This window comes from Amycolatopsis sp. WAC 01375 (genome assembly GCF_003947325.1).
Lineage (GTDB): Bacteria > Actinomycetota > Actinomycetes > Mycobacteriales > Pseudonocardiaceae > Amycolatopsis.
Window position 1 is genome coordinate 1 of record NZ_QHHW01000064.1, and the last position, 56659, is coordinate 56659.

Here is a 56659-nt window from a genome sequence, read left to right on the forward strand (position 1 = left end):
CAGATTGCCCACGTGTTACTCACCCGTTCGCCACTAATCCACCCGAAGGCTTCATCGTTCGACTTGCATGTGTTAAGCACGCCGCCAGCGTTCGTCCTGAGCCAGGATCAAACTCTCCAACAATGTCTTCGAATTCAATCGAGGCAAATTTTCTTGCTCTCAAAGGAACCTCAAACGAGGTTCAAATACATAAGCTCTACTGGCTTAGTTCACTAGCACACTGTTGAGTTCTCAAGCAACACACCCCAGATCGCACCAGGCAAAACCCGGCCTTATCCGAAGCAGTCATTCCTAGCAGTTGTTGGTGAGACACCCACTCAATCACCCTGAAGTGAGAGCTTGGTTCGTGTCCCGCGGCCACCCGGTTTCCCTGGCGACTTGGAGAACTTTACATGGCCCGCAGGGGCCCGAAACAGGGGGGTACCTTAACTGCGTTTCCGCAGGTCAAGGCCCCTGTTCCGGGCCGGGGCCGCGATCAGCCCTCGACGCGGACGCCGGCGACGTTGCGCTTGCCCTTGCGGACCACGAGCCAGCGGCCGTGCAGAGCGTCGGCCGCGGACGGCTTCCACTCCTCGTCGGCGATCTTCGTGTTGTTGACGTACGCGCCGCCTTCCTTGACTGTGCGACGCGCGGCGCCCTTGCTGTCGACGAGCCCGGCGGCGATCAGCAGGTCGACGATCGTCGACTCGCCATTCGGGTCGATCTTGCCGTTGGGCACCTCGGCCATGGCGGCGTCGAGGGTCGGCGAGTCGAGCTCGCGCAGCTCTCCCCTGCCGAACAGTGCCTGGCTCGCGGCGATGACCTGCCGGGTCGCCGCTTCGCCATGCACCAGGGTCGTGAAGTCCTCCGCCAGCTTCCGCTGCGCGGACCGCAGGTGGGGGCGCTGTTCGGTGTCCTCCGCCAGCACCGCGATCTCCTCCTGCCCCAGGAAGGAGAACATCTTCAGGTAGCGGATGACGTCGGCGTCGGCGACGTTCAGGAAGTACTGGAACCACGCGTACGGCGAGGTCATCTCCGGGTCGAGCCAGACGCTGCCACCGCCGGTGGACTTCCCGAACTTGCGTCCCTCGGAGTCGGTGACCAGCGGCGCGGTCAGCGCGTGGGTGTGCCCGCCGTCGGTCCGGCGGATCAGGTCGACACCGCCGACGAGGTTGCCCCACTGGTCGGAGCCGCCGATCTGCAGCTTGCAGCCGTACTCGCGGTACAGGTGCAGGTAGTCCTGCGATTGCAGCAGCAGGTAGCTGAACTCGGTGTAGGAGATGCCGTCGGCTTCGAGGCGGCGCTTCACCGTCTCCCGGTTCAGCATCATGTTGACCGGGAAGTGCTTGCCGACGTCGCGCAGGAACTCGACCACGCTCTGCTTCGCGGTCCAGTTCATGTTGTTCTCGATGACCGCGCCGGTCGGCGAGTCGTCGAAGTCGACGAACCGTTCCAGCTGGCCGCGGATCCGGTCGGCCCACTCGGACACGGTGTCCACCGTGTTCATGGCGCGCTCACCGGTGTCGCGTGGGTCGCCGATCATCCCGGTGGCGACGCCCGCCAGCACGATCGGCCGGTGCCCGGCACGCTGGAAGCGCGAGAGCATCAGCAGCGGGACCAGGTTGCCGGCGTGCAGGCTCGGCGCGGTCGGGTCGAATCCGCAATAGAGCGTGAGGGGTCCTTGGTCGAGGTCTCGCCGCAGTGCGTCGGTGTCGGTGGATTGCGCGATCAGGCCGCGCCAGGTCAGCTCGTCAAGGATGTGCTCGCTCACGCCTGTAGATCCTCCCGCACCAGGTCAACCGACTATCGGCCGGGGGCCGCCGCCCGTCGCTTGCCACCCCGGCGATAGGTGGAGACCGCAGGGGAGCCGTCGATCCAGAACCGCCATGGCGTGTCCATCGCCATCGCGACGCCGACGCGCGGCCCGGTGCGGATGTCCGCTTCGGGGACGCGGTCACCGGTGAACAGCCGGACGGGTGACGCGGGGTCGGTCAGATCGACGCCGTTCTCCGGCCGGGCGATGCCGAGCACCGAGGTGAGGATGGCCGGGCCTTTGGCGAGTTCGCCGTTGCCCCGAGCGGACGGCCTGCGCGCACGGGCGATGTCCGCACCGGACACCACTTCCCCGGCCCGCAGCAGCACGGCGCCCGGCTGCCCGTCTTCGGTGCCGACGACATTGGCACAGAAGTGCATCCCGTAGACGAAGTAGACGTACAGATGCCCCGCCGGCCCCCACATGACCTCGTTGCGCGGGGTCTTGCCGCGATAGCAGTGCGACGCGGGATCGTCGAGGCCGCGATAGGCCTCGACCTCGACCAGGCGGACGGCGACCGTGCCGTCGGGACCGGTCGACTCGATCACCGCCCCGAGCAGGAGCGTGGACAGCTCCACCGGATCCAGCGCCAGCTCCCGCCGGGTGAACTGTCTCCCGGTCGCCACGTTCCGCACGCCTCGACCTTAACCGCGGGCTCCGACAGGTTCGGTATTGAGCGATCGCTCAATACTGGTCTACAGTGTTGTTGAGCGATCGCTCAAAACTGGGGAGGAAGCTCGATGAGCCGAAGAGCGCTGTACGTCGAAACGGTGATCCGCACGGACCTCGAAACGCTGTGGCGGTATACGCAGGAGCCGGATCTGCACGAACGGTGGGATCTTCGCTTCGCGCGGATCGAGCCGGTCGCGGATTCACCGGGACGGTTCCACTACGCGACGAGATTCCTGGGGTTCGTCATCAACGGAACCGGGATTCACGCCGGGGAGAGCGAACGGCCCGACGGCGGGAGGACGTCGGCGTTGCGGTTCACCTCCGCGGATCCGCTGTCCCTCATCAGGTCCGGTTCGGGGTACTGGCGCTACACCCCGACCGACGACGGCGTCCGCTTCGTCACCGGCTTCGACTACACCACCCGGTGGGGTGTCTTCGGCAGGTTCGCCGATCTGCTGTTCCGACCGCTTTTCGGGTGGATGACGGCATGGTCGTTCGACAGGCTCAGGCTGTGGCTCGAAACCGGTGCACCACCGGAGGCACTCCCCTTGCTCTCGCCCGCGGCGAGCCGCTGCCGAAGGAGCCCGCGGCCGGGTAAGGACGGCGTCACACCTCGCGTTCTCGAAACCCTGGAGCAGGCATGATCTTCCGAGAGGCACTGGGCGAGCAGTTCGCTTCACTGCATCCGCGCATGCGTGAACGACTGTCGCTGAGCACGGAAAACGGCGTCGGGATGATCGGCGTCGGCGTGATGGACGAGATCTGGCGCGGAGCCGCGTTCACCACACCGTTCCTGCGGCTGGGCGCGTCGAGGCACATCCTGTTCCCCGAACGGGGCCGCAACGTCCCCTTCACCATCGAGAACTACCCGTACGTCGATTCCCTCGGCAGGGAGACGGTCTCGTTCGTCCGTACCTTCGAACTCCCCGGGAGACGGCGGCGGTTCGACGCGCAGATGATCTACAGCGCCGACCGCGGGACGATCGTCGACTACTTGGGAACACATCAGCACATCGCCGTCGATCTCGAGCTGACGGTGCGGCCGGACGGCGGCTTCCACCTCCGTTCGGAGGAGTTCCGGCTCTGCGAAGGCCCGCTTCGATGCGTGGTGCCGCGATCCGTCGTCGGAGCGGCCGAGGTCGACGAGTGGTTCGACGAGGAGAACGGCCTGTTCCGGATCGAGATCCAGGTGACGAACCGGCGGTTCGGCCCGCTGTTCGGTTACCGGGGCGCGTTCGAGGCGCGGTTCGTCGACCTGCGGGCGGGGGTGAGCGGGGCGGTGAAGCCGTTGCGTGAGAAAGTCCTGGACTGATGAACGGGCCCAGCACGAAACAGCGGTTGATCGACGGCGCGCTGGAGACGATCCGCACCAGCGGCATCACCGCGGTTTCGGCGAGGACCGTCGCCGCGACGGCCGGCACCAATCAAGCCCTGATCTTCTACCACTTCGGCAGTGTCGAGGAGTTGCTCGCGCAGGCCTGCGTGACGGCGACCGAAAGCCGCGTCTCCCATTACCGTGATCGGTTCGCCGAAGTACGCACGCTGGGCGAACTTCTGGAACTGGGCCGGACCATCCACGCGGAGGAACGGGCCGAGGGGAACATGGCGGTCCTCGCCCAGACGCTCGCCGGCGCCCAGGCAGGTGGACGGCTGGCCGAAGCGACCCGGCAGGCACTCGACAAATGGGTTCGCGAAGTCCAAGGCGCGCTCGACCGCGTGCTGACCGGTTCACCGGTGCTCGAACTGGCGGAGACCGAGGGGCTCGCCCACGCGGTCTCCGCCGGTTTCCTCGGCCTGACCTTGTTCGACATGGTCAATCCGGAAGGTGCCGAGCAGGCATTGGCGGCGCTGGGACAGCTGGCTGTCCTGGTCGACGTCCTCGAAGGACTCGGCCCGGTCGCGACCCGTGCGGTGCGCGCGAAGCTCCGGAAGACCGCGAAGAAGTAGCTACGCGATCTTCGGCGCCACTCGCATGCTGGTGTAGCAGCAGGCGGTGCCGTCGGGCAGTTTCGTGAACAGCACCGGCATCCAGTCGTCACCGAACATCGAGTTCATCCCGGCGAAGACGTTCTCCGCCACCGGCACCAGCTCCGCCTCGATCGGCGGGGCGATGCCTTCGAGGCCGTCAGCGAATTCGTAGACGAAGTGCAGCTTCCCGTCCTTTTCGGTGACGGTGATGATGACGCCTTCACGGCGATAGATACCTGCGAAAGGCGCGACGTCCACCGAAGGCGGCGACGGCGGCGGAACGAAATCGGCCGGCACCCGGACCCCGGCGAGTTCACCGAGCAGTTCCCGTGACAGTCCTGTGTACAGCCGATCGGTCGTGCCGTGATTCGTGAGCAAAGCGAAGGCGAACCCCGCCTCCGGGACCACCCGCAGGTACGAGCGCTGCCCGATCGACGACCCGTTGTGCCCGAAGCCCGCGACACCGTTCCAGTCGTAGGTCGACAGGCCGAGGCCCCAGCCGTCGGAGCCGAGCGTCCATTTGTCGGGTACCTCGACCTCGCGCCGCCGCATCGCGGTCACCGTCTCCTCCGCGAGCACGCGAGCGCCGTCGGCGGCGGTGCCGTCCAGCAGCATCCGCGCGAAGCGCACCACGTCGCCGGCCGTGGCCAGAACGCGGCCGTACGGTCCGGCGGAGCGCGGCAGGAGATCCCAGGCGGCGGTCGGCTCCGGGTCCTTCCCGAGGTGTCCCATCGCGACACGAAAGCGCAGGGCCTCTTCGGGCAGGGTCATGGTCTCGGTGAGCCCGAGCGGGGTGACGATCCGCGCCCGCAGGGCGTCGTCCCAGGTCAGACCGGTGAGTACCTCGACGATCCGGCCGAGCACGTTGTACCCGACGCTGCTGTAGGACGCGGCCGTCCCCGGCGGGCAGTCGAGCGCCACTCCCCTCGCCGCTTCGACGTACTTGGCGAGACAGTCGTCGCCGCGTCCGGTGTCTTCGAGGAAGTCGCAGGTGAGCCCGCCGGTGTGACTGAGCAGCTGCCGGGCGGTGATCGTCTTCGTCGCCTCCGGATCCACCGTCGCGAACTCCGGGAGCACCTCGATGACCGGCGCGTCGAGATCGAGCCGCCCGTCCTCGGCGAGCCCCATCACCAGCGAAGCCGTGTAGACCTTCGCGATCGAGCCGAGCTGGAAGACCGAGCCGGTGGTCGCCTCCACTCCGGTCCCCCGATGCAGGATCCCGCTCGCGAACTCGTGGATCTCGCCATCCTTCAGCACCGCGAGGGTCGCTCCCGGTACGCGGTGTTCGGCCCGCAGGTCGTCGAGGCGGGACTGCCAGTGGTCATGGTCGAGAGTTGTCCGTACACTGTTAGGCATACTGAACACTGTACGGAGAAATGAGGGGAATGCGATGTCGGTGTGGATGCGGCCCCCGAAACGCAAGCGCGAGCAGCCATCGCTGAGCCGGGAGCAGATCGTTTCCGCGGCGATCGAGCTTCTCGACGCCGAAGGCATCGACGCGCTGAGCATGCGGAAGCTCGGAACCCGGCTCGACGTGGCCGCCGCATCGATGTACACGCATGTGGCAGGCAAGGACGAGCTGTCCGAACTGGTCGTCGACGAGGTCTACGGCGAGGTCGCGCTCCCGGAGCCGGGCCCGTGGCGAACGGCCGCGACGACGTTCGCGCACGATCTGCGTTCGGTTTTCCTCCGCCATCCTTGGATCGGCTCGCTGCTCGGCGAGGCTGGGGTGGCGTATCTGGGGCCGAACGTCCTGAAGCTGTCGGAAGCGGCGCTCGCTCTGTTCGAAGACGCCGGATTCTCGTTGGACGACGCCGATCTGGCGTGGAACACGGTCATGGCGTTCGTCGTCGGGAGAGCCACCAGCGAAGCCGCATGGCTCACGACGCTCAAGCGCAGTGGGCAGAGCGAGCAGGAATGGAAAGATCGTCTGTGGCCCGCGGCCGAGCAAGCGGTGCGGGACCACCCGCGGCTGAAGAAGCTCTACGCCGCACAGCGAAACCAGAAACCGGGCGAGACCAACGACGACGACTTCGAGCGCGGCCTCGCCTGCGTCCTCGCCGGGCTGGCGACGAGGCTTCCCTGAAGCGCGTGAAGGCCCCCTTCCCTCGGCTCAGCCGAGGGAAGGGGGCCTTCACGCGAGAGCTCAGCTCAGCCAGGCGCGGTGTTCGGCGACCCGCGCGACCAGCCGGTCCCGCTGCTCGGCCACGCGCTCTGGAGCGGTACCGCCACGAGCATTGCGCGAACTCACCGAGCCCTCGACGGTCAGCACTTCGCGGACGGCGGACGTCAGGGCCGGGTTGATCTTCTCGAACTCTTCGTCGGTCAGTTCGTCCAGGCCGACACCGCGGGCTTCGGCGACACGGACGCTTTCCCCCGCCGCTTCGTGCGCGACACGGAACGGAACACCCTGGCGCACCAGCCATTCGGCGATGTCCGTGGCGAGGGTGAAGCCGGCGGGCGCCAGTTCGGCGAGCCGGTCGGTGTGGAAGGTCAGCGTCTCGAGCATGCCCGCGATCGCCGGGAACAGCAGTTCCAGCTGCTCGACGGAGTCGAAGACCGGCTCCTTGTCCTCCTGCAGGTCACGGTTGTACGCGAGCGGCTGCGCCTTGAGCGTCGCGAGCAGACCGGTCAGGTTGCCGATGAGCCGCCCGGCCTTGCCGCGGGTCAGCTCGGCGACGTCCGGGTTCTTCTTCTGCGGCATGATCGAACTGCCGGTCGCCCAGGCGTCGTCGAGGGTGACGTAGCCGAATTCGGCGGTGTTCCAGATGATCACCTCTTCGGCGATCCTGGACAGGTTGACCGCGAGCATCGCGACGTCGAAGGCGAACTCGGCGACGAAGTCCCGCGAGGCGGTGCCGTCGATGGAGTTCTCGACGCTGGTGCCGAAGCCCAGTTCCGCGGCGACGGCCTCGGGGTCGAGGCCCAGCGAGGAACCCGCGAGCGCGCCGGAGCCATAGGGCGACTCGGCGGTGCGAGCGTCCCAATCACGCAGCCGGGTGACGTCGCGCAGCAGCGACTGACCGTGCGCGAGCAGGTGGTGCGCCAGCAGGACAGGCTGGGCGTGCTGCAGGTGCGTGCGGCCGGGGAGGATCGCGTCCGGGTGCCGTTTCGCCTGCGAAACGAGCGCGTCCACCACCCCGAGGGTGCCCGCGACCACCCGGCGGGCGGCGTCGCGCAGCCACATCCGGAACAGCGTCGCGACCTGGTCGTTGCGCGAACGTCCCGCCCGCAGCTTGCCGCCGAGTTCGGTGCCCGCCCGCTCCAGCAGGCCGCGTTCGAGCGCGGTGTGGACGTCCTCGTCGGCGACGGTCGGGGTGAACGCACCCGACTCGACGTCCTGCGCCAGGGTGTCCAGCGCGGCGAGCATGCCGGTCAGCTCGTCATCGGTGAGCAGCCCCGCCTTTCGCAGCACTCGCGCGTGGGCCCGCGACCCGGCGATGTCGTACGGCGCCAGCCGCCAGTCGAAATGGGTCGACGCGCTCAGCGCCGCCATCGCCTCCGCCGGCCCGCTGGCGAACCGGCCGCCCCACAGCTGCACCGGCTGCTCATTCCCGCTCACGACACTCCTCGAATTCTTTGATTACTTCAGGCGACTGATCGGTCGAAGGTAGCGCCTGTGCCGAAGTCGTACAGCGCGCGCTCGTCGCGCGCCGAGTTCACGACCGCGTTCCCGCGGTGCAGGACCAGGCGGACCTCGCCGGACACCCGCTCGGAACTGACCTTTTGCAGTTCCTCGTGCGCGGTGACCAGCGCGAGCGCGCCGGGCCCCTCGTAGATTTCGCGTCCTCTGAGCCCGAAGGCGCCGACACGTCGGTTCAGCTGCTGGAAGGCCTCCAGCAGCGTCACGGTCTCCCCGTCGATGGCCACCGGCACACCTTCGTCGAAGGTGATGACCAGCTTCTCCGGATCATCCGGGAAGGCGAACCCGTCAGGCGTCACCTTCGGTCTCCTCACCGCCGTCCACTGTGGACGACCGTCGGGCCAGCGCCATGAAGCGCTCGGCCAGGTCTTTGCCGGACAACGGTTCCCTCGCGATCACCGCGACCGTGTCGTCGCCTGCGATGGAACCGACGACCTCCTCCAGCGCCGCCCTGTCGATGGCGCTGGCCAGGAACTGCGCCGCGCCCGGCGGAGTGCGCAGCACCGTCAGGTTCCCGGACGAGTCCGCCGAAACGAGCAGTTCGGCGAGCAACCGCGAGAGCCGGGACGTGCCGCCCTGCACCCCGCGTACCGGGCTGCCGTCCTCCGGAATGACATACACCGGCGCGCCGGAATCCGCACCCCGGAGCTTCACCGCCCCCAGTTCGTCGAGGTCCCGCGACAGCGTCGCCTGGGTGACGTCGATCCCTTCCGCCGCCAGGAGCTTCGCGAGCTCCGTCTGGCTGCGGATGGCCATCGTGGACACGAGTTCGGTGATCCGGGCCTGCCGGGTGACCCTGCTGCCGGTCATCGTCGCCGCTTCTCGTCCATGAGCCACACCAGCAAGGCCTTCTGCGCGTGCAGCCGGTTCTCGGCCTCGTCCCAGACCGCGCTCGCCGGTCCGTCGATGACCTCGTCGGTGATCTCCCAGCCGCGGTGCGCGGGCAGGCAGTGCAGCACGATTGCCTCGTCCGCGGCGCGGCGCATCAACGCGGCGTTGACCTGCAGCTCCCGGAACGGGCCGACGCGGTCGAGGCCGTCGTTCTCCTGACCCATCGAGGTCCAGGTGTCGGTGACGACGACGTCCGCGCCTTCGACGGCGGCGTACGGATCGGTGAAGACCGTGGTGCTGCCGCCGGTTTCACTCGATCGGTGCTTGGCGTCGAGCATGACCTGCTGATCGGGCTGAAAGCCCTCCGGCGAGACGACCCGGACGTGCATCCCGGCCGTGGTTCCGCCCAGCAGCAGCGAATGCGCCATGTTGTTCGCGCCGTCGCCGAGGTAGACCAGGGTGAGCCCGGCGAGCTTGCCCTTGCGCTCGCGGATGGTCATCAGATCGGTGAGCACCTGGCAAGGGTGGAACTCGTCGGTGAGCGCGTTGATCACCGGGATGCTCGCCGCCGACGCCATCGCGTCGATGCGCTTCTGGGCGAAGGTCCGCCAGACGATCGCGTCCAGGTACCGCGAAAGCACCCGCGAAGTGTCCTCGATGGTCTCTTCGCGGCCGAGCTGCATGGAGCGTCCGTCGACGATGACCGGGTTCCCGCCGAGCTGGGCGATACCCACCTCGAAGGAGAACCTTGTCCGGGTGGAGTTCTTCTCGAAGATCGCCGCGACGGACTTGCCCTCCAGCGCGCGCGAGCTCAGCGGCTCTGCTTTCAGCTGGTCGGCGAGGTCCAGGATCTCGGCCTGTTCGGCGGGGCTGAGATCGTCGTCACGGAGGAAGTTGCGGAGCATGCGTTTGGTCTCTGTCCTAGGTGGTGGTGGAATCGAGCGCCCCGGGAAGGGCTTCGAGGAATCCCGCGGCCTCGTCGGCGCTCAGGATCAGCGGCGGTGCCAGCCGGATGGTGTCCGGGGCGATCGGGTTGACCAGGTACCCCGCGTCCTGCGCGGCCTTGGCGACCGTGGCCGAGACCGGTTCGCGCAACGCGATGCCGAGCAGCAGCCCGGCACCGCGGACCCCGGCCACCAGCGGATGGCCGAGCTCCTCGACGCGGGAGGCGATGTCCTTGCCCAGAGCGGAAACGTGGTCGTTCAGGTTCTCCTTGGCGATGGTCTTGAGCACGGCGAGCCCGGCGGCGCAGCAGATCGGGTTGCCGCCGAAGGTGGTGCCGTGCTGGCCCGGCTTCATCAGCTCCCCCGCTTCGCCGACGCCGATGACCGCGCCGATCGGCAGACCGCCACCGAGCCCCTTCGCCAGTGTGATGACGTCCGGGACGATGCCGGTGTGCTGGAAGGCGAACCACGCGCCGGTGCGGCCGATACCGGTCTGCACCTCGTCGAGGACCAGCAGGGTCCCGGTCGCCTTGGTGATCTCCCGCGCGGCCTGGAGATAGCCGTCCGGCGCCGGGACGACACCCGCCTCCCCGAGGATCGGCTCGAGGAACACCGCCGCGGTTTCGGTGTCCACCGCGGCGCGAAGCGCGTCGACGTCACCATAGGGAACGTGGGTGACGCCCGGGACCAGCGGCGCGAACGCGTCCCGCTTCGACGGCTGACCGGTCAGCGACAAGGCGCCCATGGTGCGGCCGTGGAAGGCCCCCTCACAGGCGACGATCTTGGTCCGCCCGGTGAGCCTGCTGATCTTCAGCGCGGCTTCGTTGGCCTCCGCGCCGGAGTTGACGAACAGGACCTTCGCGTTGCCGGACAGGCCCGCGACGTCCAGGAGGGTCTCGGCCAATTCGACGGCGACCGGGTTCACGTAGAGGTTCGAGGTGTGCCCGAGTTTCGCGACCTGTTCGGTGACCGCGGCGACCACGGCGGGATGGGCGTGCCCCAGCGCGTTGACCGCGATCCCGCCAAGCAGGTCGACATACGGCTTGCCGTCGGCGTCCCAGACCTTCGCACCCTCGCCGCGGACCAGGGTCAGCGCCGGGGTGCCGTAGTTGTCCATGAGGGACGACGCCCAGTGCTCCTGGCCGTCTACATTGGACTGGAGGGTGGTCACGGAAGCTCCGTTTCGGGGAAGACCATGGTACCGATGCCGCGGGAGGTGAAGACCTCCAGCAGTACCGAATGGGCGATGCGGCCGTCGATCACGTGCGCGCGGCGGACGCCGCCGCGGATGGCGCGCACGCAGGCCTCCATCTTCGGGATCATGCCGCTGGCGAGGCCTGGAAGTAGGGTTTCGAGGCGGTCCACGCGGATCCGGTCGACCAGCGAACCGCGGTCCGGCCAGTTGGCGTAGAGGCCTTCGACGTCGGTGAGCACGACGAGCTTTTCCGCGCCGAGCGCGGCCGCCAGCGCGCCGGCGGCGGTGTCGGCGTTGATGTTGTGCACGACGCCGTCGACGTCCGGGGCCACGGTGGACACCACCGGGATCCGGCCCGCGTTGACGATGTCGAGCACCGCGTCCGGGTTGACCTCGGAAACCTCGCCGACGAGCCCGATGTCGACCGGCACACCGTCCACAGTGGCCTGTTTGCGCTCGGCGGTGAACAGCCGCGCGTCCTCGCCGGAGATCCCGACCGCGTACGGGCCGTGCGCGTTGATCAGGCCGACCAGTTCGCGGCTGACCTGGCCGGTCAGCACCATGCGGACGATGTCCATCGTCTCGGGTGTGGTGACCCGCAGACCGCCCTTGAACTCGCCTTCGACGCCGAGCCGGTTGAGCATCGCGGTGATCTGCGGGCCGCCGCCGTGCACCACCACGGGGCGCAGCCCGGCCATGCGCAGGAAGACCATGTCCTCGGCGAAGGCCTGTTTGAGGCTCTCGTCGATCATGGCGTTGCCGCCGTACTTGATCACGACGGTCGCGCCGTGGAAGCGCTGTAGCCATGGCAGGGCTTCGATCAGGATCGCGGCCTTCTCGGCGGCCGTCGCGAGCCGCTCGTCCGCGGGGACGGTGGATTCGGAAGGGCTCATGACGAGTACGCGCTGTTCTCTTCGACGTACGCGTGCGAGAGGTCGGTCGTGTAGATCGTCGCCCCGCCTTCGCTGAGGCCGAGGTCGACGACGATCTGGATGTCACGCCCCGAGAGATCCGCCTCGGAGCGGTCCGCTGCGGGAGTGCCGTCGGCGAACAGGGTGACACCGTTGATCGCGATGGCGACCTTCTCCGGGTCGATCTTCGCGGGTACCCGGCCGAGCGCCATGGCGATGCGGCCCCAGTTCGGGTCCGAACCGAACAGCGCGGTCTTGACCAGGTTGTCCTCGGCGATCGTCCGGCCGACGGCGATGGCGTCGGCCTCGCTCGCCGCGCCGGCGACCGTGACGTCGACGTACTTGGTGGCGCCTTCGGAGTCCGCGCGTAGTTGCAGCACGAGGTCGAGGCTGACCGTGGTGAGCAGTTCGGTCAGTTCGGCCTCGGTCGGTTCGACGCCGCTGGCGCCGGACGCGAGGACGAGCACCGTGTCGTTGGTGGACGTCCCGCCGTCGACGTCGAGCCGGTCGAAGGTCACGCCGGTGGCGGCGCGCAAAGCCTTGTCCAGGGCCTCGGGCGTGACGACCGCGTCGGTGGTGAGGACGGAGAGCATCGTCGCGAGATTCGGGGCGAGCATTCCCGCGCCCTTCGCGAACCCGCCGACGCTCCAACCGCTTTCGTGTCCCGCGGCCGCCTGCTTCGGCTTGCTGTCGGTGGTCATGACCGCGGTGGCGGCATCGAGGCCGGCTTCGGCGCCGGTGGAGAGTCGCCCGAAGGCGGTGTCCACGCCGGAAAGCAGCGCGTCCATCGGCAGCCGCTCACCGATCAGGCCGGTCGAGCAGACCGCGACCTCGATCGCCCCGGCTTCGAACAGCCCGGCGACCTTCTCGGCGGTCTGGTGGGTGTCCTGGAAACCGCCGGGCCCGGTGGCGGCGTTCGCGCCGCCAGAGTTGAGGACGACGGCCTTGAGCCGCTGCTGTTTGAGCACCTCTTGCGACCACAGGACGGGCGCGGCCTTGATCACGTTGCGCGTGAACACGCCGGCCGCGACCTGCAGCGGCCCGTCGTTGACGACGAGCGCGAGGTCGAGCTTGCCCTCGGCCTTGATCCCGGCGGCGACGCCCGCGGCACGGAATCCCTTCGGCTGGGTGACGGTCACGGAGCGACTCCTACGGTCGGTAGTCCGGTGGTTTCCGGGAGGCCCAGTGCGATGTTCATCGACTGGACGGCACCTCCCGCGGTGCCCTTGGTCAGGTTGTCGATGGCCGCGACCACGATCAGGCGCCGGGTGTCGGCGTCGACGGTGACCTGCAGCTGGACGTTGTTCGAGCCGACGACCGATGCCGAAGACGGCCACTGGCCCGTGGGCAGCAGCTGCACGAACGGCTCGGTGGCGTACGCCTTTTCGTAGACCTCGCGGGCGCCGTCGGCGTCCAGATCGGTCTTCAGTGGCGCGCTGGCGGTGGTGAGGATCCCGCGCGGCATCGGGGCCAGCACGGGGGTGAACGAGACCTTGACCCGCTCGCCCGAGACCGCCGAGAGGTTCTGCGCGAATTCGGGGGTGTGCCGGTGGGCGCCGCCGACGCCGTACGCGGTGGCCGAACCCATCACCTCCGAACCGAGCAGGTTCGGCTTCAGGCTCTTGCCCGCGCCGGAGGTCCCGGTGACGGCGACGACGTTGACCTCCGGCTCGACCAGACCCGCGGCGAGCGCCGGGGCGAGGGCGATCGAGCCACCGGTCGGGAAGCAGCCGGGGACCGCGATGCGCTTGGTCCCGGCCAAGCGCTCTCGGGCGCCGGGGAGCTCGGGCAGCCCGTACGGCCACTGCCCGGCGTGGTCCCCGCCGTACCAGCGCTGCCAGTCGGCCGCGTCGGACAGGCGGTGGTCCGCGCCGAGGTCGACCACGAGGACGTCCGGGCCAAGCTGCGCGGCGATGGCGCCGGAGTGGCCGTGCGGCAGGGCGAGAAAGACGACGTCGTGCCCGGCCAGGGTTTCGGGGGTCGTCTCCAGCAGGACACGGTCCGCCAGTGGCGCGAGGTGCGGCTGGTGCTGGATCAGCGGCGTGCCCGCGGAGCTGGCCGCGGTCAGCGCACCGATCTGGATTTCGGGATGGGTCAGCAGCAGGCGCAGGAGTTCGCCGCCCGCGTACCCGCTGGCTCCGGCCACCGCGATCTTCACCGTCATACGCATGATTATGCACTCCCATGCAAGTTCAATCAAACAAAGTCGTGTGGCTCACCCGATACGGGCCCGCATACGGGCATCCTTGACCGCATGACCGACACGCCCGCCCGGCTGCTCACCCTGCTGTCACTCCTGCAAACCCCGCGGGAGTGGCCTGGCAGCGAGCTCGCGGAACGACTGGAGGTCAGCCCGCGAACCATCCGGCGCGACATCGACCGGCTGCGTGAGCTCGGTTACCCCGTCGAGGCGACTCGAGGCTCCGAGGGCGGGTACCGGCTGGGCGCCGGCACGGCGATGCCGCCGCTGCTGCTCGACGACGAAGAGGCCGTCGCGATCGCGGTCGGGCTCCGCGGCGCCGCCGGGCAGGCGATCTCGGGTATCGAGGAGTCTTCGGTGCGGGCGCTCGCGAAACTCGAGCAGGTGCTGCCCTCGCGGCTCCGTTATCGCGTCGGTGCGCTGGGTGCCGCGACCGTGCCGCTGCCCGGCACCGGCCCAGCGGTGGACCCGGAGCACCTCACCGTCTTCGCCGGCGCGATCGCCAACACCGAGCGGACCCGGTTCACCTACCGCACCGGCGACGGGACCGCATCCCGGCGGCACGTCGAACCGCACCGGCTCGTCTCGGCCGGACGCCGCTGGTACCTGCTCGGCTACGACCTCGACCGGGACGACTGGCGGATCTTTCGCGCGGATCGCGTCTCGGAACCACGGGCGACCGGCGGCCGGGCGACCCCGAGACAACCACCCGCGGAAGACGTGGCGGCCTACGTCACCGACAGGATGTACAGCCTCCTTCCCACCTACAGCGCACGCGTGACGTTGCACGCGCCGATCAGCCAGGTCGCCTCCACGATCGGCGAGAGTTTCGGCGAGCTGGAACCGATCGACGACGAGACCTGCGTTTTTCACGCGGGCACGGACACCCTGGACTGGCTCGCTTTCCGGATCCTCGGGCTCGGCTGCGAATTCACCGTGCACGAACCACCGGAACTGGTCGGCCACCTCCGGGAAATGGCGGCGCGGGCGAATCGCGGCACGGCGTCCACAGTGGACTGACGGCGGCCGCGAGGGCCTGCTGACCCTTGCGGCCGCCGGGATTCAGACGAGTTCACCTACCTCTCGCCGGCTCGGCGGACTCGGGAGGTACGCGCCGCGGCGCTCCGGGTCGCAACCGACCCTCGGCAGCCGGGCCCGGATCCCGCCCGGTGTCCGTTCGAACCGTCGCGCGATCTCCTCGACGCTTTCCCCGGCCAGCCAACGGCTTTCCAGTTCCGCGTCGAGCTCGTCGGACCACGGCGAGCCTTGATGCGCGGGGCGATCCGCCGATCTTCGGCGGCCGTTCCGGCCGTTGCCCCGCCCGGCGAACGCCAGCAGCGTGTCGGAAAGGACGGTCGCCAAGGCCGGTATGGCTTCGGCGTCCATGTCGAGCCTGCCTTCGGCGACAGGCTCCTCCTGCGGTCCGGCTCCGCCGACCATTACGGTCACCCAGCGGTCTTCCCCGGCCGCGCCGCCACCCTCACGGGCGGCGACCTCGATGCGATAAACGGTGTCCTGCACGCGGATCTCGGTCCGGTGCTCTTCGACGATGGTCATGCCGGGGACGTTAACGGGCGGCCCCGACAATTCCGTGGCGCGGCGAGGGGACTTCGGCCGGGGGCGGTGGATGACCGGTACTTTCATCGCCTTTGGGGCCGAAAGGGTGCCGGTCATGGCGCGTTTCGGGCGCAAGTAGGTGGCGAATTGCGGGGCGGACCCTGGGCGGGGGCCTTCAGGTGGGGCGACTGTCGAGCGACCGTTACCCCTCAATACCGCGGGACCGGGCCAAAGGATGTTGCGAAAGCCACTTTCGCAACCTTCAACGTTGCGAATGTGGCTTTCGCAACGCCCGGCAGGACCACCCGGGCCAAAGGAAAGCCCCGGTCCGGAAAACCGGACCGGGGCAGAACTTTCCGAGAAACGATCAGAAAGGCAGCGCCTGAGCCAGCGCTTCCTTCTTCACTTCCGCCACCGAAGAAGGCACCTCGGACTTGGGTGCCGCGGAAGCACCGGCGGGCACCGGCTGCGGGACCGGCGCGCACTGCACGTCCGAACCGTTGCCCGGCTTGCGCACGGGCAGCTTCCCGGTCAGCAGGTAGTCCGCGATCTTGTCGTCCACACAGGACACACCGGACAGCGAACCCGAGTGCGTCGTGCCGCCCGGAGCGCTGATCAGGCTCGAGTTCGGGTAGCGCTTGCGGACCTCGATGCTGCCGGGGTACGGCGTCGCGGCGTCGTTCTCCTCGTTGACCAGGAGGATGCCCGGGACCTTGCTCCCGTCGATCTCCACCGGCTTGCCGGGCTTCGCGGGCCAGTCGAGGCACGGCGCGTTGAACCAGGCGTTGCCCCAAGTTTCGAACGGCGCCCGGAAATGCGTGACCCAGTTGTCGAACTTCCAGCGGGGCCAGCTCTGCGGCCACGCCACGTCGGTGCACTGCACGGCCGCGTACACCGCGTAGCCGTTGTCCTGGCCCGGCGGGTTGGAGTCGTCGTACAGGCCCTTCAAGGTCTGCCAGTCACCCTTGTGCACCCAGCCCGAGAAGGCGTTCGCGATGTCCTCCCAGCCGAAGACGTAGTAGCCGGCCTGCAGGAAGATGTCCGTCCATTCGGAACCACCGATGACACCGCCCGCGGGCTTGTCGTACAGCTTCTTCTGCTCGGCGTACCACAGCTTCTCGACCTCGGACGCGGTCTTGCCGAGGTGATAGACGTCGTCGTACTTCGCGAGCCAGCCGAAGTAGATCTTGATGTTCTTGTCGAAGGCGATGTCCTGGTTCAGGTTCGCCTTGTACCAGACGTCGCGGGGGTCGACGGTGCCGTCGAACACCATCCGCCGCACGTTCTGCGGGAACAGTGTGCTGTAGACCTGCCCGAGGTAGGTGCCGTAGGAGAAGCCGTAGTAGTTGATCTGCTTCTCGCCCAGCGCCTTGCGCAGGCTGTCGACGTCCTTCGCGACGTCGATGGTCTTGATGTGATCGAGGATCGCGCCGTTCTTGGCGCACGCCTTCGCGTAGCCCTTCGCCTTCTCGCGCCACGCCGTCTCGAGGGCGCGCGTGGTCGGCACGTACTGCGGGCGGTTGTAGGAGGCGTAGTTCCCGTCGCAGGTCAGCGACGGCTTGCTCTCCCCGACGCCGCGCGGGTCGAAGCCGATCCAGTCGTACTCCTCACCCGCCTTCTTGGGGACGGCCCGGCCGAGGGTCGACAGGCCGAGGCCCGACCCTCCCGGTCCGCCCGGGTTGACCACCATGACGCCCTGCGACTGGGCGGACTTGTGCTTCACGCGCGAGACGGCGATCGAGATCTTCTCCCCGCCGGGCTTCGCGTAATCCAGCGGGACCTCGAGGAAGCCGCATTCCGCGCCGGCCTTGACCAGGCTCGGGCGCGTACACGCTCCCCAGGAGATGGGCTTCGGATCGAAGTCCGACGCCGAGGCGGCCGTGGCGGAGGGAGCGAGCGCCATGGTGCCGACGCCGATCCCCGCGACCGCCAGGGCGGCAACGAATTTCTTCACTGTGTTCCTTTTCGTCCGCGTTCGACCCGGTCGGGCCGAAGCTACCGAGAACCGGCTTCAATCTCGCTGACCGACACGTTGACCGCCATCCCTCTTTAGTCGGTATCCCCGCCTCGATCCGGGCATATCCGTCTTGTCGGTCCCCTGTCGTACGCTCGCGGCGCGGACTGGGGAAAGGAGAACGCGTGGACGAGGTGAAAAGCCTGGTTTCGGCGGTTCGCAACGGTTTGGCCGAACTGGCCGATCCGGGGAAAGCTCCGTCGATGCGGGCGTACATGAAGTCTGAGATGCCGTTCCTCGGTGTGGCGTCCCCGCCTCGGACGGCCTTGCTGAAACGGGTTTACGCCGAACATCCACTACCCGATCGAGTGAGTTTCACGACGGCCGCGCTCACCCTGTGGCGCGAAGCGGAATTCCGTGAAGAGCGTTATGCGGCGATCGCCCTTTCCGGCCACCGTGCCTACACCCGCTGGCAGGACAGCGATCTGCTCGGCCTGTACGAAGAGATGATCGTGACGGGCGCTTGGTGGGACTACGTGGACGAGGTCGCCATCCGCCGCGTCGGGCCGATCCTGCGGGCGGAGCCGGAGACCGTGACCACCCTGATGCTGACCTGGGCCTACGACGAGGACAGGTGGCGCCGCCGCACCTCGGTCATCTGCCAGATCGGTGCCAAGGGCGGAACGGACACCGATCTGCTCACCCGTGCGGTGGAGGCCAACCTCGACGACAAGGACTTCTTCCTGCGCAAGGGAATCGGCTGGGCCCTGCGCGAGTACGCGAAGACCGAGCCGGACTGGGTGCGCGCCTTCGTCGCCGCGCATCCGGCACTGTCCACTCTGTCCAGGAAGGAGGCGCTCAAGCACCTGGGCGGTTGAGCACCGGCCTCGGGACGAGGGCGACGAGCTCCTCGATCACGCCGCCGAGTTCGGGCACCAGCTCTCGAAGGTCTTTCAAGTCACGGAGCAGGATGAGTCGCGTGTCCTGGGGCGGAACCTTGTCGAGCAGCGCCGTGAGCTCACGTGTCGCTTCGGCGTGACGTCCGAGGACGAGGAGATAGAAGAGCGGCTGCACCTCGTTCTCCCAATCGAAGTCGCCGTCCGCGTTTCGCGCGACCGCTTCGTCGAGGCCGGCGGCGATGGCCCGGTGCGCTTCGCCCGTCCGTCCGGTCTTCAGCCAGGCGAGGGACAGGAGGTCACGAGCCCAAACGGAGTCCGGCGCGAGCGGGCGCAGGATCTCCATCGCCTCGTCCGTCTCCCCCGCGAACAGCAGAGCTTCCCCGAGGTTCTCGCGGTGGTCGGCGTCCTCGGGATCCGCGGCGACCAATTCGCGCAGGTCCTGGATCGCTTCGCGGTACTCGCCCGCCTGACGGCGGATCTCCGCGCGCAAGGTGCGGGCGCTCTCGTCCTGCCCGGCGGTCAGCGCGCTGTCCACATCGGACAACGCACCTTCGAAATCCTCGAAGAGGAGGCGATGGCGGGCACGCCGATAGAACGCGTATCCCCCGTCCTGTCCCAGCCGGATCCCCTCGTCCAACGCGGCGCGGGCTTCCTCGTGCCGGTCGAGGTCTCTGAGGATGTCGCCCCGGGTGCTGTGGAAGAAGGCCATCGCCGGGTTCGCCGCGACCGCGGCGTCGATGTCGGCGAGGGCGGCCTGGTGATCGCCGGACCGCTGGTGGGCCATCGCGCGCCAGGTGTACGCCCACTCGTTGCCGGGATCGAGTTCGATCGCGCGGTCCAAGGATTTCACCGCTTCGCCGTACCCCTGCAGCCGGCTGAGCGTGATCCCCCGCTGCAGATGATTCTCGGCGTCTTCGGGGGCCAGCTCGACCGCCTTTTCGAAGTCGGCGAGCGCCGTCACGCGATCTTCCAGATCGTCGTGCGCCAGACCGCGCATGTAGTAGGCCCACTCGTAGTCCGGGTCGATCCGGAGCGCGGCGGTGAAACCGTCGATCGCGAGCCTGCTTCGCTCGTTGCGGCGGTGGAACGCCGCCCGGATCGCGTGGGCACTGGCGCTTTCCGGATCCGCCGCGACGATCGCGTCGAAGGTCGCCGACGCGGCGTCCACGTCTCCGGTCTGCTCAAGGAACGACGCGAGCTCCGTCAGGTAGTACACCTCTTTGGGGCGGAGGGCGACGGCCGCGCGGTGACCGGCGAGTGCCTCGTCCTTGTCCCCCAGCTCCGCGAACAGCGTCGCCCGGTAGTGGACGGCCCAGGCATAGTCGGGGTCGAGCCGGATCGCGATCTCGATCTCGTCGATCGCCTTCCGGACATCGCCTCGTTTGAAGTGCACCTCGCTCCGGATGCTGTAGGCCCACCGGTGCTCCGGCTGAAGGCGGACGGCCTCATCGAGGTCGGCCATCGCACCCTCGAGGTCGCCCAACCGGGCCCGGGCCGACCCGCGCCCGCGCCACGAGTAGGCGTAGGTGGGGTCCAGTTCGATCGCCCGGTTCAGATCCGACAACGCCTGCTCCCATTCGCCTTCGTCGCGGAACAGGTTGCCCCGGTCACTCCAGACGTAGGGGTCGGCGGGGTTCAAGTCGAGAGCCCGGTCGAAATCCCGTTTCGCCGCCTCGACGTCGTCCTGGCCTTCGTAGGCCCACGCGCGCCGCCGGAGCACCGTGGAAAGGCGGGCCGCGTCGAGCTCAGCCGCACCGGCGAGCAGGTCGAGCACCTGGATCTCCCGCGGGCCGTCGCCGTCGCCGACCGCGGCGGCCAGGCGCTGCCCCCAGCCCAGTACCGCGGGCGCGTCCGCGTCGACCCCCGCCTGCTCCATCATGCGCGCCCAAGCACGAGCGGCAGCCGTGCCGGTGGTGATCATCTCGGCGGCGCCGAGCAGTGCGTCCGGCAGCGCTTCGGCCGGGCTCCCGCACAACCGGTGGTAGGTGTGCTCGAGTTTTCTTCGCTGCCAGCGCTCGTCGTTCCAGGCGTCGCGGTGGCTACTGAGGCCGAGTTCGGCGCACCGGCCTTCGTAGTATTCGCTGAGCTTGCGGTGGAGTTCGGCGAACGCGGCGGGCGAACTGCCGCGCTCCAACCGCACCATCGGACCACGGACCACCGGGTGATAGCGCACCGGGAGTTCGCGCCGCCCGACGAACGGCAGCTCCCGCAACCAGCGGAAGGTCTCCCCCGCGGTCTCCTTCCCGGTCAGCACGCCGATGACGTCCTCGTCCAGGACACGGGGCAACGACGCCGTGGCGGCGATCTTCTGCCTGGCCTTGTCGGGAACCCAGTGCAGGAACCGCTTGACCGCGTCATCGCTGGGATCGCCGACCGCGTCCGCCTCGGTGGGGTTTCCCTGCGCCAGCATGGCGACCAGGACGGGCAGCCCGTCAGTCAGCCGCAGCACGGTCTCGACCACCTGCTCGTCGGTGATCCCGTGCTCGGCGAGCAGGTGACGCGCCTCCGGCTCGGTGAAGGGCCGGAGTTCGATCTCGCGCACCAGCGGCGCGTGCCGGTTCCATTTCGCCTCGTCCAGCGGGAACTGGCCCGCCACGGTGAGCACGAGGTTCTGCGGCAGATCGCCGTACAGCCCGCCGAACAGGTCGAGCAGCCAGGTCTCCAGTACCGGCGCGGTCCGTTCGAAGGTGTCGAAGAACAGCGCGATCTGCCGGGTCTCCGGAATACGCCAGAGGTCCTCGACGAACGGTTTGGTCAGCTCCTCCGCCGGTTCCAGGAGCAGCTGGACATCGGCCTTCCGCTTGAACTTCGCCGCGAGGTAGACCTGCAACTGCTCCAGCTGTTTCGCCGTCGCGTCCGCGTCGATCGCGTCGGCGGCGATGCTTCCGCCGGGCAGGGTCTTCGCCACCCCGAGGCTTGCCTTGACCACGGCCTTCGTCACGAGCTCGCGGCCTGCCGCCGGAGCCTGCGGATCGTTGTGGAGCCGTTCCCGCGCCTTGAGGTACGACTCGTAGCGCTTCTCGAACCGGCGCATCTCGTGCCCGCCGCGGGCGAGGTCCTTCGCAAGCTTGACCATTGTCGCGGGCAGATCCTGTTGCCGGTCGTCCGCGAACCCGACGGCGGCGCGGGTTTCCTCGGCGATACCGCGAAGCTGTTCGAGGAGGAACGACTTGCCGACCCCGGCGAGACCGTGCACCGAGTACAGGTACCGGCGGCGCCGGTCGCTCCCGGGCAACCCCAGATTCCCCCGGAAGTCCTCGCGTTCCCCGACCCTGCCGACGAAACCGTCGCTCAGCCGGGCACGGGCGATGTCTTGGATACTGGACCGACCGTCTGGACGTGACACAAGTCCTCACTTTGCCACACCTGAAGCGCGTGAAGGCCCCCTTCTCTCGGCTGAGCCGAGGGAAGGGGGCCTTCACGGGACTTTCGGATCAGGTCCGCAGGCTAGCGCCGAAGCGTTCACCGGCGACCGCGACGGCGGCGTCGCGAGCCTTGGTGGCTTCGTCGACGGTCAGCGTGCGGTCCGCGGCGCGGAACCGCAGCTTGTACGCCACCGAACGCTTGCCCTCGCCCAGTTGCTCGCCCTGGTACGAATCGAACAGCGTGATGTCCTCGAGCAGTTCGCCCGCGCCTTCGCGCAGCGCCTCGGCAAGGTCGGCCGACGGCACACCCGTCTCCGCGACGAGTGCGACGTCGAGCAGCACCGGCGGGTACGCCGAGATCCGCGGCGCAGGACGGCCGTCCGGGATCGGGATCGCGTCCAGGTCGAGTTCCATCGCGACGGTGCGCGGCGGCAACCCGAGCGCCTCGACGACCTTCGGGTGCAGCTCGCCGGCGTAGCCGACGGGCCACTGCCCCACCCGCAGCTGCGCGCAACGACCGGGGTGCCACGGCGGCTGGTCCGCCGCGGCCGTGGTCAGCTCGACACCGGCGGCCTGCGCCACCAGCCGCGCGGCCTGCACCGCGTCGGCCCAGTTCGCCTGCTCGCCCTCGCCCCACCAGCCCGCGCGGCCACGCTGGCCCGCGAGCACGACGGAGACATGCAGCGGCTGCGGCGGGACCGCCGCCTCCAGCACCGCGAGCTCCTCGTCGGTCGGCCGCCGGTCCACCCCGAGCGAAGGCATCGGGATCGGGTTCGGTCCGGGCAGCACGACCTGTCCGATGTGGAACAGCGAGACATCCTTGAAGCCACGGGAAATGTTGCGCTGGAGAATCTCCAGCAACCCCGGCAGCAGGCTGCTCGCCATCCGGTCCTTGTCCGCTTCCAGCGGGTTGCGGACCTTCACGGTGCTGCGGCGGACGTCGTCTTCGGGCAGCCCGAACGCGTCCCAGACCGAGTCCGAGATGAACGGGAAGGGCAGCACCTCGACGTAGCCGTTCTCCGCCAGCGCACGCGCGACCGAGCGGCGACGGCGCTGGGTGTCCGTCAGGCCCCGGCCGGCCGGGGCCTCGGGCAGCACCGACGGGATGCTGTCGTACCCCTCGAGCCGAAGGACTTCTTCGACCAGGTCTGCGGGCTGCACCAGGTCACCGCGCCAGCTCGGCGGGATCGCGGTCACCAGCGCGGTACCGTCCTCGGCGGTGCCCACGTTGACCTTGCACCCGATCTGCGAGAGCCGTTTGACCGTGACACCGCGTTGGTAGCGCACCCCGGCCACCTGGTCGGGCAGGCTGATCGGCATGGTCACCGGCGGGTTCGGCTCGACGCCGCCCTCGTCGGTGCGGCCGGGCAGGATCGAGCCTTCGCCGTACTGGCGCAGCAGGCGCGCCGCGAGTTCGACGGCCACCGCGCACAGCTGCGGGTCGGTGTAGCGCTCGAACCGCTTGGCCGCCTCGGAGAACAGCTTGTGACGGCGGGCCGTCCGGCTGATCGACGAAGGATCCCAGTGCGCCGCTTCGAGCAGCACATCGGTGCTCTCCGGCGTGATCTCGGTCGACCCGCCGCCCATCGTGCCCGCCAGCGAGATGACGCCGCTGTCGTCGGCGATCACCACGTCGTCCGGGTCGAGCGTGCGCTCGACATCGTCCAAAGTGGTCAGCTTCTCGCCCGGCTTCGCCTTGCGCACCACCAGATCGCCCTTGACCGAACCGGTCGCGAACGCGTGCAGCGGATGCCCGAGTTCGAGCATCACGTAGTTGGTCACGTCGACCGCGAGGGAGATCGAGCGGATACCCGACAGCATCAGGCGACGGCGCATCCACCACGGCGTCGGCGCGGTCGCGTCGAGATTCTTGACGCGGCGCAGCACGAACCGCTTGCAGCCCTCGGTGTCTTCGAGGTGCACCGGCCAGACGTCGCTCTCGGCCTCGGGGACCTCGATGGAGGCCGGGTCGCCGAACGGGACGTCGAGCGCGTTGGACAGCTCGCGGGCCAGGCCGCGGACCGACAGGGTGTACCCGCGGTCCGGGGTCGGCGTCACCTCGAGGACGGTGTCTTCGAGGCCGAGCAGCTTGTTCGCGTCCTCACCGGGGCTGGCCGTGCTCGGCGGCAGCACCAGGATGCCGGAGTGGTCGTCACCGATGCCGAGTTCGCTCGCCGAGCAGATCATGCCGTCGCTGAGCCTGCCGTAGGTCTTGCGCGAACCGATCTCGAAACCACCGGGCAGCACCGTGCCGGGCAGCGCGACGACGACCAGGTCACCCTCGGCGAAGTTCGTGGCACCGCAGATGATCCCGCGGGTCCTGATCCCCGTGGGCCCGTCGTCCTCGAAGGGGCCTTCGTCGTCATCGTCATCGTCGGCGTCGACGTTCTCGTCAGGCTTGGCGTCGTTCTCCGGCTCGCCGACGTCGACGCGGCAGAAGCGGACCGGCTTCTTGAACTCGGTGAGCTCCTCGATCTCGGCGACACGGCCGACCACGAGCGGACCGGTGACCGGTTCGAGTTTCCGGACGTCGTCGACCTCGATGCCGATGCGCACGAAGGCGTCGGCCAGATCCTGGGCGGTGACCTCCTCGTCGACGTCGAGGTGTTCGGTCAGCCAGCTGGCTGGGACCTTCACTCAGGCCTCCGTTCCGAAGGGCAGGGTGAACCTGATGTCGCCCTCCACCATGTCGCGCATGTCCGGGATTCCGTTGCGGAACTGCAGGGTGCGCTCGATACCCATGCCGAAGGCGAAGCCCGAGTAGACCTCGGGGTCGACGCCGCAGGCACGCAGGACGTTGGGATTGACCATGCCGCAGCCGCCCCATTCGACCCAGCCGGCGCCGCCCTTCTTCTCCTCGAACCAGACGTCGACCTCGGCCGACGGCTCGGTGAACGGGAAGAAGTGCGGGCGCAGGCGGGTCTTCGAGCTTTCGCCGAACATCGCGCGGGCGAAAGCGTCGAGGGTGCCCTTGAGATGCGCCATCGTCAGGCCCTTGTCCACCGCGAGGCCTTCGACCTGCGAGAACACCGGGGTGTGCGTGGCGTCGAGCTCGTCGGTCCGGTAGGTGCGGCCGGGGCAGACGACGTACACGGGCAGGTCACGGTGCAGCAGCGTGCGGGCCTGCACCGGCGAGGTGTGGGTCCGCAGCACCAGGCCGGAGTCCTCCTCGCCGAGGTAGAACGTGTCCTGCAGCTGGCGCGCGGGGTGGTCCTTGCCGAAGTTCAGCGCGTCGAAGTTGAACCACTCGGCCTCGAGTTCCGGACCGTCGGCGACCTCGTAGCCCATCGCGATGAACGCGTCGGCGATCCGATCCGACAGGGTCGCGATCGGGTGCCGGGCGCCACGGGGCACGCGGTCCCACGGGAGCGTGACGTCGACTGTCTCCTCGCGGAGCACCTTTTCGTCGCGCTCGACCTGGAGCACGGCGCGGCGGGCGTCGAAGGCGGCCTGGATGGCTTGGCGCGCTTCGTTGACCCGCTTTCCCGCCTCCGCCTTCTCCTGCTTCGGCAGGGCGCCGATCTCGCGGCGGGCGAGCAGCAGCGGAGACTGGTCCCCGAGGTGCGCGGGTTTGACCGCGGCCAGCGCGTCGAGATCCGCCGCGGCCGCGAAATCGGTCTCGGCCTGTTTGACGGCGGCCGTCAACGTTTCCGGCGCGAGCGTTCCCGCCTGGGGGTCCTGCTTGTCGTTGGCTTCGGACATAACTCCTCGGCGTCCGCTGGGACTGGTCCGGTGCACGCGAGCGCACACATGGGTTTAGCAGCTGCTGAATTCTATGGGACAGCGAACGGCGGCCCCCGATCACCCTCGGGCTGGGCACACCGTCACTCGGAAGTGCGAAAAACGCGCTCTACGCCGTAAACAAGGTGCTGGAACGAACAGTGCGTTCCATGAGAGCTCCCTTGGTGTCGTGATGCGACGGCGTGCGCCCGCGACTCTACGTGGTCGCGGTCCGTGAGGCCATCGCATTCGTGTACACGCAGATCGCGGCGGCCGTCGCGAGGTTCAGGCTCTCCGCCCGGCCGTACATCGGGATCTTGACCGCGAGATCGACCGTCTCCAGAACTCCCTGCGGCAGTCCGTGCGCCTCGTTGCCGAAGACCCACGCGGTGGGCTCGTCGAAGGTGACCTGATCGAGCTCGGTGTCGGCGTAGCCGTGCGCGCCGAAGGTGCGGAGTCCGGCGGCGGAGCAGGCCTTCAAGGCCGCGTCGACATCCCGGATCCGGGTGATGGCGGGGTGGAACAGGCTGCCGGCGGCCGCGCGGACGCATTTGCCGTTGTGCGGGTCGACGCTGTCCCCGGCGAGGACGACCGCGTCGGCGCCGGCGGCGTCCGCGACCCGGATCACGGTGCCCGCGTTACCGGGGTCCGCGACGTCGACGAGGACGACGACGAGCTTCGCGCCCGGCTTCAGGACGGTCTCTTGTGGACGGTCGACGAGCGCGCAGACCGCGACGATGCCTTGCGGCGTCACGGTCTCGGACAACCCGTCGGCCGCGCGATCGGTGATCGGCGAGACGGGGACGCCCGCCTCGCGCGCGGCGACGACCAGGCGCTCGTGCTGCGCGGCGGCGCGATCGGTGACGAACAGCTCGTACACCGTGCCGCCGTGGTCGAGCGCGGCTTCGACCGCGTTCGCGCCCTCGGCGAGGAACCGGCCGGTCTTGTCACGTTCGGCCCGGCGAGTGAGCTTGCGCGCAGCAACGACCCGGGGCGTCCGTTCGGTGAACGGAGCGGCCCCGGGTCGATGGAGAGCGCTGTCGCCGGTCAGGCCGACTTCTTCTCTTCGGTGTTCACGTTCGCCTTGGCCAGCTCGGCCAGCGCGGTGAACGCGGCGGCGTCGTTGACGGCGAGGTCCGCGAGGATCTTGCGGTCGACCTCGACACCCGCGGCCTTGAGGCCCTGGATGAACCGGTTGTAGGTCACGCCATTGGCGCGGGCCGCCGCGTTGATACGGGTGATCCACAGCTGGCGGAAGTCACCCTTGCGGGCACGACGGTCCCGGTAGGCGTAGTTCAGCGAGTGAAGCGTCTGCTCCTTCGCCTTGCGGTACAGCCGCGAACGCTGGCCGCGGTAGCCGCTGGCGAGCTCGAGAGTCGCGCGACGCTTCTTCTGGGCGTTGACAGCCCTCTTGACGCGTGCCACTGGGGTCCATCCTGTCGATCTGGGGGCGCGATGGCGCGCCCGGCGTTTACAAAATGCGGGGTGTCAGCGGCCGAGAAGGCGCTTGACGCGGCCGACGTCGTTCTTGGCGATCTCGGTCGTGCCTTCGAGGCGACGGGTGAGCCTGTTGGACTTCTTCTCCATCAGGTGGCGGCGGCCGGCCTTCTGGCGGCGCAGCTTGCCCGAACCCGTGACGCGGACACGCTTGGACGTCCCGCTGTGCGTCTTCATCTTCGGCATTACGTTGTCCTCTTCCGTGCGGCGGCACACCGGTTGCGCCCGGTGTGCCGCTGACATGTGCTGGTCGGCGCTACGCGTCGGCGGGCGGCTCGGACGACTCGTCCTTGGCTGCCTTCGCGGCCTTCTGCGGCTTCACGTTCTTGTGCGGGGCCAACACCATGATCATGTTGCGACCGTCCTGCTTCGGCGACGACTCGACGAAGCCGAGCTCGGTCACCTCGTCGGCGAGCTTCTGCAGCAGACGGAACCCGAGTTCCGGCCGGGACTGCTCGCGACCGCGGAACATGATCGTGACCTTGACCTTGTTGCCTGCCGCAAGGAACCGCGACACGTGACCCTTCTTGGTCTCGTAGTCGTGCTGGTCGATCTTCGGCCGCAGCTTCTGCTCTTTGATGACGGTGAGCTGCTGGTTGCGGCGGGACTCGCGGGCCTTCTGCGCGCTCTCGTACTTGAACTTGCCGAAGTCCATGAGCTTGCATACGGGCGGACGGGCCTGCGGGGCGACCTCGACGAGATCGAGATCGTTCTCCTGTGCCAGCCGCAGCGCATCTTCGATCCGGACGATGCCGACCTGTTCACCGGCCGGCCCGACGAGGCGGACCTCCGGTACCCGGATTCGGTCGTTGATGCGTGTCTCGGCGCTGATGGGGCCTCCCTGGTTCGAGGTAAATTCTTCTACCGTTTCGACCTGGTGCCCACATACCTAAGGCCCCGGTACCGTGCGGTACGCGGGGCCCACTCTTTCCGATCGTGTTCGATCTCCAGAACCGAACACACCGCCTCGACGCCCGAAATCGTCTTGGCGAGACCGGACCCGGACACCTGGTGTTGCGGCGGTGACACGGGTGGGAGCGGGGCTCCACTTGCCGCCCCCGATCACTCAGGGGCTGGTCGCTCGTGGAAGGGTACCAGACGTGTCAGATGAACCCGTTCAGCAGCCCCCGTATTCCCCGGACGTCCGCGACCTGGAGGACATCCCGAGCGTCGAGGTGATCAGCAGGGCGGCCGTCATGCTGCTCTCCGCGGGCGCCGAACGCCTCGGCCTCGCGGACGAGGACCCGGCCAGCTCACCCCACCGCGACCTCGACGAAGCCCGTCGCCTGATCACCGCCCTCGCCGGGCTGGTCACCGCTTCGGCAGAGTACCTCGGCCTGCACGCGGGCCCGTTGCGCGACGGCCTCCAGTCGCTGCAGAAGGCGTTCCGCGAGGCTTCGGCCGTGCCCGACGCGCCCGGCCAGGGACCGGGCGAGAAGTACACGGGACCGGTCTACTAGCCCTCCGAAGTACATGAAGGCCCCCTTCCTTGCGCCTGGGTACAGGAAGGGGGCCTTCATGTACTTCCACTCCGGCATCAACTAACATTTCAGATGTGAGTGGGTTAGCGAAGGTGCCGCGGTCTCTCCTCAGAGACGAGGCCTACGAGAACATCCGCCGGGCGATCATCGACGGGACGCTGCCGCCGGGCACGAACCTGCGCGACGGCGACCTCGCCGAGCAGCTGGGGCTTTCCCGGGCGCCGGTGCGCCAGGCGTTGCTTCGGCTGATCGAGGACGGCCTCGTCGAGTCGAAGCCGCAGAGCTACACGCGTGTGGCCGGTTTCGTTCCCGACGACGTCCGAGACGCCCTGCAGCTCGTGCGCACGCTGCACGAGTTCGCCGTCCGGGCGGGTGCCCCGCGGATGGGGCCGGCGGAGGTCGCCTCGATGCGCGCGGCCAACGCCCGGTTCGCCGACGCGATCGCCGCCGGGGACATCGCGGCCGCGATCGCCGCCGACGACGAACTCCACGACGTCCCGGTCGCCGCCGCGCGCAACCGGGCGATCGCCGCGACGCTGGCCCGCTACACGCCGCTGCTGCGCCGTCTCGAATACGCCCGCTTCGGCTCTCTGCCCGCGCACCGGTCGGTCCAGCGTCACGCGGAGCTGGCCGACGCCATCGAAGCGGGCGACGTCGACACGGCCTGCGCGATCACCGCCACGATCTGGACCGAACTCGAAGACCTCCTGGAGACGCCATGACCCTCGCCGATTTCCCGCGCTACCCGCTGCTGTTCGGCCCTTCCCCCGTGCACCCGCTCGAACGGCTCACCGCCCATCTCGGCGGCGCGAAGGTCTGGGCGAAACGCGAGGACGTCAACTCCGGGATCGCGTTCGGCGGCAACAAGACCCGGAAGCTCGAGTACCTGGTCGCCGACGCGCTCGCCTCGGGCGCGGACACGCTGATCTCGATCGGCGGCGTGCAGTCGAACCACACCCGCCAGGTCGCCGCGGCCGCCGCGCGGTCCGGGCTCAAGGCCGTGCTGGTGCAGGAGAGCTGGGTCGACTGGAACGACCCGATGTACGACAAGGTCGGCAACATCCAGCTTTCGCGCATCCTCGGCGCGGACATCCGGATGGTCGAGGCGGGATTCGGCGTCGGCTTCAAGGAAAGCTGGGAAAACGCGGTCAAGGAGATCGAGGCCGGCGGCGGAAAGCCGTATGCGATCCCGGCCGGCGGCTCGGACCACCGGCTCGGCGGGCTCGGTTTCGCGAACTGGATGGTCGAACTCGAAGCGCAGGAGGCGGAACTCGGCGTCTTCTTCGACACGGTGATCGTCTGCTCCGTCACCGGCAGCACTCAGGCCGGGATGGTCGCCGGGGCCGCGCTTTCCGGGAAGCCGCGACGGATCCTCGGCATCGACGGGTCGGCCGAACCGGCCGAGACGCGCGATCAGATCACCCGCATCGCCAGCGCGACCGCGGAGCTGATCAATGCCGGCGAGATCGGCGAGGTCGAATTGGACGAGCGCTACCACGCCGGGATCTACGGCATCCCGGACGAGTCGACCCTCGACGCGATCCGGACGCTGGCGCGGCTGGAGGGCGTGCTCACCGATCCGGTGTACGAAGGCAAGTCCATGGCGGGGCTGATCGACCTCGTTTCCCGCGGTGAGATCTCGCGGGACTCGAACGTGCTCTTCGCGCACCTGGGCGGTCAGCCCGCGCTGAACGGGTACACGAGCGTGCTCTAGCGCCTCGTGAGTGGCGATCCGCAAGTCCGTGAAGGCCCCCTTCACTACCATCAGGGTAGGTAAGTAGGCCTTCACGGACTGACCGGCACACCATCAGATCCGCCCACCGGGCGACCATGTCGTCTGGACAAGCGACCGTGTCTTCACGCAATGAAAGGCCCCTTCATCGCGAATTTTGCAATGAAGGGGCCTTTCATGGCACGCGGGATCAGTCCGTCACGGCCAGGACGTCGATCTCCACCAGCAGTCCGGCGGGCAGGCCGACGTACACGGTGGTGCGGGCGGGGTGCGGCGCCTCGCCGATCAGCTTGTTGTAGACCTCGTTGAACGCGCCGAAGTGGTCGACGTCGGTCAGGTACACGCGCACCATCATCGCGTCGGCCAGGCTCGAACCGGCGGCCTCGAGCACCGCCTCGATGTTCTTGAAGGTCTGCTCGGTCTGCTCACCGACGGTCTCGCCGACGATGGCGCCGGTGGCCGGGTCGAAGGCGACCTGGCCGGCCACCTGCAGGATGTTGCCCTTGCGGACCGCCTGCGAGAACGCGGCCACCGGCTTCGGCGCGTTCTCCGTGCTGATCGCGGTCTTGCTCATTCCAACTTCCCCTTTCGGTTCCCCGTCCATCCACTGTGGACGGAAGCTTCTTCGGCGGCGGCGATCAGTTCCGGGACGAGCGCCATCAGGCCGTCGTAGTCGAGCAGTACCTTCGGCACCGACACCGACGCGGCGGCGAGTACCACGCCGCCGGGGCCGCGGACGGGCGCGGCGACGCAGTGGATGAAGTCCTCGTGCTCGGCGTTGTCCACCGCGTAGCCGCGGTCGGCGACGAGCGCGAGTTCCTTCTCGTAGGCCTCGGGCGTGGTGATCGTGTTCGGGGTGCGGACGAAGAAGTCGATCCGCGAGACCACGTCCGCCTGCTTCTCCGGCGTCATCGCCGCGACCAGCACCTTGCCGACGGCGGTGCAGTGCAGCGGGGCGCGTTTCCCGATGCGCGAGTACATCCGCACCGAATGCCTGCCCTCGAACTTGTCGATGTAGACGACCTCTCCGTCCTCATAGGAGGCGAGGTGCACAGTGTGCCCGGTGCGGGCGTTGAGCCCGGCGAGCGCGGATTGCGCGGTGCGGCGGACGTCGCGATCCTCCAGCGCCTGCTGCGCGAGGTCGAAGAGCGCACTGCCGAGCCGGTAGTACCGCTGCCCTTCCCGGCGCACGAAGTGATGCGTCTCCAGGGTGCGCAGCAACCGCAGCACGGTCGACTTGTGCACACCGATCTCCTCGGCGAGCTGGTCCAGCGTCTTCGGCTCGCGGGCGAGCCCGCTCAGCAACGTGAGCGCCCTGTCCAGGCTCTGGCTCATCCGCCCACCAATCCCTTGTCCGTCAGCTTCGCCGCCGCCCATGCTGCCTCATCCGCCCCGAGGAGCGCTTCGACGACGGATCCGGGCAGCGGCGTTCCCACGTCGTCGTGGGTCAGCAAGGTGGCCGCGGCCTGCAGGTGGCCGCGCCGCAGCCGGGTCGCGGGGTCGTCGCCGCGCAGCGTGGCGGCGAGGAAACCGGCGGCGAAGGCGTCACCGGCACCGACTGGCTCCACGACGTCGACCTGGAGCGCGGGAGAGAACAGCGGTGCTTCGTCGCCGTCGATCAGCGTCACCCCGCGCGCCCCGTGCTTGACGACCATCGTCTTCGGCCCCGGCACCGCGGCGCGCAGGCGTTCCGGGTCGCCGGTCCCCCACACTCGCTCGGCCTCGTCCTCGCCTGCCAGCACGATGTCGGCGCGGGCGGCCAGTCCGGCCAGCACCGACGGGTCGCGCCCGGTCCACAGCGCGGGCCGGAAGTTCACGTCGAACGACACCAGCGTGTCGCCACGTGGCCGTTCCATCAGCGCTCGCACCAGGTCGAGGCAACCGTCCGACAGGGCGGGCGTGATCCCGGACAGGTGGATGACGCGCACCCCGTCGAGATCAAGTTTCCCCAGCAGCCCGGCGTCCATTCCGGACGCGGCTGAGCCCTTGCGGTAGTAGCGCACGGGGCTGCCGTCCGCTCCGCTTTCCTTGATGTAGAGACCGGTCGGGCGCGTCGGGTCGACCACGACCGCGCTGACGTCCACCCCCGCCGCGCCGATCTCGCGCACGAGCGCGCGGCCGAACGGATCGTCGCCGACCGCGCTCACCCAGGCGCTGGTGAAACCCAGCGCGGGGAGATGGCAGGCGACGTTCGATTCGGCCCCTCCGATGCTTCGCACCCACTTACGTACCTCGTCGGGCGGCCCGGATTCGGCCGGTACGAACAAGGCCATCGACTCCCCGATGCACAAAACGTGGGGCGCGCTTGTCACCTTCGCGTCTCCTAGTCGTCACGCCGTTGACCTCCAGCGGACCGGATGCTACACCTATCCCACGCAATATGCGCAACGTCCGTTGCAACATACGCAACCGAGGTGAACCTCATGTTCGAAGCCGGCACCATCGATTCCGCCGCGGTCGCGGCCGTCCGGGAGGAGCGCGTCGATTGGCGCTTCCGCTCGGTCGCGCCTTCGCTGTCCGGTCTCACGATCGGCGAGGCCGCCGCCCGCGGCGCGAAGCTGTTCGAAGACGGCTTTCTCGGCCCGTTCGTGGTGCTCGACGAAGAGGCCGTCGAACACAACCTCCGCACGATGGCGGACTGGTGCGCCGAACGCGGGGTCGCGCTGGCCCCGCACGGCAAGACGACGATGGCGCCGCAGCTGTTCGAGCGGCAGCTGAAGCACGGCTCGTGGGGTATCACCTGCGCGAACGCCGGCCACCTGCGGATCTACCGGGCGTTCGGCGTTTCGCGGATCCTGCTGGCGAACCAGCTGCTCGACCCCTCGGGCCTGAAGTGGCTCGCCGCCGAACTGGACGCCGACGACGACTTCGAGTTCGTCTGCTGGGTCGATTCGGTCCGCGGCGTCGAGCTGATGACCGAGGCCCTGCGCGGAGCCCGCCGCAAGGTGGACGTCCTGGTCGAACTCGGCGCCGAAGGTGGCCGCACCGGTGTTCGCGACGCCGAGACCGCGCTCGCCGTCGCTGAAGCCGCGCACGCGAGCCCGGCTCTGCGGTTACGTGGATCCGGCGGCTACGAAGGCGCGCTTTCCCACCACACGGACGAAAAGTCGCTCCAGCTGATCAGCTCCTATGTGGACGGTCTGCGGGAACTCGTCTTCGCCTTCCACGCCAAGGGCCTGCTCGACGACGCCGGCCAGATCATCGTCACCGGCGGAGGCAGCGCGTACTTCGATCGCGTCGCCGACGAGCTCACCAAGGATTGGGGCGACCTGGACGTCCTGCCGATCCTGCGCAGCGGCGCCTACGTGACCCACGACGACGGCTTCTACCGAGTGATCTCGCCGCTGGGCGAACACCCGCGCATCGGCGGCGTCGCCTCGTTCCGCTCCGCGCTGCGTGCCTGGGCGCAGGTCACGTCGAAGCCGACGGACGAACTCGCGCTGCTCACCATCGGCAAACGGGACGCCTCCTTCGACGAAGGCATGCCCGAGCCGCGCCTGATCCGCAAGGGCGACGGGCCACCGTCCGCGCTCGAAGGTCATTCCGTCCAGAAGATGAACGACCAGCACGCCTTTCTGACGCTGCCCGTGTCGTCGCCGGTCGAGGTCGGCGACTGGATCGCCCTCGGTCTGTCGCATCCGTGCACCGTCTTCGACAAATGGCCCCTGATCCCGGTCGTCGGCCCCGACGGCGAGACCGTGCTCGATTTCGTCCGTACCCATTTCTGATCCGTCCTCCACCGCCGCAGAGGAAGAATCGCCATGGACATCGTTGTCCGCTCCGCACTGGTCGCCGACGGCACCGGGGATCCGCTCACCAGGCACGACGTGGGCATCACCGACGGCCGGATCGCCAGTGTCGCCGAACCCGGCTCGCTCGCGGGCCGCCGCACCATCGACGCCGAAGGACTCGTGCTCGCGCCCGGGTTCATCGACATGCATTCGCATTCCGACCTCCAGCTGCTCGCCAACCCGGATCACCTCGCCAAGCTCTCCCAAGGCGTCACGACCGAGGTGCTCGGACAGGACGGGCTCTCCTACGCGCCCGTGAACGACGAGGTCCTCGCGGCGCTGCGCCAGCAGCTCGCCGGGTGGAACGACGATCCGGCCGGATTCGACTGGAACTGGCGCTCTGTCGGCGAATACCTCGACCGGCTCGACGCGGGGGTCGCGGTCAACGCGGCCTACCTGGTGCCGCAGGGCACCGTCCGCATGCTCACCGTCGGCTGGGACGACCGGCCCGCGACCGAAGCCGAGATGAACGCGATGAAGGAACTCGTCGCGACCGGGCTGGCCGAGGGCGCGATGGGCATGTCGTCCGGGCTCACCTACACGCCGGGCATGTACGCGACCACCGAGGAACTCGTCGAGCTGTGCCGGGTCGTCGGGGAGAACGGCGGCTTCTACAGTCCGCACCACCGCAGCTACGGCAAGGGCGCGCTCGAAGCGTTCGGCGAGATGGTCGACGTCTCCCGCCGTTCGGGCTGCCCATTGCACCTCGCCCACGCCACGATGAACTTCTCGGTGAACAAGGGCAGGGCGCCGGATCTGCTGGAGCTGCTCGACCGGGCACTCGACGACGGCTGCGACATCACGCTGGACACCTATCCCTATCTTCCCGGCGCCACCTACCTTTCCGCGCTGCTGCCGAGCTGGTCGACCGAAGGCGGGCTCGACGCCACGCTGACCCGGTTGTCCGATGTGGACACTCGTGAGCGGATCCGCGCCGAGATCGAGGAAACCGGCTCCGACGGTGCGCACGGGGTGCCGATCGACTGGGAGGCCATCGAGATCAACGGTGTCCGCCGGGACGAGAACGCCCATCTCGTCGGATATTCCGTCGCCGCTTCGGCGCAGCGTGCCGGCAAACCGGCCGCGGAGCTGTACTTCGACGTTCTGATCTCGGAAAAGCTCGGCACGTCGTGCCTGATGCACGTCGGGCACGAGGAGAACGTCCAGGCGATCATGCGCCACCGCACGCACACCGGCGGCAGCGACGGGCTGCTCGTCGGGGCGCGGCCGCATCCCCGCGCCTGGGGCACGTTCCCGCGTTACCTCGCGCGCTACGTCCGCGAACTCGGCGTCCTCGACCTCGCCGAATGCGTCGCCCACCTCACCGGCCGCGCGGCACAGCGCCTGCGGCTGACCGACCGGGGTCTCGTCCGCGCCGGATACGCGGCGGACCTCGTGCTGTTCGACCCGGAAACCGTCGCCGACACCGCCACGTTCGACGAACCGCGGCAACAGGCAGCCGGTATCCCCTATGTCTTCGTCAACGGTGTCGCCGCCATCGACGATGGTCAACCGACCGGCGCCCTCGCCGGCCATTCACTGCGGAACCCCGGGAGTGCCCGATGATCGACTGGCTCCAACATTCGACGGGAGGTCTCCTGACCCTCGCCGCCGTCTCGATCGCGGTCTTGCTGTTCCTCATCATCAAGGTCAAGCTGGAACCCTTCATCGCCTTGATCGTGGTCGGCCTGCTGACCGCGCTGGCCGCGGGCCTGCCGGTCGGCCAGATCGTCGGCTCCGCGCAGAAGGCGTCGGATTCCCTTCTGGAAAAGGGTTTCGGCGGGATCCTCGGCCATATCGCCGCGATCATCGGACTCGGCACCATCCTCGGGTCCATTTTGGAGCGTTCCGGCGGGGCAAGGGTCCTCACCGGCGCGCTACTGCGCGCCATCGGTGAGAAGCGGGCCCCGTTGGCGATGGGTCTCGCGGGTTTCGTCTTCGGTATCCCGGTCTTCTTCGACATCGGCATCTTCGTGCTGGCACCCCTGGTCTACGTCGCCGCCAAACAGGGCGGCCGCTCGCTGGTGCTGTACGCGTTGCCGCTGCTCGCCGGTCTTTCCATCACCCACGCGTTCCTTCCGCCGCACCCCGGCCCGGTCGCCGCGGCGGGCCTGCTGCACGTGGAACTCGGCTGGATCATCCTGATGGGCTTGGTCTGCGGTATCCCGGCGTTCCTCGTCGGCGGGGTCGCGTACTCGACGTGGATCGGCAAACGCGTCGATGTTCCGGTTCCCGCGGAGTTCCTGGTCGCGGAGGAAGAAGGCGAAAAGGAGGAGAACCCGCCGCCGCTCGGGCTGGTGCTGGCGATCATCGCGGTCCCGCTGGTGCTGATCCTCGCCGGGACCTTCGGCAGCATCTGGCTTCCCAAGAACTCCGCGCCCGCCGGCGTCGCGGCGTTCATCGGCACCCCGGCGGTCGCGCTGACGATCTCGGTGCTGCTCGCGTCCTGGCTGCTCGGCCTGCGCCGAGGCTTGACAGGCAAGGATTTGAGCGAGCTTTCGGCGAAGTCGCTCCGCCCGGTCGCGATGATCCTGCTGGTGGTCGGCGCGGGTGCGTTCTTCGGCGCCGTGCTGTCCGCCACGGGGATCGGCAAGGCCGTCGCGGGGTCGCTGGACAACGCCGGTCTCCCGGTCATCCTGGCCGCATACGTGATCAGTTGCGGGATGCGGATCGCGCAGGGTTCGGCGACCGTCGCGATCGTGACCACGAGCGGCATCGTCGCGCCGACGGTGGCGACGCTGGGCTACTCGCAGATGCAGCTCGCGCTGCTGGTCGTCGCGATCTCGGCGGGCTCGATCATCGCCTCGCACGTGAACGACGGCGGTTTCTGGATCATCTCGCGGTACTTCAACATGACCGTGCCGCAGACCCTGAAAACCTGGACCGTCTTGGAAACCGTCCTTTCCGTTTCCGGTTTCGGCGTGGCAGCATTGCTGATGGCAGTGGTTTAAACCACCTGACGACTGGGAGAGATCACGATGACCGGACTGGATCGACGCACCTTCCTCGGCGCCGTCGGAGCGGCTGGACTCACCACCGTTCTCGGTTCCCACCTCGCGAATGCTTCCGAACAATCCTGCGGACCGAAGGGAACCGGGGCCATCTACCTCAGCAGCTACACCAGTTCCGGGCACGGGCTCGATGTCGCTCACCGGGACGCGGCGACCAACGCGCTCGTCGTCGACCGGACGATTCCGGGAGTCAGCAACGCTTCCTGGTTCGACATCAGTGCCGACCGCAAGACGCTCTATGTGACCAACGAGGACGAGAACGGCCAGATCTCCGCGTTCAGCCTGGCCGATCCGGTGAAACCCAAGCTGCTCAACAAGAAATCGGCCAAAGGTCAGCACCCGACACATCTGAGCGTCCACTCGAGCCAGAAGTACGTGCTGGCCGCGAACTACAGCAGCGGCAGCGTCGTCGTCCTCCCGATCCTCGCGGGCGGGAAACTCGGAGACGTCGTCGATGTGGCCCAGCACAAGGGCGCCGAACGCCAGGCGCACGCGCACCAGGTGGTCAACGATCCGACCGGCAAGTGGGTGCTCGCGGTCGATCTCGGCGCGGATTCGGTCTATGTCTACAAACTCGACACCACGACCGGGAAACTCAAGCTGAACCAGCAGCTGAAGCTCCCGTCGGGCGCCGGGCCCCGGCATCTCGCTTTCCACCCGAACGGCAAGTACGCCTACATCCTTGGCGAGCTGCGTGCCGAGGTGACCGTCGCGGCGTGGAACCCGGCCACCGGGAAGCTCACCGCTGGACAGGTCGTCCCGGCCGTTCCGGCGGGCACCCCGGGCGAGCAGTACCCGGGCGAGATCGCCACGTCCAAGGACGGGAAGTTCGTCTACGCCTCGGTGCGTGGTTCCGACACGATCGCGTCGTTCGGCGTCAGCGAGGACGGGAAGTCCTTGAAGCTGCTGAACAACGCGCCCGTCGGCGGGGTGTACCCGCGTCACTTCACGCTCGACCCGACCGAGCGCTGGTTCTACGTCTCGAGCGACAAGTCCGGCACGCTCAGCTGGCTGCCGCGCGATCCCGGCACCGGTCTCCCCGGTGCCGTCGCCGGGAAGCTCGCGCTCCCCCAGGTCAATTCCGTCTTTTTCGCTTAAGGAGAAAATCCCATGAGAACTCGCGTACTCATCGCGGGCCTCGCGGCTGTCGGCCTCGTCGCGGGCTGTGCACCGGCGCAGAACACTCCGGCCGCGGGCGGCGGTGACGAGAAGACCGGCACCGTCCGGGTCTGGCTGTTCGACGAGGCCAACCGCGCGCCCAAGGAGGCTGCGGTCAAGGAGGCGATCGCCGAGTTCAAGGCGGCGCATTCGGGCGTCGAGGTCGACGTCCAGTGGATTCCGGTGGAAGGCCGCGCGGACAAGTTCTCCGGCGCCTTCAACGATCCGGCGAGCGCGCCGGACGTCGCCGAGTTCGGCAACACCGACGTGTCCAGCTACGCCGCCACCGGCGCGCTGGCCGACCTGACCGGCGATCTGTCGTCGTGGAAGGAAGGGGCGGACATCCTGCCCGCGGTGCTGGAGACGGCGAAGTCCGGCGGCAAGACCTACGGGCTTCCGTGGTTCACCGGCATCCGCGCGTTGTACTACCGCACGGACCTCTTCGCCGAACTCGGCCTCAAGCCGCCGACGACACTGGCGGAGCTGACCGAGACCGCGAAGACGATCCGCGCCAAGAAGCCGGAGCTGTACGGCATCTCCGTCGGCGGCAAGTACACCTACGCGATGCTGCCCTTCCTGTGGGCACACGGCGGCGAGATCGCCAAGCAGGACGGCGACAAGTGGAAGTCCACTATGGACTCCGAGCAGGCCAAGGCCGGCGTCACGGCGTACGCGAACCTGCTGAAGGCGGACATCTGCCCGCCCGAACAGTGCGCCAACCTGACCGGGACGCAGAGCATCACGGCGTTCGCCGGTGGCAAGGCGGGAATGTCGATCGGCGGCGACTTCAACCGCAAGGCCGTCGAAGCGGGCCAGGTGAAGGGCAAGTACGCGATCATCCCGCTCCCGGGCACCGAGGCAGGCAAGATCGCCCCGGCGTTCGCGGGCGGCAACCTGCTGGGCGTCTTCAACGCGACCAAGCGCAAGGGCCTCGCGGTCGAGTTCACCCAGCTGCTCGGTGGCGCCAAGTACCAGGAGAAGATGTACGTCGCCATGGGCAACCTGCCCACGCTCGGCAGCGTCCAGCAGAAGCTCGCCGCGAGCGACCCGTCGGTCAAGCCGTTCGTCGACACGCTCACCGCGGGCACGAAGTTCGTCCCCGCCACCGCGGCTTGGTCGAAGATCGACGCGCAGAACGTGCTGCCGACCGCGATCCAGCAGATCGCGACCGGCGGCAAGGATCCCGCTGCCGCGCTGGCCACCGCGTCCGCCGAGATGAACAAGGCGTTCGGTTAAGTGGTCACCAAGCACATCCCCCGCACCACGGCTCCGGCCGTCCCGGCACGGCGGTCGCCCCGCCGTCGCCGGGACGGCCGGGCGGCCCTGCTCTATCTGGCGCCCGGCGGCATCCTGCTGCTGGCGATGCTGGTGTACCCGATCTACCAGCTCGTCCTGATCTCGTTCTACGACTACGGCCAGCCGCAAGCGGTCGGCAACGCGCCGCTGGTCTTCCTCGGCTTCGGAAACTACGTCGACCTGCTGGAGAACGTCCAGTTCTGGGAGGTGCTGGCCAAAACCCTCGGCTTCACCGCGGTCTGCGTCGTCGGCAGCCTCGCGCTCGGGACGGGGCTCGCCGTGCTGGCGACCCGGGTCCGCGCCTGGGCGCGGGTCCCGCTGTTCCTGGCGGCGCTGGCCGCGTGGGCGACGCCGGCGATGGCGGGCTCGTACGTCTGGCTGTTCCTGTTCGACGCCGACTTCGGCCTGGTCAACGAGGTGCTCTCGGGCCTCGGGTTCACCGGGATGGCGAACCACTCCTGGACCTTCGACACGTTCAGCACGTTCGGGCTGGTGGCCGCCGAGGTCATCTGGTGTTCGTTCCCGTTCGTCATGGTGACGATGTACGCGGGGCTCAAGGGAGTACCGGAGGAGGTCATCGAGGCCGCGTACCTCGACGGTGCCTCGACCTGGCGCACCACGTGGTCGATCACGCTGCCGATGGTGCGACCGCTGCTGACCATCGCCACGATCCAGTCGATCATCTGGGACTTCAAGATCTTCACGCAGATCTACGTGATGACCAACGGCGGCGGCGTGGCCGGGCGCAACCTCGTGCTCAACGTCTTCGCCTATCAACAGGCCTTCGCCGGACAGGAATACGGTCTCGGCGCGGCGCTCGGAGTCGTGATGACCTTGCTGCTGCTGTCCATCACCGGGCTGTACGTCCGGTCGCAACGCCGGAGCGCGGGATGGGTGTGACCACAGCGCCGCCTCGCCGGATCAAGCGCCCGGGACGACTGATCGCCGAGATCGTCTGCGTGGTGATCGCGGGGATGGTCGCCTTCCCGGTGTACTGGATGGTGCTTTCGGCCTTCAAACCCACCGGGCAGATCCAGGCGGAGAACCCTCGCCCCTGGACGCTCACGCCGACCCTGGAGCATTTCGAACGGGTGCTGAGCGGTGAAGGGTTCGCGTTGTTCTTCCTGAACAGCGTGATCGTGGCCGTCGTGGTGGTGGCGTTGTCGCTGCTGCTTTCGTTCCTCTCAGCCGTCGCGCTGACGCGGTTCAACTTCAAGGGCAAGACCGTCCTGCTGGTGATGGTGCTGGTGGCGCAGATGGTGCCGGTCGAGGCGCTGACCATTCCGCTGTTCTTCCTGATGCGGTCGGTCGGCGACGTCGCGCCGGCGTTCGGCACCAACCACCTCGGCTCGCTGATCCTGGTGCACCTGGCATTCAGCCTGCCGTTCGCGATCTGGATGCTGCGCGGCTTCGTCGCCGCGGTACCGCAGGAGCTGGAAGAGGCCTCGAAGATCGACGGCGCGAGCCGGATGCGGTTCACCTGGCAGATCCTCTTCCCGCTGGTGGCGCCCGGGCTGGTGGCGATCAGTGTGCTGGCGTTCATCCACGCCTGGAACGACTTCCTGTTCGCCAAGACGTTCATCATCTCCAACACCGAGAACCAGACGCTCCCGCTCGCGATCCTGGTGTTCTTCAAACCGGAGGACACCGACTGGGGCGCGGTGATGGCGGGTTCGACCTTGATGACCATCCCGGTGCTGGTGTTCTTCATTCTCGTGCAACGACGACTCGTGTCCGTCATGGGCGGCGCGGTGAAGGGCTGACATGCCTGGCTTCGAAACCTTGCTCCCCCGTCCCGTCTCGGTGGAACCCTTGCCGGGACAGTGCCCAGTACCGTCCGAAGTGGACATCCGTACCGACACCACGCTGCCTGCCGAGGGCTACCGGCTGGAGATCGACCCGTCCGGTGTCACCCTGCACGCCGCCGACGCGGCAGGCGAGTTCTACGGCCGTCAGACGCTCCGGCAGCTCATCGGACCGGACGCGTTCCGGACGGTGTCGATCCACAGTGGACAGCGGTCGATCCCGTGCGGGGTGGTGACCGACCACCCTCGGTTCGCGTGGCGCGGCTGTCTACTCGACGTGGCGAGGCATTTCCGGACCAAGGCCGAGGTGCTGCGGTTCGTCGACCTGATCGCGGCGCACAAGCTCAACGTGCTCAACCTCCACCTGACCGACGACCAGGGCTGGCGGATCGAGGTCCCCGAGTTCCCCGAGCTGACCGAGGTCGGCGGCTGGCGGAAGTCGTCCATGGTCGGACGGCACGACGGGCCGGAACGGGACGGGCGGCCGCACGGCGGGTTCTACACGACCGACGACCTCCGCGAGATCGTCGCGTACGCCGCCGCGCGTTCGGTGACGGTGGTCCCGGAGGTCGACATCCCCGGGCACGCACGGGCCGCGATCGCCGCCTATCCCGAACTCGGGCCGGAGACCGCCGAACCGTGGGAGGTCTGGACGAGCTGGGGCATCAGCACGTCTCTGCTGAACACGAAGAAGTCCACAGTGGACTTCTTCAAGAGCATCTTCGACCATGTACTGGACATCTTCCCGTCCGAGGTCATCGCGCTCGGCGGCGACGAGGTGCCCGGCGCGACCGAGGAGCACGGCCGGTTCGTCCGCGAGATCGCGCGTCACCTGGTCGAACGAGGACGCCGTCCGCTCGGCTGGGACGAGGTCCTCGAAGCGGGAGACCTGCCGCCGATGGTCATCGGCTCGTGGCAGAGCGAGGCGGCCGGGGCCCGCGCGGCGGCCGCGGGGCACGACGTCGTCATGTGCCCCGAGGACCATGTGTATCTGGACCACCGGCAGTCCGACCACCCCGACGAACCGATCCCCGTCGGCTACCTGAGCACACTGGAGAGCTTCTACGGCTACGAGCCGGTGCCCGCGGACTTCCCCGAGGGGAAGACGATTCTCGGCGCGCAGGCGCAGGTGTGGTCGGAGCATCTCGACACCGTGCGGCGGGTGGACTACGTCGCTTTCCCGCGGCTTTGTGCTTTCGCCGAGGTGGCGTGGAGCAGCCAAGAAGGCCGGGACTACGCGGAGTTCCTGCCGCGTTTGCGGGACCACCACCTGCCAAGGCTGGACGCGATGGGTGTCGAGTACCGGCCGCTGGACGGGCCGCTCCCCTGGCAGACACGGCCTGGAGTTCCGGGGCGGCCGCGGCAGAGGTGAGTACATGAAGGACCCCTTCCTTGCAACAGGTGCAGGGACGCGGGCCATCATGGGGTGATGAGTGATCAGTCCGCGCGGTGGGTCGACGCCTCCCAGCTTCCTGAAGAACTCGTAGCGCTCATCGACGCCCTCCGCCCCGGTGAGGACGTGCTCATCACGCGGAACGGCGAGACGATCGGGACGATTTCCGCCGCTGTCCGCGAAGAACCGTTCCCTTCGCCGGACTCCGACGAGATCACAGTCGTGGCCACCGCCATGAAGCTGTCCGCGTCGGCGCGGGACTCGTTGTCCGAGCGCCTCGGCCCCGGCTACCTCGTGCTGGACCTGCGCTCGGCTCCCCCGAGCGTCGACGTCCTGCTGGTCCCGCCGAGCAGCCCGCAGTTGATCGGCAACTTCCGCGCGCTGTATCCGAAGGCCCGGATCGTGATCACGGAGATCGAGGACGCCGAACTCGGGGTCAAGTACGACGGCCCGGTGCGCCGTCTCCTCGACGCCGGCGCCGAGGCATATCTCCCGTCGAGCACGATCCCGCTGCTGGCGGAGCAGCTGGACCGGACCATGACCCGGCTGAACCAGCTCACCGGTGACACGTCGGTTCCCTTGAGCATCGAAGCGCCGGTGGTCGTGCCGGGCCCGGTCCGTGAACCACCCTTCCCCAGTACATGAAGGACCCCTTCCTGTACCTAGGCGTAAGGAAGGGGGCCTTCATGTACTCGGACGGGCAAGGACGCCGATACCGAGGCGGTCAAGCCGGTCGTGAGTGGTAAGGACGGTCAGAACGACCCAAAAGACTCACTACCGGCGGCCAGGCGACCTCCACGAATCGCGGCCGGTAGATCCGCGCGTCCGCGATGTTGTCGGCGTGGTCAAGGCTGTTCACGTTGTACGACACCACGAGCTTCCCTGGACGGCTCAGCTGCGGATGCGCTGTCGCGTCGTAGACGATGCGCCGGTCACTCGCTTCGGACGCCCGGTGGAGAACGACAGGATCCCGGAACGGGCCGGTCGGCGAACTCGCGGTATAGGCGAGCATCACCGGGCTGAAGCCGGGGCTGGTGTCCATGGTGATCAGCACGTATTCGCCGCCGACGCGGGTCACCGAGAACGCCGTCCCGACCCCGGCGAGCATCCGGGCGGAGTCCTCCTCGTGTGATGACCAACCGACGCCGGTCCAGAACTGCCAAGGTCCGCGAAGGCTCCCGACGGGCACCCGGGCGAGCCGGAGGTGTCCCTGTTCGGCACCGTAGATGTAGGTGTACCCGCCGTCTTCGAGCAGCTCCGATCCCCACGCGACCTTGTCGCCCACCGGGATCGCCAGCAGCTCGGACGGTGTCAGCCCGGGCAACCGGAAGGTGGCCAGCGAAGTCCCGGTGCTCCGGAAGTCGAGGCCGCCGGACCCCGTCGTCCGGTACCGGTTGTAGAGCACCCGCAGGACGTCGCCTTGGACGACTCCGTCGCCGACCCAGTAATGCTCGTCCGAGCCCGCGAGCCCGATCAAGGCCTCCGGGTCGTCGGCGGTGCCGCCGTGCAGCGTCTCCCCCAGCGTGCCGTCCGGCTGCTGGACGACCAGGGTGTTGCGGGCGATCGGACTGTCCGGCGGGCGGCTGTGATCCGGGTTCACCGTGCCGAGGAACGTGTCCGAGAACAGCCACGCGGTGCGGCCGTCCGGCAGCGGCACCGACACCGTGCGATCCCCGCCGGTCCAGTGACCGCCCTGATCGCCGTAGCCGTTCCAGAGCTCGTTCAGCCCCGCGAGGGGAACCACGGGCCGCGGCGCCGGCATGATCCCGCTGCTCGCCACCACGGCGCTGAACAGCAGCGCGGCCGCTACAAGAATCCGCGACGCCCGACGCATCGGATCATGCTAAAGCCACCGTGGACTTTGTACGAGCCTTGTGCGGCGGATGGTTACGGTCCGCGGCATGTCCTGGAAACTGCTTTCCGTGAGCGTGCTCGCCGCTCTCGCATGCACCGGATTCACGACGGCCGAAGCCGCCCCGAAGACCTACTACGTCGACCAGGTCTCCGGCAGCGACACCGCGAGCGGCACTTCGCAACAGACCCCGTGGAAGTCCCTGGCGAAGGTCTCCGCCACCACTTTCGCCGCGGGCGACACCGTCCTGTTGCGTCGCGGCGGCGCCTGGTCCGGCGGCCTCACCGTCAAAAGCTCGGGCGTCACGATCGGCGCGTACGGCACCGGCGCGCGGCCGATCGTCAAGGGCAACACCGAAGCATGTGTCGACCTCGCCGGCAACGACATCGTGGTGAAGGACCTCCAGGTCGGCGTCGCGGCCGACGCGGGACGCTGTTCGTGGGCCGGGGTGAAGGTGTCCGGCGACCGCGACAAGGTGCTGTCGAACCTGATCACCGGCGCCGGCGCGGGCGTGTACATCGCGCCGTCCGCGGAGGGCACCGAGGTCACGCAGAACGACCTGGTCGACAACAACCACATGACCGTCGTGACCCCTGGCGGCAACGACGACTCCGGCGCGTTCGCCATCCTGGTCCAGGGCAACGACTCCGACATCGGCTGGAACCGGATCAGCGGCTCGATCGCGAAAGCCGACGACTTCGGCGGCCTCGACGGCGCCGCGGTCGAGATCTTCTACGGCTCCCGCAACGTCATCCACCACAACATCTCCGAGGACAACGAGACCTTCACCGAACTCGGCACGGACGCGAAGGACCCCGACGGTGTCTCGACCGGCAACGTCTTCGAGTACAACGCGGTCTTCGGCGCCAAGACGCGCGGCGGGATCATCACGCGCGGCGCCGAGGACGGCAACGGGCCGGTGCTCGGCACGGTGTTCCGCAACAACTCGCTCCGGCTCCCGAACGCCGAGGCGGAAGGTTTCGTCTGCTACGGCGGCTGCACGAACCAGATGCTGACGATGACGCAGAACGTCGTCCAGGCGGCGTACAAGGTCGGCTACGCGGACGCGACCTTCACCGCGACCGACCACAACGTGTACTTCGGCGGGCTCCGGCAGTTCACCACCGGCGCGACGGACAAGGTCGCGGATCCGAAGGTCACCTCGGCCACGAACCTGATCCTTCAGGCGGGAAGCCCGGCGATCGACCTCGGCACGACGAAGTACGACGACCGCGACGTCGACGGCAACCCGGTCTTCGCCGGTGCGCGGGTCGACGCAGGCGCCTACGAGTTTCAGGGCTAGAACGCCGTGAAGGCCTCCTTCCCTACCTCGAATCCAGGCTGTGCGCGCAGCGCGTCCGTTGAGGGCGGCGGCGGGGCATGGATGGAGCAGGGAAGGAGGCCTTCACGGAATCCCGAGCGTCAGTTGTAGATGCGCTGCATGGCGCCCGCCGCGACGAGCCCGTTGGCCCACAGCGAGTTCACCCGCGAGATCTCCTGGGCGTTCGGCGTCGCGTTGGTGCAGGACGGGCCGGGGCCGCCGCCGGACATCAGTTCGGAGCACGGGCCCTGGTAGTTGTCCGGCAGGCCCAGCGCGTGGCCGGTCTCGTGCGCAGCGATCCGCGTCTGGTTGTACTGCTGCGCCTGCGTGTAGTCGATGAAGATGGTGCCGCGGCCGTGGCCGTCGGTCTCGGCGTACGAACCCGAGGGGTCGTTGCCTTCGGTGTAGCGCAGGGTGGCGCCCGACGAACTCTCCTGCAGCTTCACGTTGGACACCGAGTTGTTCCAATTCGCCACGCCCGCCTGGATGGCGGCGCGGAAGCTGGGCGCCCCCGAAGCGTCGTAGTAGACCGTGGTGGCCGCCACGGTCTGCTGAGCAGGCTGGACCGCTGCCGTGGCCTGGCCCGCGGTGACCGGAACGGCCAGCAGCGCCAAGCTCACGGACGCGGAGACGAAGAACTTCCTTGCCATGGACCCACTCCTTGTGAGGACAACGGAATGGTTCGTGAATTTAGGAGTCCCCGCCGAAGCTCGGCACCGACTTTCGTCGCTTCCGCCAGCTGGTGATTTACCAACACTTTCGCCCTATTGACATGCACGTGTTCGCATACGACGATATTCCACCATGGGCTGACGTATAGGTCGTTATACGGTTTTCGGTTTGTACCAGACCTCGGGGCGGCCGACCTGGCCGTAGCGGGGCTCGCGCTGGGCGAGGCCGTTGTCGGCGAGGTACTCGAGGTAGCGGCGCGCGGTGACGCGGGAGGCACCGATCGCGGTCGCGGCCGCCCCGGCGGAGAGGCCGTCCGCGGCCGAAGCGAGGACCTCGGTGATCGCTTCCAGGGTCTGCGAGCTCATCCCCTTCGGCAGCACCTGCCGCTCGGTCGTGCGCAGAGTGCCGAGCGCGCGGTCGATCTCGGCCTGGCCGGTGACCTCGCCCGAAGCGCCGTGGAACTCGGCGTAGCGCTCCAGTTTTTCCCGCAGCGAGGCGAACGTGAACGGCTTCAGCAGGTACTGCACCACGCCGACCGACACGGCGGCCTTGACCAGCGCCAAGTCCCGCGCCGAGGTCACCGCGATGACGTCGATCGGAAGGCCGGCCGCGCGCAACGACCGGCAGACCGCGAGCCCGTGCGTATCCGGCAGGTAGAAGTCCAGCAGCACCAGGTCGACCGGTTCGCGTTCGCAGAACCGCAACGCGTCGCCGCCGGAATGGACGACACCGGACACGGTGAAACCGGGCATTCGCTCGACGTACACCCGATGCGCGTCGGCGGCCACCGGTTCGTCCTCGACGACCAGCACCTTGATCATCGCGTCGGCTCCTTCGGCGGTATCTGCGGAGTCTTCAGTGGCAAGCGCACAGTGAACACCGCGCCCTCTTCGCGGCCGACGTCGATCGTCCCACTGTGCCGACGCACCGCCTGACCCACCAGTGCCAAGCCGAGTCCGTGCCCGTCCTCCGGTTTGGTCGACCAGCCGCGCCGGAAGACGTCCTCGACGTCGTCCACACCCGGGCCGGTGTCGGCGACCCGCAGCAGCAGTTCGCCGGGGTCGGATCGCACGGTGACCTCGACCCCGGGCCGTCCGCCGTCGCCGGCGTTCCCCGCCGCGGCGTCGATCCCGTTGTCGATCAGGTTCCCGAGGATGGTCACCAGATCTCGCGGCGGGACGCCGGTGTCCGAGTCCTCCATGACCGTGTCGGGCGTGATCGTGAATTCGACGCCTCGCTCGCTCGCCTCCGCCGCCTTGCCGAGCAGCAACGCCGCGAGCACCGGTTCGGCGACCGCGCCGACCACGCGGTCGGTGAGTTCCTGCGCCAGCGCGAGTTCCTCGGTGGCGAACTCGACGGCCTGTTCGGGGCGGCCGATCTCGACCAGCGAAACGACGGTGTGGAGCCGGTTCGCCGCCTCGTGCGCCTGCGACCGCAGCGCCTCGGCCAGCCCGCGCACCGTGGTCAGTTCCCCGGTCAGCGCCTGGAGTTCCGTGTGATCGCGCAGGATCACGACGGTGCCCATCGCCTTCCCCCGTGCGCGCACCGGCGCCGTGCTGACGACGAGCACCCTGGCCTCGGTGAGGTGGAGTTCGTCGGTGCGCTCCTCCCCCGAGGTGAACGCTTCGACGAGGTCCTCCGGAACGTCCAATGAGGACAGTTCCCGGCCGACCGGGTCGTCGTCGACCCCCAGCAGCGCGCGGGCGCCGTCGTTGCACAGCACCACTCGCCCGTCGCCGCCGACGAGCAGCAGGCCCTCGCGCACGGAATGCAGGACGGCTTCGTGGTACTCGAACAGGTTGCTCAGTTCCTCGGGCGCGATCCCCCTGGTCTGCCGCCGGAGCCGGGCGCTGACCAGATAACTGCCGATCCCGCCGACCACCAGCACCGCCACCGCGACCCCGATCAGCGGCCACAGCCGTTCCCGCAGTTCGGCGTCGATCGCTTCGACGGTGATGCCGACCGACACCAGCGCGACGACCTGTCCGGCGGCACCGTGCACCGGCACCACGACGCGTTCGGACGGGCCGAGCGAACCGGCGTAGGTCTCCAGGACCCGCGCACCGCGTTGCGCCTCGCCGATGTTCCCGATGAACGGCTTGCCGATCAGCTCCGGATTCGGGTGCGTGTAGCGGATTCCGTTCTTGTCCATGATGGTCACGAAATCCACGTCCGTGTCCGCGCGGACACTCTGCGCGAACGGCTGCAACGTAGAAGTGGGATCCGATGTGGACAAGGCAGCCAGTACCCCTGGCGCGTCCGCGACCGCTTCGGCGACCGCGATCACCTTGTCTTCCGCCCGGTGTTCGGTGGCGCGGACGGAATCGAGATAGGCGAAGGTCACCCCCGCCGCGACGAGGACGAAGAGCACGACGAGCTGGAGAATCAGCAGCTGGCAGGCGAGACTGCCGCGTCTGGTCCGGTTCCGCGTCGTCGAGGGCACCCGCCCATACCAGCACACGCCACCGGTGCCGCCCAGCGCGCCCGGCCGGAATTCCCCGGAAACCACTCGCGCGAACTCAATGAACACAACCGTGACCCAGCTCACCTGCCCGGGTGATAGTGACCGGCAATCCCACGAACACCCCCTGAGCTGGAGGCAAAGGTGCCTACAACGCCCGAAGCGGCGCCGCGTCGCCGAGACAAGATGCACTACCTGTACCTGGCCGTGATCGCGGCGGTCGTCCTCGGCGTCATCGTCGGGTTCGCCGCGCCGGGTCTGGCCAAGGAACTCAAGCCACTCGGCACCGGCTTCGTCAATCTGATCAAGATGATGATCTCCCCCATCATCTTCTGCACCATCGTGCTCGGCATCGGATCGGTGGCGAAGGCCGCGAAGGTCGGCAAGGTCGGGTTGCTGTCGCTCGGCTACTTCCTGATGATGTCGACGTTCGCGCTCGCGATCGGCCTCGTCGTCGGCAACCTCCTGCACCCTGGCGAGGGCCTGCATCTCGACCCGGCCGCCGCCGCGAAAGCGCACACGCAGGCCGAGGGCGGCGAAGGCTCCGTCGACTTCCTGCTCGGCATCATCCCGACCAGCTTCGGCTCCGCGTTCACCGAAGGCCAGGTGCTGCAGACGCTGCTGGTCGCCCTGCTGGCCGGGTTCGCCGTGCAGAAACTGGGCACGAAGGGCGAGCCGATCCGCCGCGGCATCGAGCACATCCAGCGGCTCGTGTTCCGGATCCTGGCGATGATCATGTGGGCGGCCCCGGTCGGCGCGTTCGGCGCGATCGCCGCCGTGGTCGGAGAGACCGGCTGGGGGGCGCTGCGCAGCCTCGCCGTCATCATGATCGGCTTCTACCTGACCTGCCTGGTGTTCGTGTTCGGTGTGCTCGGTTCGGTGCTGTGGCTCGGCGCGCGGATCAACATCTTCACCCTGCTCCGCTATCTCGGCCGTGAATTCCTGCTGATCCTGTCGACCTCGTCGTCCGAATCGGCCCTGCCGCGCCTGATCGCGAAGATGGAGCACCTCGGGGTCTCCAAGCCGGTCGTCGGCATCACCGTGCCAACGGGCTATTCGTTCAACCTCGACGGCACGGCCATCTACCTGACCATGGCGACGCTGTTCATCGCGACCGCGCAGGACCAGCCGCTGTCGCTCGGCGAGCAGATCTCCTTGCTGCTGTTCATGATCATCGCGTCGAAGGGCGCCGCGGGCGTCAGTGGCGCCGGGATCGCCACCCTCGCCGGCGGGCTCCAGTCGCACCGGCCGGAACTGGTCGACGGCGTCGGCTTCATCCTCGGCATCGACCGGTTCATGTCCGAGGCCCGCGCGCTGACCAACTTCGCGGGCAACGCCGTGGCGACCGTCCTGGTCGGAACGTGGACCAAGGAGTTCGACCGCGAGCGGGCGAACCAGGTCTTCAGCGGACAGGCCCCGTTCGACGAAGCCACCCTGATCGACGATCACGTCTCGGATCCCCACGAGGACAGTGACGGAGACAGGGAGAAAGCCGTGGCGCGCGTGTAGCGCACGGCAAGAACGAAACCGCGGTGCGAGGGTCCCCCGTCCTCGCACCGCGGTTTCCTCATTCCGGCAAACTGAACGCATGCCGGACGCCATCGACCGCTACGTGCTCGCGCGGTACTCGAAGCTGCTGCACGGCAACTTCGCCGGGATGATGAGCGGACCCGAACGCGAGATATTCCTGCGTGACCTCGTCGAGGACGCGCGGGCGATCACCGACGGCGAGCTCGAAGAGCTGCTCGCGGCGGACTGGCGGCCACGGATCACCGCGGCGTGGCTCATCGGAGTCGGCCGCCGCACCGCGTGGCGCGGGCGCATCCGGGAACTGTTCCTGGAAAGCGGCTTGGTGTTCGCCGGGCAGGGCTACTGCTTCGCGCTGGCGAGATTCGGCACCATCGCCGACGCCGAGATCCTGGTGTCCTATCTGGACCATTACCTCGCCCGGCCGGACCTGCGTTACGACCAGGAGTGGGCGCTCGCGGCCCTGCACCACGTCGACGCCGACCTCACGACCGCGTACACGTCACGCTATCTGCGGCGTGGTGGCCTGTGGGAAAGCTGGTCCGCGAAGAACAACACGGACCTGCCCTTCCAGAAGATGTACTTCGACCTGCTCTGTTCCCACGTCCAGCGCGCCGTGCACACGGCAGGCGTCAGGCGCTGACCTTCTCGTCGTAGACGACGCGGGAGGCGGCGATCGAGTCGCGGTGGCGCTCGGCCCAGCTCAGCAAGCCGCTCAGCGACGCGTACAGCTCCTTCGCCATCGCCGTGGCCTCGTACTCCACCTTCGGCGGCACCGTCGGATACACGGTGCGCACGAGCAGCCCGTCACGTTCGAGGTTCCGCAACGTCAGCGTGAGCATCCGCCTGCTGATCCCCTCCACCGACCGCTCCAGTTCGGTGAACCGCACCGGACCGCGCGTGGCCTCCAGCAGGATGCCGATCGCCCACTTGCCGCTGATCCGGTTGATCACCTCGAGCACGGTGCACACCTCGAGTTTTTCCGGGTCGACGACCCTGGCCTGCGCGGTCACATCGGTGTTCCCCTGGGACATGAAAGTGCCTCCTTCCGGCAGGGAAGAGAGTCACACAAGATGGGCGCTGTTACAAGTGATGCACCAAGGCATCACCTGGGATTTCAAGGGATTCTTCATGCCACAGCGCGCTCTCGCCCTCGCCGTTCTTTGCGCCGTCTCGCTGATGGTCGTTCTCGACGGCTCGATCGTCGCCGTCGCGCTGCCCGCGATCCAGAACGACCTCGGCTTCACACCGTCCACCCTGGCCTGGGTGGTCAACGCCTACCTGATCGCGTTCGCCGGGCTGCTCCTGTTGTCCGGCAGACTGGGCGACCTGCTCGGCCGGAAACGGGTCTTCCTGGCCGGACTCGGCGTGTTCACCTTCGCTTCGCTGCTCTGCGGAATCGCACAGGACCAAACGCAGCTCATCGTGTTCCGCTTCCTGCAGGGCGCGGGCGGCGCGCTCGCGTCGGCCGTGGTGCTCGGGATGATCACCACCCTCTACCCGGAACCGCGGGCAGGGGCGAAGGCCATCGGCGTCTACAGCTTCACCCAGGCCGCGGGCTCGTCGATCGGGCTCATCGCGGGCGGCACGCTCACCCAGCTGCTCGACTGGCACTGGACGTTCTTCGTCAACCTGCCGATCGGCGCGGTCGCGGTCGTGCTGGCCGTCCGGCTGCTCGCGGACGACCGAGGCCCAGGCCTGCGCGGTGGCACCGACGTCACGGGTGCCGGACTGGTGACCGGCGGACTGATGCTGCTGGTCTACACGATCGTCAAGGCCGAGGAGTACACCTGGGCCGACGCCCGCACGCTCGGGCTGCTCGGGGCGTCGCTGCTGCTGCTCGCCGGATTCGTGCTCCGGCAAGCGATGGCGCGTCAACCGTTGCTACCGCTGCGGATTTTCCGTCTCCGGGCGGTGTCCGGGGCGAACACGGTGATGGTCCTGATGGTCGCCGGTCTGTTCGGCTTCCAGTTCATCACCGCGCTCTACCTGCAGCGCGTGCTCCGGCTAGACGCACTGAGCACCGGGTTCGCCTTCCTGCCCGCTCCGCTCTCGATCGCGGTGATGTCACTGGTCTTCGCCGAGCGGCTGAATCACCGCTTCGGGGCACGAACGGTGCTCGTCACCGGGCTTTCGCTGGTCGCGCTGGCACTCGGTTTCCTCGCCACCGTCGAGGCGGACGGGAACTACGCGACGGACGTCCTGCCCGCGCTCGTCCTGATGGGCGCCGGGTTCGGCGCGGCGATGCCGGCGCTGATGGGACAGGCGATGTCCGGCGTCACCGCCGCCGACACCGGGGTCGCTTCGGGGCTGATCAACACCACGCAGCAGATCGGCGCGGCGATCGGGACGGCGGTGCTCGCGACCGCGGCCGCGTCCCGCACCGGATCGCTACTGGCCGAAGGCACCGCGGTGGACGAAGCGCTCACAAGTGGCTACAGGACCGCGTACGCGTTGAGCGCCGGACTGCTCGCTCTCGCCGTCTTCGTCGCGGCCGTGGCTTTGCGTGCTCGGAAGACTCAGGAACTGATCGTCGCGTAAGCCCATTCGGAGACCTCGCCGCCGAGCCGCACCTCGGCGGCGCCTCCGGGTTTCCAGACACCGCTGCCACCGAACGCGGCCATCCCGCCGGTCTTGCCGGAATACTGGGAAAGCACGACCCACATCCCATACCCGGCCGCGACGCCGACCTGGTCGAGCAGCCGCTGTTCCTGGCCCTCACTGAAGAGTGCGCTGAGGACGTAGACCTCGGCTCCGGCTTCGGCGAGCTCCCTGGCGTGGTCCGGGTTCGCGGCGTCGAGACAGATCGCGAGGCCGAGGCGCCTGCCGCCGACCTCGATGATCACCCGGCGCCCACCCGGCTCGAACAGCTCTTCCTCGCTGTTGTGCAGATTGCGTTTCGCATAGGTGGCAACGGTTTCCCGTCCGGCCCGAGAACGAGCGAACCGATGTACCGCCGTCCGTCCTCCACGAGCGGGAGCCCGATGACGGCGTGGACACCACTGGCCCGGCACGCCTCCCGAAGCGGGTCGAGGCGGGGGTCGTCCTGGGACAGCCACAGGCCGGGGTCGGCGGCGAGCGCCTCGAACTCCAAGCCGCTCAAGGAAAGTTCGGGGAAGACGCAGAGATCGGCTTCCGCGATCCGGAGGAGCCTCGCGTGTTCGGCGATGTTCGCGGAAACGTCCGCGGGGACGGTGAACGGCTGCACGGTCGCGACACGCATGGCGCGAGCCTAACCTGTGGACGTTCCGAGATACCCCCGCAATCCGTTTTGCCCCCGCCGCATCATGAGCGCGTGGTTGATCCGGAAAACCGGCCTCGCGACACGGTCGAGCTTGCGCAGCAACGGTTTCCGCGCCTCGACCTCCTGGGTGATGTCCAGCCTGGTGCCGCTTTCCACCGCGACGAGAGCACCGGCCAGCGTCCCTTCCAGATCACCGCTCAGCAGGACCCGGATCCGGCCCTCCCGTTCGTCCTGCCGGTCTCGGTGCATCCGCACGGTCAACGCGTACGGCAGCCTGGACCGGCAGACGAGTTCGGCGGTGTCCTCGTCGACCCGGCTGACCGAACGGACGTCACGCCACCACAGCGGATAAGCGGCCAGGTCGACGACGGCGTCGAACACCGCTTGGGGTGAGGCGGGGAGCAGCCACGTGTCGCGGAAGCGGTACCAACCGCCTCCGCGACCCGTGAGCGAACCCGTCATACCTCCGCCGACACCAGGTTCCGGCCGTCCATGGTCACGACCTCGACCGAGGCCACGTCGTCGGGGGCGACCAATGCCGAACCGTCGACCCCGGTGCCCTCTCGCTGTCCCTTCTCCGAAACGAGCCAGCTGCCGGCGTTGACCCGCTCGCCGTTCCTGGTCACCACGACGAGCGCGCATTTCTCGCCTTCACGAACCCCTGTCGCCTTGGCGTGGAGCCGTACCCAGCCCGCAGCCGGAATCACCCGGACCGCCAGCTGCACTCCGGTGATCCGGTTGGTGGCCGCGAGATCGCGGGTGCCCGGCACCGGGGCGGTCACCGCGGGCACCGGCAGGGCCACCGTCGACGGCTCCGGCGTGCTCTGCCTGCCGACCAGCACCCCGGCGCCCAGCGCCACGACGACCAGTACGGCCGCACCGGCCACGACGAGGAAGCGGCGGGGCTTCCGCTCCTGCGCGCCTTCTTCGTCGCGGACCTGACGCAACGTGCGCTGCAGCAGCAGATCACCGCCGTCGGGAGGACCTTCGAGGAACGCCTCCGGCGGCACTTCGTCGAGGTGATACCGCAGCTCCGACAGCTCGCGAACCTCACGACGGCACGTGGGGCAGTTCGCCAGATGCGTCTCGAAAGTGGCCGCTTCCGCCGGGGTGAGCCCACCGAGGACGTAGGCGGCGAGCTGGCCCTGGTCATGTCCGACCGCACTCATCGCGCCACCTCCTTCCCTGGTCCCGACATCACGGCTCTGAGCGCCCGTAACGCGTAATAAGATCTCGACTTAACGGTACCCGGGGCCACGCCCAGGGATCTCGCCGCTTCGGCCACCGTGCGGCCCCGGTAGTAGATCTCCACCAGTACCTCACGATGTTCCGTGGAGAGGCCGTCCATCGCCCCGAGTACGGCCATGGAGTCCACGACGCTCTGTGCGTGGTCCCGCTCCACCGCCGGGGTGGGCACGCCTTCCTCCGGCTCCGCCACTTCCGGCGGCCGTGCCGCCCTGGCCCGCGCGCGGTCGGTGATGATGTTCCGGGCGACCGTGAGCAACCAGCCCCGCACCGATCCCTTCGCGTCGTTCTGCAGGTCTTCGGCGTGTTTCCAGGCCCGGACCAGGGTCTCCTGCACGACGTCCTCCGCGGCCGCGCGGTCCCCGGTCAGCCTCGTCGCGTACGCCAGCAGGCTTCGCCCGTGTTCGGCGTACAAGTGCCGGACCAAGTCCTCGCCTTTGGCCTTTTTGGGCCGCCAGCCTCCGATCGCCACTCGCGTCCTCCCGACGGTCTTCTGGGTCGGCGAGGACAGTACTGCAACCCGCATGGGCAGAGTGGATCGTTCGGCGCGCGCCGCGATCGAACTGTGCATCGGCACCGGCCTCTCCTCGGTTCTCCATGGCCGCCTCCTCTTGCCTCCCACACGGACGGCGTCGCGGAACGGTTCACCCGGGGCCTTGTCGATCACCGGACGCGCTCGTATGCTGACGCCTCCGGATTCCGCCGCCGCCTGATTCCCGGGAGGGTTCGAGGCGTGCCAAGGAAACTCGCGACCGTTCTGCTGGCCGTCGCTTTCGTGTCGGGCTGCGGTGGGGAACCCGGTTTCACCGCGACGCTGACCGATCCGGTGAACGTCGACCTGAGCTGGCCCGACGACGATCCGAACGTCGCGGGGCGGATCGTCGAGTACACGACCGATCCGCGCGGCGAGTACACGATCCTGCGGTTCGTGCCGCCGCGGCAGACGACCTACCGGCATCCGGACCTCATGCCGGAAACGCGGTTCTACTACCGGATCCGGCCGTTCTACGGCGCCGTGTCGGACGCTGTCACCGTCTCCGGGCCCCCTGCTCCCGCGGCGTCCGGACCGGCCGTGTCGCTGCGGACCCCTGGCAGCACAGCCGCCCCTGCCTCGTTTCGGGCCGAGCCCGCACCGGAAGGCATGGTGCGGTTCAGCTGGACCGATCACTCCACCGACGAGGACGGTTTCCTCGTCGAGATCAAGAAACCCGGCGCGGCCGAGTTCGTGCCGGTCGAGGTCTCGGATCCGGGGACGACGTCGGCCGGGCTCGCTTCGATGCCGGGCGAGGAGGGCGCTTCGTACCGTCTGCGCGCGTTCTACTGCGGGCCCGCCTCGCCGGTGCTGGACCGGACAACGGGGAAGGGGTAGTTCTCCCTCCGGATGCTATGAAAGGTGGCGGTTTCAATCGGTTGTTGCAAGTGGTGGCGGCTGATAGGGAGATCGTCATGCCAGGAGCCCGGTTGACGCGCGAGGAGCGGGAAAAGATCCAGAATGGTCTGGATCAAGGTCTTACTCAGGACG

General features: G+C 68.4%; 54 protein-coding genes, 1 rRNA gene and 1 pseudogene. 23 read left to right on the forward strand and 33 right to left on the reverse strand.

The features are described from left to right. The 3 genes from DL991_RS41600 to DL991_RS41610 form a co-directional block, all read right to left on the reverse strand. A 16S ribosomal RNA gene (locus DL991_RS41600) occupies window positions 1–123 on the reverse strand; the annotation flags it as partial. Between the two features lie 352 nt (window positions 124–475). After that, window positions 476–1750, reverse strand: a complete 1275-nt coding sequence (tyrS, locus tag DL991_RS41605) for a tyrosine--tRNA ligase (protein WP_125789850.1) — start codon at window positions 1748–1750, stop codon at window positions 476–478. 32 nt (window positions 1751–1782) lie between these two features. Then, window positions 1783–2418, reverse strand: a complete 636-nt coding sequence (locus DL991_RS41610; RefSeq protein ID WP_125789892.1) for a DNA-3-methyladenine glycosylase — start codon at window positions 2416–2418, stop codon at window positions 1783–1785. 114 nt (window positions 2419–2532) lie between these two features. Between DL991_RS41610 and DL991_RS41615 the strand changes: the two genes are divergently transcribed. Genes DL991_RS41615 through DL991_RS41625 form a run of 3 tightly spaced genes read left to right on the forward strand, consistent with a single transcriptional unit; the run spans window position 2533 to window position 4411 of the window. Beyond that, the gene (locus DL991_RS41615; RefSeq protein ID WP_125789851.1) at window positions 2533–3108 is read left to right on the forward strand and encodes an SRPBCC family protein; all 576 of its coding nucleotides are present in this window, start codon (window positions 2533–2535) and stop codon (window positions 3106–3108) included. Next, the gene (locus DL991_RS41620; RefSeq protein WP_125789852.1) at window positions 3105–3776 is read left to right on the forward strand and encodes a DUF4166 domain-containing protein; all 672 of its coding nucleotides are present in this window, start codon (window positions 3105–3107) and stop codon (window positions 3774–3776) included. The genes DL991_RS41615 and DL991_RS41620 overlap by 4 nt, the downstream gene beginning before the upstream one ends. Then, on the forward strand, window positions 3776–4411 hold the full coding sequence (locus DL991_RS41625) for a TetR/AcrR family transcriptional regulator (protein WP_125789853.1): 636 nt from the start codon (window positions 3776–3778) through the stop codon (window positions 4409–4411). Before DL991_RS41620 ends, DL991_RS41625 begins: the two co-directional genes overlap by 1 nt. Here DL991_RS41625 and DL991_RS41630 read toward each other — a convergent pair whose 3' ends face one another. Continuing rightward, complete coding sequence (locus tag DL991_RS41630; protein WP_125789854.1) at window positions 4412–5788, reverse strand: serine hydrolase; 1377 nt, start codon at window positions 5786–5788, stop codon at window positions 4412–4414. 34 nt (window positions 5789–5822) lie between these two features. Between DL991_RS41630 and DL991_RS41635 the strand changes: the two genes are divergently transcribed. Then, window positions 5823–6518, forward strand: a complete 696-nt coding sequence (locus DL991_RS41635) for a TetR/AcrR family transcriptional regulator (protein WP_125789855.1) — start codon at window positions 5823–5825, stop codon at window positions 6516–6518. A 60-nt stretch (window positions 6519–6578) separates the two neighbouring features. Here the strand turns inward: DL991_RS41635 and argH are convergent, their stop codons facing one another. From argH to argC, 8 genes are read right to left on the reverse strand one after another with little or no spacing between them, the layout of a single operon-like run. Continuing rightward, the gene (gene argH, locus DL991_RS41640) at window positions 6579–7994 is read right to left on the reverse strand and encodes an argininosuccinate lyase (RefSeq protein ID WP_125789856.1); all 1416 of its coding nucleotides are present in this window, start codon (window positions 7992–7994) and stop codon (window positions 6579–6581) included. Between the two features lie 26 nt (window positions 7995–8020). After that, window positions 8021–8374, reverse strand: a complete 354-nt coding sequence (locus DL991_RS41645; RefSeq protein ID WP_125789857.1) for an argininosuccinate synthase domain-containing protein — start codon at window positions 8372–8374, stop codon at window positions 8021–8023. Next, window positions 8364–8885: an arginine repressor gene (locus DL991_RS41650; protein ID WP_034321647.1), complete on the reverse strand. Its 522-nt coding sequence runs from the start codon at window positions 8883–8885 to the stop codon at window positions 8364–8366. Before DL991_RS41650 ends, DL991_RS41645 begins: the two co-directional genes overlap by 11 nt. Further along, window positions 8882–9811: an ornithine carbamoyltransferase gene (gene argF, locus DL991_RS41655; RefSeq protein WP_125789858.1), complete on the reverse strand. Its 930-nt coding sequence runs from the start codon at window positions 9809–9811 to the stop codon at window positions 8882–8884. Before argF ends, DL991_RS41650 begins: the two co-directional genes overlap by 4 nt. Window positions 9812–9827: 16 nt before the next feature. Continuing rightward, window positions 9828–11021, reverse strand: coding sequence for an acetylornithine transaminase (locus DL991_RS41660; protein ID WP_125789859.1), 1194 nt, complete (start codon window positions 11019–11021; stop codon window positions 9828–9830). Then, complete coding sequence (argB, locus tag DL991_RS41665) at window positions 11018–11938, reverse strand: acetylglutamate kinase (protein WP_125789860.1); 921 nt, start codon at window positions 11936–11938, stop codon at window positions 11018–11020. The genes DL991_RS41660 and argB overlap by 4 nt, the downstream gene beginning before the upstream one ends. Beyond that, on the reverse strand, window positions 11935–13095 hold the full coding sequence (gene argJ, locus DL991_RS41670; RefSeq protein ID WP_125789861.1) for a bifunctional glutamate N-acetyltransferase/amino-acid acetyltransferase ArgJ: 1161 nt from the start codon (window positions 13093–13095) through the stop codon (window positions 11935–11937). Before argJ ends, argB begins: the two co-directional genes overlap by 4 nt. Next, the gene (gene argC / locus DL991_RS41675; RefSeq protein WP_125789862.1) at window positions 13092–14120 is read right to left on the reverse strand and encodes an N-acetyl-gamma-glutamyl-phosphate reductase; all 1029 of its coding nucleotides are present in this window, start codon (window positions 14118–14120) and stop codon (window positions 13092–13094) included. The genes argJ and argC overlap by 4 nt, the downstream gene beginning before the upstream one ends. Before the next feature lie 90 nt (window positions 14121–14210). Here argC and DL991_RS41680 point away from each other — a divergent pair, with 90 nt between their 5' ends. Further along, entirely contained in the window at window positions 14211–15176 is a 966-nt protein-coding gene (locus DL991_RS41680; protein WP_125789863.1) for a YafY family protein, read from the forward strand. A 42-nt stretch (window positions 15177–15218) separates the two neighbouring features. Here DL991_RS41680 and DL991_RS41685 read toward each other — a convergent pair whose 3' ends face one another. Both DL991_RS41685 and DL991_RS41690 read right to left on the reverse strand, forming a co-directional pair. Further along, the gene (locus tag DL991_RS41685; protein ID WP_125789864.1) at window positions 15219–15713 is read right to left on the reverse strand and encodes a helix-turn-helix domain containing protein; all 495 of its coding nucleotides are present in this window, start codon (window positions 15711–15713) and stop codon (window positions 15219–15221) included. 367 nt (window positions 15714–16080) lie between these two features. After that, complete coding sequence (locus DL991_RS41690) at window positions 16081–17667, reverse strand: alpha/beta hydrolase (protein WP_125789865.1); 1587 nt, start codon at window positions 17665–17667, stop codon at window positions 16081–16083. Between the two features lie 185 nt (window positions 17668–17852). On the opposite strand from DL991_RS41690, the gene DL991_RS41695 reads away from it, so the two are divergent. Continuing rightward, window positions 17853–18545 carry a DNA alkylation repair protein gene (locus DL991_RS41695; protein ID WP_125789866.1) on the forward strand — a complete coding sequence of 231 codons (693 nt, stop codon included), beginning with the start codon at window positions 17853–17855 and terminating at the stop codon, window positions 18543–18545. Here the strand turns inward: DL991_RS41695 and DL991_RS41700 are convergent. The 7 genes from DL991_RS41700 to infC all read right to left on the reverse strand — a co-directional run bounded on the left by DL991_RS41700 (window position 18526) and on the right by infC (window position 27980). Further along, window positions 18526–21912: a tetratricopeptide repeat protein gene (locus DL991_RS41700; RefSeq protein WP_125789867.1), complete on the reverse strand. Its 3387-nt coding sequence runs from the start codon at window positions 21910–21912 to the stop codon at window positions 18526–18528. The genes DL991_RS41695 and DL991_RS41700 overlap by 20 nt on opposite strands. A gap of 88 nt (window positions 21913–22000) precedes the next feature. Continuing rightward, window positions 22001–24568 carry a phenylalanine--tRNA ligase subunit beta gene (gene pheT, locus DL991_RS41705; protein WP_125789868.1) on the reverse strand — a complete coding sequence of 856 codons (2568 nt, stop codon included), beginning with the start codon at window positions 24566–24568 and terminating at the stop codon, window positions 22001–22003. Beyond that, the gene (gene pheS / locus DL991_RS41710; RefSeq protein ID WP_125789869.1) at window positions 24569–25633 is read right to left on the reverse strand and encodes a phenylalanine--tRNA ligase subunit alpha; all 1065 of its coding nucleotides are present in this window, start codon (window positions 25631–25633) and stop codon (window positions 24569–24571) included. A 235-nt stretch (window positions 25634–25868) separates the two neighbouring features. Then, window positions 25869–26702, reverse strand: a complete 834-nt coding sequence (locus DL991_RS41715) for an RNA methyltransferase (protein ID WP_125789893.1) — start codon at window positions 26700–26702, stop codon at window positions 25869–25871. Continuing rightward, window positions 26699–27076, reverse strand: a complete 378-nt coding sequence (rplT, locus tag DL991_RS41720) for a 50S ribosomal protein L20 (RefSeq protein WP_005163284.1) — start codon at window positions 27074–27076, stop codon at window positions 26699–26701. The genes DL991_RS41715 and rplT overlap by 4 nt, the downstream gene beginning before the upstream one ends. A 63-nt stretch (window positions 27077–27139) precedes the next feature. Further along, entirely contained in the window at window positions 27140–27334 is a 195-nt protein-coding gene (gene rpmI / locus DL991_RS41725; RefSeq protein WP_007028043.1) for a 50S ribosomal protein L35, read from the reverse strand. Window positions 27335–27404: 70 nt separating this feature from the next. After that, window positions 27405–27980 carry a translation initiation factor IF-3 gene (gene infC / locus DL991_RS41730; RefSeq protein ID WP_125789870.1) on the reverse strand — a complete coding sequence of 192 codons (576 nt, stop codon included), beginning with the start codon at window positions 27978–27980 and terminating at the stop codon, window positions 27405–27407. Window positions 27981–28248: 268 nt separating this feature from the next. Here infC and DL991_RS41735 point away from each other — a divergent pair, with 268 nt between their 5' ends. The 3 genes from DL991_RS41735 (at window position 28249) to DL991_RS41745 (ending at window position 30343) form a co-directional block, all read left to right on the forward strand. Then, window positions 28249–28608, forward strand: coding sequence for a DUF1844 domain-containing protein (locus DL991_RS41735; RefSeq protein WP_005163289.1), 360 nt, complete (start codon window positions 28249–28251; stop codon window positions 28606–28608). A 95-nt stretch (window positions 28609–28703) separates the two neighbouring features. Continuing rightward, the gene (locus DL991_RS41740) at window positions 28704–29351 is read left to right on the forward strand and encodes a GntR family transcriptional regulator (RefSeq protein ID WP_125789871.1); all 648 of its coding nucleotides are present in this window, start codon (window positions 28704–28706) and stop codon (window positions 29349–29351) included. After that, window positions 29348–30343, forward strand: coding sequence for a 1-aminocyclopropane-1-carboxylate deaminase (locus DL991_RS41745; protein ID WP_125789872.1), 996 nt, complete (start codon window positions 29348–29350; stop codon window positions 30341–30343). Before DL991_RS41740 ends, DL991_RS41745 begins: the two co-directional genes overlap by 4 nt. A gap of 208 nt (window positions 30344–30551) precedes the next feature. Here the strand turns inward: DL991_RS41745 and DL991_RS41750 are convergent, their stop codons facing one another. The 3 genes from DL991_RS41750 to DL991_RS41760 are packed head-to-tail and all read right to left on the reverse strand — an operon-like array spanning window position 30552 to window position 32634. Continuing rightward, the gene (locus tag DL991_RS41750; protein WP_034321592.1) at window positions 30552–30935 is read right to left on the reverse strand and encodes a RidA family protein; all 384 of its coding nucleotides are present in this window, start codon (window positions 30933–30935) and stop codon (window positions 30552–30554) included. Then, a complete protein-coding gene (locus DL991_RS41755; RefSeq protein WP_034321589.1) occupies window positions 30932–31696 on the reverse strand; it encodes an IclR family transcriptional regulator in 765 nt (254 codons plus the stop codon). Before DL991_RS41755 ends, DL991_RS41750 begins: the two co-directional genes overlap by 4 nt. After that, window positions 31693–32634 (reverse strand): sugar kinase, encoded by a 942-nt coding sequence (locus tag DL991_RS41760; protein WP_233599320.1) that lies wholly within the window; start codon window positions 32632–32634, stop codon window positions 31693–31695. Before DL991_RS41760 ends, DL991_RS41755 begins: the two co-directional genes overlap by 4 nt. Window positions 32635–32784: 150 nt before the next feature. Here DL991_RS41760 and DL991_RS41765 point away from each other — a divergent pair, with 150 nt between their 5' ends. From DL991_RS41765 to DL991_RS41805, 9 genes are read left to right on the forward strand one after another with little or no spacing between them, the layout of a single operon-like run. Beyond that, window positions 32785–34089 carry an amino acid deaminase gene (locus DL991_RS41765; RefSeq protein WP_125789874.1) on the forward strand — a complete coding sequence of 435 codons (1305 nt, stop codon included), beginning with the start codon at window positions 32785–32787 and terminating at the stop codon, window positions 34087–34089. Window positions 34090–34122: 33 nt separating this feature from the next. Continuing rightward, window positions 34123–35718 (forward strand): amidohydrolase family protein, encoded by a 1596-nt coding sequence (locus DL991_RS41770; RefSeq protein WP_125789875.1) that lies wholly within the window; start codon window positions 34123–34125, stop codon window positions 35716–35718. Beyond that, entirely contained in the window at window positions 35715–37103 is a 1389-nt protein-coding gene (locus tag DL991_RS41775) for a GntP family permease (RefSeq protein WP_125789876.1), read from the forward strand. The genes DL991_RS41770 and DL991_RS41775 overlap by 4 nt, the downstream gene beginning before the upstream one ends. 27 nt (window positions 37104–37130) lie before the next feature. Then, window positions 37131–38261 carry a lactonase family protein gene (locus DL991_RS41780; RefSeq protein ID WP_125789877.1) on the forward strand — a complete coding sequence of 377 codons (1131 nt, stop codon included), beginning with the start codon at window positions 37131–37133 and terminating at the stop codon, window positions 38259–38261. 12 nt (window positions 38262–38273) lie between these two features. Further along, window positions 38274–39557 carry an extracellular solute-binding protein gene (locus tag DL991_RS41785; RefSeq protein WP_125789878.1) on the forward strand — a complete coding sequence of 428 codons (1284 nt, stop codon included), beginning with the start codon at window positions 38274–38276 and terminating at the stop codon, window positions 39555–39557. Then, window positions 39558–40517 (forward strand): carbohydrate ABC transporter permease, encoded by a 960-nt coding sequence (locus tag DL991_RS41790; protein WP_125789879.1) that lies wholly within the window; start codon window positions 39558–39560, stop codon window positions 40515–40517. Continuing rightward, window positions 40508–41380 (forward strand): carbohydrate ABC transporter permease, encoded by an 873-nt coding sequence (locus tag DL991_RS41795; RefSeq protein ID WP_125789880.1) that lies wholly within the window; start codon window positions 40508–40510, stop codon window positions 41378–41380. Before DL991_RS41790 ends, DL991_RS41795 begins: the two co-directional genes overlap by 10 nt. Before the next feature lies 1 nt (window position 41381). Further along, window positions 41382–42794: a beta-N-acetylhexosaminidase gene (locus DL991_RS41800; protein WP_125789881.1), complete on the forward strand. Its 1413-nt coding sequence runs from the start codon at window positions 41382–41384 to the stop codon at window positions 42792–42794. 57 nt (window positions 42795–42851) lie between these two features. Continuing rightward, window positions 42852–43460 carry a hypothetical protein gene (locus tag DL991_RS41805; RefSeq protein ID WP_125789882.1) on the forward strand — a complete coding sequence of 203 codons (609 nt, stop codon included), beginning with the start codon at window positions 42852–42854 and terminating at the stop codon, window positions 43458–43460. A gap of 79 nt (window positions 43461–43539) precedes the next feature. Here DL991_RS41805 and DL991_RS41810 read toward each other — a convergent pair whose 3' ends face one another. Further along, entirely contained in the window at window positions 43540–44649 is a 1110-nt protein-coding gene (locus DL991_RS41810) for a DUF5005 domain-containing protein (RefSeq protein ID WP_125789883.1), read from the reverse strand. Window positions 44650–44716: 67 nt separating this feature from the next. Between DL991_RS41810 and DL991_RS41815 the strand changes: the two genes are divergently transcribed. After that, on the forward strand, window positions 44717–45970 hold the full coding sequence (locus DL991_RS41815; RefSeq protein ID WP_125789884.1) for a choice-of-anchor Q domain-containing protein: 1254 nt from the start codon (window positions 44717–44719) through the stop codon (window positions 45968–45970). 119 nt (window positions 45971–46089) lie between these two features. On the opposite strand, the gene DL991_RS41820 is transcribed toward DL991_RS41815, so the two are convergent. The 3 genes from DL991_RS41820 to DL991_RS41830 form a co-directional block, all read right to left on the reverse strand. After that, window positions 46090–46638, reverse strand: coding sequence for a snapalysin family zinc-dependent metalloprotease (locus DL991_RS41820; RefSeq protein ID WP_125789885.1), 549 nt, complete (start codon window positions 46636–46638; stop codon window positions 46090–46092). A gap of 174 nt (window positions 46639–46812) precedes the next feature. Next, window positions 46813–47481, reverse strand: coding sequence for a response regulator (locus DL991_RS41825; RefSeq protein WP_125789886.1), 669 nt, complete (start codon window positions 47479–47481; stop codon window positions 46813–46815). Beyond that, a complete protein-coding gene (locus DL991_RS41830) occupies window positions 47478–49103 on the reverse strand; it encodes a sensor histidine kinase (protein ID WP_125789894.1) in 1626 nt (541 codons plus the stop codon). The genes DL991_RS41825 and DL991_RS41830 overlap by 4 nt, the downstream gene beginning before the upstream one ends. A 204-nt stretch (window positions 49104–49307) precedes the next feature. Between DL991_RS41830 and DL991_RS41835 the strand changes: the two genes are divergently transcribed. Together DL991_RS41835 and DL991_RS41840 are read left to right on the forward strand one after the other, a co-directional pair. Further along, window positions 49308–50630 (forward strand): cation:dicarboxylate symporter family transporter, encoded by a 1323-nt coding sequence (locus DL991_RS41835; protein ID WP_125789895.1) that lies wholly within the window; start codon window positions 49308–49310, stop codon window positions 50628–50630. 79 nt (window positions 50631–50709) lie between these two features. Next, the gene (locus DL991_RS41840; RefSeq protein ID WP_125789887.1) at window positions 50710–51291 is read left to right on the forward strand and encodes a DUF6000 family protein; all 582 of its coding nucleotides are present in this window, start codon (window positions 50710–50712) and stop codon (window positions 51289–51291) included. Here DL991_RS41840 and DL991_RS41845 read toward each other — a convergent pair. Beyond that, window positions 51281–51682 (reverse strand): helix-turn-helix domain-containing protein, encoded by a 402-nt coding sequence (locus tag DL991_RS41845; RefSeq protein WP_007028064.1) that lies wholly within the window; start codon window positions 51680–51682, stop codon window positions 51281–51283. The two genes, DL991_RS41840 and DL991_RS41845, sit on opposite strands and share 11 nt — an antisense overlap. A gap of 97 nt (window positions 51683–51779) precedes the next feature. Here DL991_RS41845 and DL991_RS41850 point away from each other — a divergent pair, with 97 nt between their 5' ends. Next, complete coding sequence (locus tag DL991_RS41850; RefSeq protein WP_125789888.1) at window positions 51780–53189, forward strand: MFS transporter; 1410 nt, start codon at window positions 51780–51782, stop codon at window positions 53187–53189. On the opposite strand, the pseudogene DL991_RS44155 reads toward DL991_RS41850, so the two are convergent. From DL991_RS44155 to DL991_RS41870, 4 genes and pseudogenes are all read right to left on the reverse strand, one after another. Next, window positions 53168–53871, reverse strand: a pseudogene (locus DL991_RS44155) (carbon-nitrogen hydrolase family protein). The gene DL991_RS41850 and the pseudogene DL991_RS44155 overlap by 22 nt on opposite strands. 9 nt (window positions 53872–53880) lie before the next feature. Further along, a complete protein-coding gene (locus tag DL991_RS41860) occupies window positions 53881–54354 on the reverse strand; it encodes an SRPBCC family protein (RefSeq protein ID WP_125789889.1) in 474 nt (157 codons plus the stop codon). After that, entirely contained in the window at window positions 54351–55061 is a 711-nt protein-coding gene (locus DL991_RS41865; protein ID WP_125789890.1) for an anti-sigma factor, read from the reverse strand. Before DL991_RS41865 ends, DL991_RS41860 begins: the two co-directional genes overlap by 4 nt. After that, on the reverse strand, window positions 55058–55609 hold the full coding sequence (locus tag DL991_RS41870; RefSeq protein WP_199746609.1) for a sigma-70 family RNA polymerase sigma factor: 552 nt from the start codon (window positions 55607–55609) through the stop codon (window positions 55058–55060). Before DL991_RS41870 ends, DL991_RS41865 begins: the two co-directional genes overlap by 4 nt. 261 nt (window positions 55610–55870) lie before the next feature. On the opposite strand from DL991_RS41870, the gene DL991_RS41875 reads away from it, so the two are divergent. Then, the gene (locus DL991_RS41875) at window positions 55871–56506 is read left to right on the forward strand and encodes a fibronectin type III domain-containing protein (RefSeq protein ID WP_125789891.1); all 636 of its coding nucleotides are present in this window, start codon (window positions 55871–55873) and stop codon (window positions 56504–56506) included. The last annotated feature ends 153 nt before the right edge of the window (window positions 56507–56659 follow it).

What these genes read in the sequence shown, in the direction of transcription:
- DL991_RS41745 (WP_125789872.1), top strand. Translation starts at nt 29,348, where the DNA reads ATGACCCTCGCCGATTTCCCGCGCTACCCGCTGCTGTTCGGCCCTTCC.
- DL991_RS41805 (WP_125789882.1), top strand. Translation starts at nt 42,852, where the DNA reads ATGAGTGATCAGTCCGCGCGGTGGGTCGACGCCTCCCAGCTTCCTGAA.
- DL991_RS41795 (WP_125789880.1), top strand. Translation starts at nt 40,508, where the DNA reads ATGGGTGTGACCACAGCGCCGCCTCGCCGGATCAAGCGCCCGGGACGA.
- DL991_RS41810 (WP_125789883.1), bottom strand. Translation starts at nt 44,649, where the DNA reads ATGCGTCGGGCGTCGCGGATTCTTGTAGCGGCCGCGCTGCTGTTCAGC.
- DL991_RS41765 (WP_125789874.1), top strand. Translation starts at nt 32,785, where the DNA reads ATGTTCGAAGCCGGCACCATCGATTCCGCCGCGGTCGCGGCCGTCCGG.
- argF (WP_125789858.1), bottom strand. Translation starts at nt 9,811, where the DNA reads ATGCTCCGCAACTTCCTCCGTGACGACGATCTCAGCCCCGCCGAACAG.
- DL991_RS41620 (WP_125789852.1), top strand. Translation starts at nt 3,105, where the DNA reads ATGATCTTCCGAGAGGCACTGGGCGAGCAGTTCGCTTCACTGCATCCG.
- DL991_RS41865 (WP_125789890.1), bottom strand. Translation starts at nt 55,061, where the DNA reads ATGAGTGCGGTCGGACATGACCAGGGCCAGCTCGCCGCCTACGTCCTC.
- rpmI (WP_007028043.1), bottom strand. Translation starts at nt 27,334, where the DNA reads ATGCCGAAGATGAAGACGCACAGCGGGACGTCCAAGCGTGTCCGCGTC.
- argC (WP_125789862.1), bottom strand. Translation starts at nt 14,120, where the DNA reads ATGACGGTGAAGATCGCGGTGGCCGGAGCCAGCGGGTACGCGGGCGGC.
- DL991_RS41800 (WP_125789881.1), top strand. Translation starts at nt 41,382, where the DNA reads ATGCCTGGCTTCGAAACCTTGCTCCCCCGTCCCGTCTCGGTGGAACCC.
- DL991_RS41820 (WP_125789885.1), bottom strand. Translation starts at nt 46,638, where the DNA reads ATGGCAAGGAAGTTCTTCGTCTCCGCGTCCGTGAGCTTGGCGCTGCTG.
- DL991_RS41785 (WP_125789878.1), top strand. Translation starts at nt 38,274, where the DNA reads ATGAGAACTCGCGTACTCATCGCGGGCCTCGCGGCTGTCGGCCTCGTC.
- DL991_RS41630 (WP_125789854.1), bottom strand. Translation starts at nt 5,788, where the DNA reads ATGCCTAACAGTGTACGGACAACTCTCGACCATGACCACTGGCAGTCC.
- DL991_RS41750 (WP_034321592.1), bottom strand. Translation starts at nt 30,935, where the DNA reads ATGAGCAAGACCGCGATCAGCACGGAGAACGCGCCGAAGCCGGTGGCC.
- DL991_RS41635 (WP_125789855.1), top strand. Translation starts at nt 5,823, where the DNA reads ATGTCGGTGTGGATGCGGCCCCCGAAACGCAAGCGCGAGCAGCCATCG.
- DL991_RS41850 (WP_125789888.1), top strand. Translation starts at nt 51,780, where the DNA reads ATGCCACAGCGCGCTCTCGCCCTCGCCGTTCTTTGCGCCGTCTCGCTG.
- argB (WP_125789860.1), bottom strand. Translation starts at nt 11,938, where the DNA reads ATGAGCCCTTCCGAATCCACCGTCCCCGCGGACGAGCGGCTCGCGACG.
- DL991_RS41685 (WP_125789864.1), bottom strand. Translation starts at nt 15,713, where the DNA reads ATGACCATCGTCGAAGAGCACCGGACCGAGATCCGCGTGCAGGACACC.
- pheS (WP_125789869.1), bottom strand. Translation starts at nt 25,633, where the DNA reads ATGTCCGAAGCCAACGACAAGCAGGACCCCCAGGCGGGAACGCTCGCG.
- DL991_RS41825 (WP_125789886.1), bottom strand. Translation starts at nt 47,481, where the DNA reads ATGATCAAGGTGCTGGTCGTCGAGGACGAACCGGTGGCCGCCGACGCG.
- DL991_RS41625 (WP_125789853.1), top strand. Translation starts at nt 3,776, where the DNA reads ATGAACGGGCCCAGCACGAAACAGCGGTTGATCGACGGCGCGCTGGAG.
- DL991_RS41755 (WP_034321589.1), bottom strand. Translation starts at nt 31,696, where the DNA reads ATGAGCCAGAGCCTGGACAGGGCGCTCACGTTGCTGAGCGGGCTCGCC.
- DL991_RS41680 (WP_125789863.1), top strand. Translation starts at nt 14,211, where the DNA reads ATGACCGACACGCCCGCCCGGCTGCTCACCCTGCTGTCACTCCTGCAA.
- DL991_RS41615 (WP_125789851.1), top strand. Translation starts at nt 2,533, where the DNA reads ATGAGCCGAAGAGCGCTGTACGTCGAAACGGTGATCCGCACGGACCTC.
- DL991_RS41845 (WP_007028064.1), bottom strand. Translation starts at nt 51,682, where the DNA reads ATGTCCCAGGGGAACACCGATGTGACCGCGCAGGCCAGGGTCGTCGAC.
- DL991_RS41770 (WP_125789875.1), top strand. Translation starts at nt 34,123, where the DNA reads ATGGACATCGTTGTCCGCTCCGCACTGGTCGCCGACGGCACCGGGGAT.
- DL991_RS41840 (WP_125789887.1), top strand. Translation starts at nt 50,710, where the DNA reads ATGCCGGACGCCATCGACCGCTACGTGCTCGCGCGGTACTCGAAGCTG.
- DL991_RS41815 (WP_125789884.1), top strand. Translation starts at nt 44,717, where the DNA reads ATGTCCTGGAAACTGCTTTCCGTGAGCGTGCTCGCCGCTCTCGCATGC.
- DL991_RS41835 (WP_125789895.1), top strand. Translation starts at nt 49,308, where the DNA reads ATGCACTACCTGTACCTGGCCGTGATCGCGGCGGTCGTCCTCGGCGTC.
- DL991_RS41780 (WP_125789877.1), top strand. Translation starts at nt 37,131, where the DNA reads ATGACCGGACTGGATCGACGCACCTTCCTCGGCGCCGTCGGAGCGGCT.
- DL991_RS41775 (WP_125789876.1), top strand. Translation starts at nt 35,715, where the DNA reads ATGATCGACTGGCTCCAACATTCGACGGGAGGTCTCCTGACCCTCGCC.
- DL991_RS41860 (WP_125789889.1), bottom strand. Translation starts at nt 54,354, where the DNA reads ATGACGGGTTCGCTCACGGGTCGCGGAGGCGGTTGGTACCGCTTCCGC.
- DL991_RS41650 (WP_034321647.1), bottom strand. Translation starts at nt 8,885, where the DNA reads ATGACCGGCAGCAGGGTCACCCGGCAGGCCCGGATCACCGAACTCGTG.
- DL991_RS41760 (WP_233599320.1), bottom strand. Translation starts at nt 32,634, where the DNA reads ATGGCCTTGTTCGTACCGGCCGAATCCGGGCCGCCCGACGAGGTACGT.